Below are 57,671 nucleotides of genomic sequence, written 5' to 3'. Positions count from 1 at the left end.
AAGTTTTCTAAATTATTATCAAAAACTACCTGAACGTTTTTGAAGAAACTACCATCGTTTACTTCTATAAACCCAAATGCGTTAGATGCTCTTAAAGTTCTTATCCATCCAGATATAACAATATCCTTAGAGAAAAACTCTTCAGAATTTCTGTAAAGTGATTTAACTAAAACTTCGTTTTTCATAAAATTTTACCTCCTTGTAACATTATTAAATAAAATAAAAAACCTCTCGTTCCCATAAAATATGGGACGAAAGGATTACTTACGTGGTACCACCCAAATTGCCTAAAAAGGCCACTTAGTAAATTATTAACGGTATTTAGCCGTCTAAGCCTACACAAGCAATTGCTTTTTCGGTTAGAAACTCCGAGATGTTCTTCGCTTTTAACTTCGTATAAGGCTTACACCATCCCTTACTCGCTAAGACTACATTTAAAAGTTACTCTTCTCATCATAGTTAATATAATTATATGAATAAATCTTAATTAGTGTTAAGGTTATAAGTTAGATTTATTAAACTCTACCTTAATTTTAATAATTCGATTTTACAATACTTTACTAACATTTGCAACCTAAATTCATAATATATATTTATAGAGTATTCATTGGAGGTTGTAATGAATAAGAAGGATTTTTTACAAGAAAAATATGAAGAACTAAATAGACTAAAGATATCAATTCAAGACTATCCTAAAGAATCTATAGATAACATACTTAAATCTATTAGTAATATATGTGATGAGATAAACAAACATTTAGAAAATAAGAAACATAAAGAGGATAAGGATATTAAGAATACTAAAGAGAATAATGAAAATGATTATAATGATGAGTGTATTGATAATAATATCGAAGAGAAAGAAAATGATAGTAATGAAAATAGGAAAAGAAAGAAAAAGAGTAACGAGAAACATAATATTGAAAGAGAGGAGATTATACTTACAGAGCAAGAGCTTTCTGAGTTTAATGGGAAAGATGGAAAGCCGCCTTATATAGCTATAGATGGGATAATTTATGATGTAAGTAAAATAAATAAGTGGAAAAATGGACAACATCATGGAATGTTAGCAGGCCAAGTATTAACTGAAGAGTATTATAAGTGTCATAGTAAAAAGTTAAATTTAATAAAGAAAGCAAGAGTAGTTGGTAAGTTAAAAGAAGAAAATAGAGGAGATAGGGTTTTTACTAAGCAGGAATTAAGCAAGTATAATGGTAAAAATGGAATGCCAGTTTATGCAGCTGTAAATGGAGTCGTATATGACTTTACAAAAATTCTACAATGGCAAGGTGGAATGCATTATGGTTTAATGGCAGGACAGGATTTAACAGCATACTTTGAAGGGTGTCATTCAAATAATTTGGATATGTTAAAAAATGGAACTGTTGTAGGTACACTTAAAGAGTCATAGAATGAAAAATATAAATTTAATTAATAAAAAAGCCTTCGGCTAGAATATACACTAGCTGAAGGCTATATTTATCTCTTTGAATAAGCAAATTACTTCTAAACATCAAAGAAATATAATTATTTAACTAACGGTACTAAAAGTTATTCTTGGCCACTTTCATAAGAGTGAGTTATTGAATTAGGGAAGTTTAACATAGCACAATCCTTAACTATTCTTTTGAATTCATATTCAATTTCTCTAATAGAAACATTTACTTCACCGTCATCAGAAATATCTATAAGTGCATAAGTGCAGTTAGGGCGACCAATTTTAGGTTTTCCTACACTACCTACATTAATATAAAGTTTATTATCAAATTTTTTGCAAGAAGGTATGTGGGTATGTGCACAAACTAAAACATCACCTGTAAAGTTGTTCATTGCTTGAACGGTATTTTCTCCATTTTCAAATAAGTACTCATTTATTTTTTCAGGACTTCCGTGAGTAAATACTATATTAACTCCATTAATAGAATATTCTAATTTAAGAGGTAGAGAATCTAAATAGTATTTATTAGAAACTCTAACTTCATTAACAGCCCAAGGTAAAGAAAAAGAATTTATAGTTGTATTTCTAATATAAGTATAATCACCATCTACAACAGAAGCATCGTAATTACCCTTTATACATGGAATCTCTCTTCTTCTTATTAAAGCAACTACTTCATTAGGATGTGGTCCATATCCTACTAAATCACCAAGACAGATTATCTTATCAACTTTTTGTTCATCTATATCTTCAAGCACTTTCATAAGTGCATATAAGTTTCCGTGAATGTCTGAGATTGCAGCTATTTTCATAAATTTATTTCCTCCTATTTACTAATAATATAATTATAACATTCAAATTTATTAATAAAAGAATAAATTCAAAGTTATAGATATTATAAAAATTTTGAAGTATTATTTATTAAAGAAACTCATTTTTTTATAAATTAAAATGATTAAATAGGAATATGAATGGAAGGTATGAAAAATGAAAGATTCAAGAGTTAAAAATGTATTAGTTCAAATGGAAAAAAATAATTTATCTCAAATACTTGTTACATCGCCTGAATCTATTTTTTACTTAACAGGAAAAATGATTCATCCAGGTGAGAGATTTTTAGCATTATATTTAGATGCTAATGGAAATCATAAATTTATAGTAAATAAGCTTTTCCCTATACACGAAGACTTAGGTGTAGAAATTGTTTGGTACGATGATATTGAAAATCCAATAGATAGATTAGCTAAGATAGTTAAGGCTGGGGAAGTTTTAGGTGTAGATAAAGATCTTCGTGCAACTTTCTTAATTGACTTAATGGAGAGAAATGTAGTTAAAACATTTACAAATTCATCACCAATAATTGATATGTTAAGAGCTATTAAAGATGCAGAAGAGATTCAAATAATGAAAGAAGCTTCTAAAATTAATGATGCCGTTATGCTAAAGCTTTGGAAGAATTTAAAACCAGGAAATTCTGAAAAATATTATGCTAATCTTTTATCAGAGATATATGAAGAAGAAGGTGCATCAGGATTTTCATTCTCTCCAATAATAGCTACTAGTCCAAATGGAGCAGATCCTCATCATGGAACAGGTAAGGATAAGATTAAAGTTGGAGATAGTGTAGTTTTAGATATTGGTGGAAGATATAAAAACTACTGCTCTGATATGACTAGAACAGTCTTTATAGGGAAAGAACCAAGTAAAGAGCATGCTGAAATTTATAATATAGTTAAAAATGCTAATGAAAAGGCTATTTCTATAATAAAAGAAGGAGTTAAATTCTCAGATATAGATAAGGCTGCTAGAAACTTAATAACTGATGCTGGATATGGAGAATATTTTACTCACAGAACAGGGCATAGTATAGGAATTGAAGTTCATGATTTTGGTAATGTAAGTTCAGTAAATCATGATGAAGTAAAGGCTGGAATGATATTCTCTGTAGAACCTGGTATATACCTAAAAGATAATATAGGAGTAAGAATTGAAGATTTAGTTCTTGTAACAAAGGATGGATGTGAAGTTCTAAATTCAGTTACTAAAGAAATTACTGTAATTTAAATAGGCAATAGTTAATTAGGTAATATGTAAAAGATAGTTAATTATAATAAGAGTTAAGTTAAACTTAGCTCTTATTTTTTTATGATAAAATTTTTATATGGAAAGTGTAAGATTAATATAAATATTTCGTTATATAAAGTAGAGGCTCAGTAAGGGGAATGTTATGAGAATAAATGAAAAAAATTTTCTTTCAAAATTGAGAAAAAAAGATGAAAAAGCCGGCTTTATGCCGACTTTTTATTAGAAAGTTATATTTTTAAGTATTAAATTACTTCAATAACTCTATTCATTAATTTTATAAAGTCATTTTTAACTCTAGCAGAAGTTTCGATAACTTCTTCATGATTTAAAGGTTGATCTAAAATACCTGCAGCCATGTTAGTTAAGCATGAGATACCAACTGTTTTGATTCCACAGTGATTTGCAACTATAACTTCAGGAACAGTAGACATACCAACAGCATCTCCACCCATAATTCTAGCGAATTTTACTTCAGCTGGAGTTTCATAAGTTGGACCTGAGAACATTACATATACACCTTGTTTTAAATCTATTCCAAGTTCTTTACCTACATTTAATACCTTATTTCTTAATTCTAAGTTATATGCCTCAGACATATCTGGGAATCTTGGCCCAAACTCATCTAAATTATGTCCGAATAAAGGATTTGAACCAGAGAAGTTTATATGGTCAGTTATAACCATTAAATCTCCAGCGTTAAAATCTTTATTAACAGCACCACAAGCGTTAGTTACTATAAGCTTTGATACTCCTAATAATTTCATAACTCTTACTGGAAAAGTTATTTTTTCCATAGAATATCCTTCGTAATAGTGGAATCTACCTTGCATTGCAACAACTTGTTTTCCACCTAAAGTTCCTATAACTAATCTTCCAGCATGGCCTTCAACAGTTGAAGTAGGGAAATTAGGAATATCAGAGTAATTATAGAATTCTGGGTTTTCTATAGAATCAGCTAAAGATCCTAGTCCAGAACCAAGTATTAGTCCAATTTCAGGTTTGTAATTACTTTTGCTTAATATGAAATCAGCAGAAGCTTTAATTTGAGTTAATAAATCCATTAAAATCACCTCTTAATTTTTATCTATTTAGTAAAAGTTCTCCTACTTTAACAACATCTCCAGCTCCAACAGTAAGAATTAAATCGTCTTTTTCAACCTTTGAAGCAAGATAATCTGCAACATCTTTATGAGTATGAAGATTTATACAATTTAAACCAGTTGCTCTAATTGCATCTCCTAATTGATCAGATGAAATAAGACCAGTATCTTTTTCTCTTGCAGCATATATGTCCATTAAAATAAGTTCATCTGAATCTTTAAAGCAATTAGTAAACTCTTCAAAAAGAGTTTTAGTTCTTGTGTAAGTATGTGGTTGGAAAACACAATATATTTTTTTATGAGGAATAATCTTAGCTGTTGATAAAGTAGCAGCAATTTCTACAGGATGATGAGCGTAATCATCAATTATTGTAGCCCCATTAAATTCACCTTTATGCTCGAAACGTTTGTGAGCTCCCTTACAATCAAATAAACCTTCAACTATATATTCATGAGGTATATTTAATATAAGAGAAGTACAAATACTAGCTAATGCATTTAATATATTATGCGATCCTGTTGTATTTAATTCAATATCGAAAAGATAGGTATCATCTTTAAATACTCTAAAGCTTGCGCAACCTCTATTATTGAACTTTATATTACGTGCAGTTACATCACCCTTATTTATACCATAACTTATAGTATTACATTTTGCATAATTTAAAACTTCCATAACTCTAGCATCTTCTGCACAACCAACTAAATATCCATCTGATGGAATTAAGTCAGAGAATTTTTTAAATGTGTCTTCTATATGATTTATATCTTTATAATAATCTAAGTGATCTGCATCAATATTTAATATTATTCCTATGTAAGGAAAGAATTTTAGGAAAGATGCCTTATACTCACAAGCTTCAGTAATGAAATATTCACTTTCACCTATTTTAAAATTACCATGTATAGCGTCAACATCACCACCAACTAAAATAGTTGGGTCAAGGTTTGCATTTAAAGTTATATGCGAAAGCATAGAAGTAGTTGTAGTTTTACCGTGAGTACCAGCTACAGCTACATTATATTTATGACCTTTCATTATATATCCTAAGAACTCGGCTCTATCCATTAGTTCAATGTTTTTTTCTTTTGCTTCTATTATTTCTGGATTACTAGCAGGAATTGCAGCAGTATATACTATTAAATCCACATTTTTAATGTTGTTTTTATTGTGACCTATGTATATTTCAGCACCAGATTTTCTTAATTTATTTAACACTTCAGATTCTTTTGCATCAGAACCAGAAACTTTATATCCTTTAGTTAATAAAACAGCAGCAAGTCCACTCATACTTACTCCGCCTATACCGATGAAGTGAACTTTCTTGTTTTTATCAGTATTTAAATTAAAAGACAAAATATCAACTCCTTTTAAATAGAATAGTTTCATTTATAATTATATACAAATTTATGAAGTTGAACACAAATTTTCATAAATATATAAAAAAATTATGGATATAAATATAAAATTCAATTATAATTGTAAGAATTATTTAAAATTAAGTAGTTAAAACTATTGATAATAGAAGTAATATAGAATAGAATATGAATATTAGGGCGAATTGAGGTTGGAATAATTCGGATTTTGAATAAAAAGGAAGGAAAAGGGTTATGGAAAAATTAAGTAGAAACAATAGAGTTGTTGCCATTACGAAGATATTGACAGAGACTCCTAACAAAGTTGTTGGATTAAATAAATTTTCGGAACTTTTAAATGCTGCTAAATCTACAATAAGTGAAGATATAGTAATAGTAAGAGAATTATTAGAAAAATTAGAGATGGGTAAAATTGAAACTATTTCAGGAGCAGCAGGTGGAATAAAGTTTATACCAGATATGGGAAGTGCAAGTAAGTTAGAATTTTGCAATGAATTATGTGATTTACTAACAGAAGAAGGCAGAATAGTACCAGGAAATTTTGTTTACTTAACAGATATAATGTATAATCCTCAAATAATTAGTAAAGCAGGTGTAATTTTAGCTTCATATTTTAAAGATATGAATATTGATTATATAGTAACTGTAGAAACTAAAGGTATTCCATTAGCTTATGAAGTTGCTAAATGTTTAGGAATTGAGTTAGTTATAATAAGAAGAGATAACAAAATAACAGAAGGACCAACTGTTACTATAAATTATGTTTCAGGAACAAGCGGAAGAATTCAACAAATGTCCTTAGCTAAAAAGTCAATGAAACCATCAAGCAAATGTGTATTTATAGATGACTTTTTAAGAGGTGGTGGAACTGCTCAAGGAATAAAAGACCTTTTAAAAGAATTTGATTCTGAATTAGTAGGAACAGGTGTGTTAGTTGATAATATAGGTATAAAAAATAAGAGAGCTAGTGAGTACATAGCACTTATTGAATTAGAATTTGATGAGAATACAGAAGAACTACATGTAAAACCATCAGAGTTTATTAAATAATATAAAATCCACAGTTGCTTTTAGATAAATAAGAAATTTTAGTAAAAAAAAGGGTTTTAAAACTTTTTATAGAAATATATCTATTATAAAGCAACTGGAGGTGAAGTGAAGTGACAATCACAGACGTTAGAATCAGAAAAATAGCTACAGAAGGAAAAATGAAAGCTATAGTTTCTGTAACTTTTGATAATGAATTTGTTGTCCATGATATTAAAGTTATCGAAGGACAAAATGGTTTATTCATTGCAATGCCAAGTAGAAAGACACCTGATGGAGAGTTTAAGGATATCGCACATCCTATAAACACTGACACAAGAGAAAAAATGCAATCTTCTATATTAGCAGCTTATGAAGAAGCTATGCAAGAAGATGTCAATGTTGTAAACGAATAATTGCAAAAATAAAAGGAGATGAAACTCCTTTTATTTTTTTGGATAAATTAATGATATATATTCTTTTAGCAAAGGTTGAAATAATTATTCTTATGAAATATAATATATAAGAATACATACGAACGTTTTTGGATAAAATTAAAATTTTGTCCTTGATTTATATAAAAGAGGTGAATTTATGTATAAATGTGCTTTAATCTTAGCAGCTGGGCAAGGGACTAGAATAAAATCAGATTTACCTAAGGTTCTACATAAAGTTTGTGGAAAAGAAATGGTTAATCATGTTATTGATACTTTAAGAAAAGCTGACATTTCAGATATCAATGTAATAATAGGTAAAGGTTCAGAATTAGTTAAGGAAAAGACTTCATCAAGAGAAGTAAGCTACTCGCTTCAAGCAGAGCAACTTGGAACAGGACACGCAGTAAAGTGTGCTATAGATTTCTTAAAAGATAAGAAGGGAACAGTTGCTATATTCTGTGGAGATGCGCCATTAATTACAGAAGAAACAGTAGTTAGCTTATTTGAAGAACATAATTCAAATAATAATAAAGCAACTCTTTTAACTTCAATTTTAGATGATGCGACAGGTTATGGAAGAATAATCAGAGATGGAAATGAAGTATTAAAGATAGTTGAGCATAAAGATTGTAACGAAGAAGAATTAAAAGTTACAGAGATGAATGCGGGAGTATATTGCTTTGATATAGAAAAATTATTAGAAGCTTTAGATAAGTTATCTAACAATAACTCTCAAGGAGAGTATTACTTAACTGATGTTATAGGAATACTTAAATCTCAAGGAGAAAAAGTTGGAGCTGTAGTTATAGATTTTGAAGAAACTTTAGGTGTTAACTCAAGAGCTCAATTAGCTCAGGTTGAAGCTATACTAAGAAAAAGAATAAATGCAAAGCATATGGATAATGGGGTTACGTTAATAGATCCAAATAATACTTATATTGGTGCTGACGTTATTATAGGAAAAGATACAATAGTATATCCAGGTAACGTATTAGAAGGTAATACAGTTATAGGAGAAAGATGCACATTATATCCAAATTCAAGAATTAATAATAGTACTATAGAAAATGAAGTTGAAATTCAATCTTCAGTTATTTTAGATAGTAAGATAGGTGATAATACTACTGTTGGACCATTTGCATATATTCGTCCAGATTCAGTTATAGGTAGTCATGTAAGAATTGGAGATTTCGTTGAAATAAAGAAATCGATAATTGGTAACAATACTAAAGTATCTCACTTAACATATGTTGGAGATGCTGAAGTTGGAGAAAGCTGTAACTTCGGTTGTGGTACGGTTACTGTAAATTATGATGGTAAAAATAAAAATAAAACTATTATAGGAAATAATAGCTTTATTGGATGTAATACAAATTTAATTTCACCAGTTAAAGTTGAGGATAACACTTATATCGCAGCTGGATCAACTATAACAGATGATGTTAAGACTGGGGAGCTTGCAGTAGCAAGAGCAAAACAAAGAAATATTCCAGGATGGGTAGAAAAAAGAGGGTTATTAAAGAAATAATTTAAATTAATATATATTTAATTTGTTTACAAACAAACTATGTAAAGCAATTTTAAGGAGGTTCTCATACTTATGATAACGCATGGAAAGAGTATAAAGATATTTACAGGAAATTCTCACCCAGAATTAGCAAAAGAAATTGCTGATTTACTAGGTATTCCACTAGGGAAAGCTAAAGTTTCTACTTTTAGTGATGGAGAAATATCTGTAGATATAAGTGAAACAGTAAGAGGATGTGATGTATTTATAGTACAATCTACAAGCTCTCCTGTTAATAATAACTTAATGGAACTTTTAATAATGATAGATGCATTTAAGAGAGCATCTGCAGGAAGAATTACAGCAGTTATGCCTTATTATGGGTATGCAAGACAAGATAGAAAAGCAAAATCAAGAGATCCAATAACAGCAAAATTAGTTGCTGACATTTTAACTGCAGCTGGAGCAGATAGAGTATTAACTATGGACTTACATGCAGCTCAAATTCAAGGATATTTCAATATTCCAGTTGATCACATGTTAGGTTCACCAATATTAGCTAAGTACTTCGTTAACAAAGGATTTGAAGATCAAGATGACGTAGTTGTTGTATCTCCAGACTTAGGAAGTGTTACAAGAGCTAGAAAGTTTGCAGATAAATTACATGCTCCTATAGCTATAATTGATAAGAGAAGACCAAAGGCTAATGTTTCTGAAATAATGAACATAATCGGAGATGTTGAAGGAAAGAGATGTATCTTAATCGATGATATGATTGATACTGCTGGAACTATAGCAAATGCTGCAAATGCGTTAAAAGACCTAGGTGCAACTCATGTTTATGCTTGTTGTACTCATGGAGTATTATCAGGACCTGCCTTCGAAAGAATAAATGGTTCTGCTATAGAGGAATTAGTTATGTTAAATACTATTCCATTACCAGAAAGAGATGATTTAGAAAAGTTCCAATCAATATCTGTAGCTCCTTTATTTGCAGAAGCAATAAAGAGAATTTACGATGATGAACCAATAAGTAAATTATTCGAGAACTAATAACATAGAGATAAAAAAAGAGGAGTTATTCAAAAATAACTCCTTTTTTTATTAATATTGTGTAACAAATGTAAACTTTATGAGAAAACTATTATTGTTTAAATATTTATAGTATAAAATATTTATAAGGGAAGGTGGAATTGGAATGGATGATAAATTTGGAAAAGTTTTAATTGTAGATGATGATACGCATATAAACGAATTAATAGATATGTATTTAAAAAGTTCAGGATACGAAACAAGACAATGTTTTAATGGAATAGATGCATGTAATATTGTTAATGAACAAAATATTGGATTAGTAATATTAGATATTATGTTACCAGGAAAAGATGGAATGGAAGTTCTTAAATATATAAGAAAGACGTCTAACATACCTGTGATAATGCTTACAGCTAAAGGTGAAGTTTTTGATAAGGTATTAGCCTTAGAGCTTGGAGCAGATGATTATATAGTAAAGCCTTTTGATCCAAAAGAGCTTATGGCTAGAGTTAAGGCTGTTTCAAGAAGATATACTACACCAACAACAAATGATGATTTATTAAAATTTAATGGATTAACTATAGATATTGGTGCATATGAGGTAGTTTATAAAGGGAATAATGTAAAGTTAGCACCTAAGGAATTAGAATTACTTCACTTTATGGCTAGTAATCCTAATAAGGTATTTACAAGAGAACAACTAATGTATGAAGTATGGGGATATGATTATCCAGGAGATTCAAGAACTGTGGATGTTCACATAAAAAGATTAAGAGAAAAGATAAAAGGCGGAGAAGGTTGGGAAGTTCAAACTGTTTGGGGCGTTGGCTATAAATTTGAGGTGAAGTAAGCTTGAAAAAAAGAAGTATAGTAAGAAAGCTAATAATAACTTTTGCTTCAATAACAGGTGGAGTACTAACTTTAGTTGGACTTATATCAACTGTATGGATTAATGTTAGTTATACAGAACAAAGAATAGAGATTATTGATAAACAAATAGCTATAGTAGAGGAAACAGTAAGAGGGTATTTAAGACAAGAGAATGATTATAATGAAGTAGAGAAAATCTTGACTATGGCAAGTATGGCAAGTAATACTGATGGAATAGTAGTAGATAAATTAGGGTATATTTATATAGTTTCAAATTCTAAGTATGATGATATTAAGTATACAAAAGTTCAAATGCCAGAAAATATTAAATCTAAAATTGATGAAATGAAAAAGTATGGGAAAGCAGTTGTGCTATTAAAAAATGGACAGTTATTAAGTTATGTTAAGCCTATGTATTCTAATGGGGAAATAGAAGGATCTATAATCATGATTCCTAATAGTGCTTATGCAGGTAAAAATATAATGTGGATGATATGGATATCGATAGTAGTTGCAATGATAATTTCAGGTTTGATTATAAATTACTTCGCAAATAGATTAGTAGTTAAGCCTTTAGAAGAAATAAATAATGCAGCTAAAAGGTTAACTCAAGGAAACGTTAATGAAAGAGTTGATGTAAGATCAAATGATGAGATTGGTCAATTAGCGGAATCTTTTAATAGTATGGCTGAATCATTAGAAAAGGTTGATAATACTAGAAAAGAATTTATATCAAATGTGTCTCATGAGCTGAGGTCTCCGATAACTTCTATAAAGGGTTTCGTTGGAGGAATCTTAGATGGTGTTATACCAAAGGATAAGGAAACGTATTACTTTAAAATAGTATATGAAGAGATAAATAGACTTGCTAGATTAGTAAATGATTTATTAGATATATCTGCAATGGAAGCAGGTAAGTTTAATTTACAAAAGATTGATTTTGATATAAATGGAGTTATAAGTCTTTGTATATTAAATCTTGAAGGGAAAATTAAAAGTAAAGGATTAGATGTAAGAGCTGTTTTTGAAGAGAAGAGAAATTATGTAATAGCTGATAGAGATAGAATAATTCAAGTTCTAACAAATCTTCTTGAAAATGCTATAAAATATAGTAATGATAAAGGGCAAATAGAAGTAACTACTTATACAAAAGGAGAAAAAATATATATAAGTATATTTAACTCAGGTGAAAATATATCAAAAGAAGATTTAAATAATATTTGGGATAGATTTTATAAAAGTGATAAATCAAGAACCAATAAAGTAAGTACGGGATTAGGGCTACCTATAGTAAGATTGATTTTATCTCAACATAATGAAGATGTTTGGGTGGAAAATATAGACGGAAAAGGGGTAAAATTTACTTTTTCGTTAAAAAGAGCTGATTAACTAAGATGCATTTGGAGGGGATGCTATGGTCCGTAATAAGGTTCAAAGAGAAAAAATTAAAAATTATGAAGAGAAAGATTATAATATAAGTTTTAAAAAAAAGAGAACTAAATCAAGTATTAGATTTGGAGCTAAGCTTTTTATATATTTAATTATTGCAGCAGGATCAGGAGCAGTTTTTTCAGGAATAATGATGGATATTAAGTATGGAAATGCTATAAAAATTATTGAAGAATTTGCTAATGATGAAATGATTATAACGGATTATACAAAGATTATAAATACTATAAATCCTTCAATTGTTACTATTGAAAATTCATCAGAAGGATTTAATTTGAATAATGAAAATAATACTACTGGGATAATTTTAGATGAAAGTGGAAGTATACTTACAAATTATTCTTTGATAAAAGATTTTTCTAATATAGTTGTTAAGTTATCAGATAATAGCGTTGAACCTATAAATGCAAAATTAATGGTAAAAAATGAAGATATTGATTTAGCTATAATAAAAATAAAAACTGATGAAGAGTTAACGCCTGTGAAATTTGCTAAAAGCGATGAGTTGCTTATAGGACAGGGGGTTGCAGTATTAGGTAAAACTGTAGGTGATAATACTGTGGATACTGTCAGCCCAGGAATAATAACATCTATAGAAGAGAATACAAGATTAGAAGGAAAATCATATCAATTACTTCAAATAAGTGCACCTATAAATAAGAAAAATGCAGGTGGACCTATTTGTAATTCTAAAGGTGAAGTAATAGGTTTAGCAAGTTATAGTTTATCAGAGGCTAATAAAGATAGTGGGTTTTATTATGGAATTCAAATAAGAGATTTGCAGATTGTAATTAATTCTAGTAATGCATTTAAAAGTGTTCTGGGAATTAATGAAGGTGGTATAATAGCAGATAAAAACACTGAGTATAAAGGATTTTATGTTCAGGATTTAGATAAGAATGGAGATGCTTATAAAGCTGGAATTAAACCGACAGATATAATACTAGAAGTAGATAATACTCCAATAATAACTGTAGATGATGCCACTGCTGTACTTCAAAATAAAAAACCTGGAGATGTTCTAAAATGTACGGTTTTAAGAGAAGGAACTATAGAAGAGATAGAGGTAAATATAAATTAAAACTAAGATAATAGATATATGGTCATACATAATTAAAGGCAAATTATTTATAATTTGCCGTTTTTTTATTTGTCATTTAGGTTAAGATGTTTTGTACTTTTTTATATTGAAAATAAAATGTATAATAAAACGTAGCAATAAAATGGTATAATATACAATAGGTCTATATGCTTAGGAGGAAATTATAAGATGTTTTTAATAGTAGGATTAGGAAACCCAGGAAAAGAGTATGAAGGAACTAGACATAATATAGGTTTTGAAGCTGTAGATTATATAGCTGATAAGTATAATATAGAATTAAATAGGATAAAATTTAAAGGTATATTTGGGGAAGGTATGATAAATGGTAAAAAGGTTATCTTACTTAAACCAACAACATATATGAACTTAAGTGGAGAAAGTATAAGAGAAGTAGTTAATTTTTATAAAATATCTAATGAAGAAATAATTGTTATATACGATGACATAAGCTTAGAGGTAGGAAGATTAAGAATTAGAGAAAAAGGAAGTCATGGTGGACATAATGGGATAAAGAGCATAATAGCCAATTTATCAAGCGATGTATTTCCAAGAGTTAAGATAGGTGTAGGAGGTCCAAAGGGAGACCTAGTTTCTCATGTATTAGGAAAGTTTTCAAATAGTGAAATAGAAATCCTAAGAGAATCAATAATGGCAACATCAGAAGCAGTTACAACTATTTTATCAAAAGGTACAAAAGAAGCGATGAATAAATTTAACGGGTTTAAGGCAAGTGCCATAAGTGATTAAGGAAGGTGTATTTTGATGAGATTAGAGGGGATAATGAAGCCCTTAAGAGATAATGAAGAATTTAACCGTTTATTAGGATGTATGAATAAAGGTCAATATCCACTAAGTGCTTATGGATTATCAGAATCGGGAAAAAGCTATTTAATAAATGGTATTTTTGAAAATAGAGAAAATTCTATAGTTATAGTTACACATAGTGATATTGAAGCTAAGAATTTATATGAAGATTTAAGTCTTTATTCAACTGATGTTTACTATTTCCCAGTAAGAGAGGTAGTTTTTTATAACATAGATGCTATTTCGGGTGATTTGAGATGGGCTAGATTAAAAGTTATTAAGGAGATTTTACAAAATAAAGAGAAGAAGATAATTATAACTTCTATTGATGCTTTAACATCTTTATATACACCGAGAGAATATTACTATAATTATAGTATAAATATTGCACAAGGGTCTGAATTAGATTTAAAGGAATTATCTCAAAAGTTAATAGAATGTGGATATGAGAGAGTTGAAGCTGTTGAAGGAAAAGGTGAATTTTCTTATAGAGGAGGGATACTAGATGTATTTCCTCCTACGTCTGTTTATCCTTATAGAGTTGAACTTTTTGGAGATGAGGTAGACTCTATAAGAACGTTTAATACTGAATCTCAACGTAGTATAGAAAAGATAAAGAGTTTTGATATATTCCCTGCTAAAGAGATAATAATAAACTCTCAGGTTCAAGAAAAAGCAAGTGAAAAAATAAGAGAAGAATTAAATACTATATTAGATAACGCTAGTAAAAATGATAATGAGAGAATAGATAAGTTAACTAATATTGTTAGAAAGAACTTAGAATCATTAAAAGAAAGTTATACATTTGAGACTGTAGATAGTTATCTACCTTATTTTTATGATAAACCTGAAAGTTTATTTGATTATTTAGAAGGATATTTATTTATAATAGATGATATAAAGAGATGTAAAGGCAAAATCGACAGTATATATTATGAATTTAGTGAAAATTATACTGCATTTCTTCAAAGGGGAGATATTCTTCCATCTCAAAATAAGTTGTTATTAGATAAAGAAGAGCTTGCTATAAATATAAATAAAGAAGATGTTATTGCTGTAAACACATTTTTAGAAAATACTGATTTGATATCAACATATGAAGATATAGGGTTTAATCAAATGACATTAAGCCATTATCATGGTCAGCTAGATTTATTGATAGATGATATCAAAGATAAAAAAAGTAAGGGCTACAGAACCGTTATATTATCAGGTACAAGGGTAAGAGGTGAAAGGTTAGTTGAGACCTTAAGAGATAGAGAAGTTGAAAGTGTTTATAAAGATGTAATAGAAGATATTAAACCAGGTGAAGTTGTAATTACTTTTGGTAATTTACTTAAAGGGTTTGAATATCCAGATTTAAATTTATGCATAATATCAGATAAAGAAGTATTTGGAGAAGCTAAGAGAAAGCTTACTAAAAAAGTAGCACAAAGAAAAGGTGTTTCAAAAATACGAAGCTTTGCAGAGTTAAAGCCTGGGGATTATGTAGTACATGCTAATCATGGTATTGGTGTATTTAAAGGTATTAAACAAATTGAAGTCGCTGGAAGTACAAGGGATTATTTAGATATAGTTTATGATAAAGGTGATAAACTATATGTTCCAGTAGATCAATTAGATTTAGTTCAGAAATATATTGGAAGTGAAGGAAAAACTCCAAAGATAAATAAACTTGGAGGAGTTGAGTGGCAAAAGGCTAAAGCTAAAGTAAGAAAATCTATAAATGAAATTGCAGAAGATTTAGTGAAGTTATATGCAGCTAGGTCTACTTTGACTGGTTATAAATATTCTAAAGATACAGAGTGGCAAAGACAGTTTGAAGATGAGTTCCCATATGAAGAAACACCTGACCAATTGACATCATTAGAGGAAATAAAGCATGATATGGAATCAGATAAACCTATGGATAGATTGCTTTGTGGAGACGTTGGATATGGTAAAACAGAAGTAGCTATAAGAGCAGCATTCAAAGCTGTTATGGATGGAAAGCAAGTTGCATTCTTAGTACCTACAACTATCTTAGCTGAACAGCACTATAAAAACTTTATAAAGAGATTTTCAGACTTCCCTGTTAAGATTGATATGATAAGTAGATTTAGAACAGCAAAACAGCAAAAAGCTACTTTACAATCTTTAAAAGAAGGTAATGTTGATATTTTAATAGGAACCCACAGATTAGTATCAAAAGATATAATGTTTAAGGATTTAGGTTTATTAATTATAGATGAAGAGCAAAGATTTGGGGTCGCTCAAAAAGAAAAGATTAAAGGATTAAAGAAAAATGTTGATGTATTAACATTAAGTGCAACGCCAATTCCTAGAACATTGCATATGTCATTGACTGGGGTGAGAGATATTTCGGTTATTGAAACACCACCGGAGGAGAGATATCCTATCCAGACATATGTAGTAGAGCAAAAGGACCAATTGATAAGAGATGCTATATTAAGAGAAATAAGTAGAGATGGTCAGGTGTATTTTGTTTATAACAGAGTAGGCACTATTCAGGATATGGCTAATTATATTAAAGATCTAGTTCCAGAATGTAAAGTAGGAATAATTCATGGTCAAATGACTGAAAAGGAATTAGAAAAAGAAATGATTGCATTTATGAATAAGGAATATAATGTTCTTGTATGTACAACGATCATAGAAACTGGTATAGATATTCCAAATGTTAATACCATGATAGTTCATGACTCAGATAAGATGGGATTATCCCAACTTTACCAATTAAGAGGAAGAGTAGGTAGATCTAATAGAATTGCTTATGCATACTTTATCTATACTAAAGATAAGGTGCTAACTGAAGTTGCAGAGAAAAGATTGAAAGCCCTAAAAGATTTTACGGAACTTGGATCAGGATTTAAAATTGCAATGAGAGACTTAGAGATAAGAGGTGCTGGTAATATGATGGGATCAGCACAGCATGGACATATGGCTACTATAGGGTATGATTTATATTGTAGAATGCTAGAAGATACAGTAAAACTTATTAAAGGAGAGATTGATAAGGAACCTGTTGAAACAACAGTGGATATAAAGGTTGATGCTTATGTTCCTTCAAGATACATTGAAGATGAAATTCAAAAGATTGAAGTTTATAAAAAGATTGCTGCTATAAGTAATATTGAAGATTATCAATATATTAAAGAGGAACTAGAAGATAGATATTCTAGTATACCAGATGCTGTTTATAATCTTATGGATATAGCTTATATTAAGAGCTTAGCTAAGGAATTGTCTATAGAAGAAATAAAAGAAATGCCAAAAGAAATTAGATTTAAATTTGCATCAGATTTTAAAGGATACAACAATATATATAAGATTTTATTAAAACATTATAAAGAAAATGTAGTTATATATTTTGGAGAAAACCCTTCTTTTGCAGTTAAGCTAAACACAATAAAGAAGGAAGAAGCATTAAAATTCTATAGAGAAATGCTATTAAAGGTTATTGAAAATTCATAGAAAAATCAGATGGTAAAGTTTGAATAAAAGGAATATTATTGATATACTAGTATAGATAGCAACTATAATATGTAAAGTGAGGGAAATGATTTGAGAAGAATAAAAAGAATAGTACTTGCTGCAGTCGTTGCAACAATGGCTTTTTCAATGGCAGGATGTAATTTAATACAAAAGACTCCAGAAGCTATACAAAATACTGTTTTAGCTAAAGTTGGAAGCGAAAAAATAACTCTAGGTGATGTTGATACTGAGTTAAAGGCTGATATTGATTATCTAAAGGAACAATATGGTGAAGACTTTGAATCAAATATAGATGATGATCTTAAAGCTAGACTAAAAGAAGTAAGACAACAAGTTTTAGAAGCTTTAGTAGAAGAAAAAGTACTTTATTTAGAAGCTGAAAAGAGAGGTTTAGTACCTACTCAAGAAGAATTAGATAAAGAAGTAGCTGAAAGAACAGCTGAAATACAAGAAGCTTGGGGTGGAGAAGAAGCATTTGCACAAGCTAAAGAGTATTATGGATATACTGATGAAACTTTTAAAGAGTTTTTAGAAAATCAAGTAGTAATTCAAAAGGTTAAAGATGATATGTTTAAAGATATAAACATAACTGATGACCAAATAAATAAATATTATGAAGAACACAAAGATGAATATGTAAATTACGGGCAAGCTGACGCAAGACATTTATTATTCCAAACGGAAGAAGAAGCAAATGCTGCAAGTGAAAAAATAAAGAGTGGAGAAACTACTTTTGATGCTTTATTTACAGAATATGAAGGAAATAAAGCAAAAGCTACAGCTACAGATGCTACTGAAGAAGATCAAGCGTTACCTATAGCTGAAGATTTAGGTACAGTTTCTCATAATCAATCTAATTATGATCCTTTATTCTTAGAAGGATTAAAACCTCTTAAAGAAGGAGAAGTTTCAGAACCTATTAAAGGATATTATGGATATCATATAATAGAGGCTACAAATGTTACAGAAACAACTCCAAAAGAGTTTAATGATGAACTAAAAGAGGAAATAAAAGCTACTTTAGAAAATGAAGAGAAAAATAGTATATATGAAAATGAATTAGCTTCATTAAAGAAAGAATATAAAGTAAAACTTTACGAAAATAGACTTTAATTAAATAAAATATAATTAAAATTCAGAGAATGTTATTATTCTCTGAATTTTTTTATTATAAAAATATATTAAAATAAGCTAACATTAGATTTCTTGCCATAGAATTGAATTAATTCCTCTTTGATTAGATACGGATAAATATTGGGTATATGTGTATAAAATTTCTAATAACTCAAATAATAATATTGCAGTAAGATATTTATAATTATTTAAGGAGGTAACTCAAAGTAATGAAAGCAACAGGAATTGTTAGACGTATTGATGATTTGGGAAGAGTGGTTATACCAAAAGAAATAAGAAGAACTTTAAGAATAAGAGAAGGAGACCCATTGGAAATATTCACCGATAGAGAAGGTGGAGTAATTCTTAAAAAATATTCTCCAATAGGCGAGTTAACTGATTTTTCAAAGGAATATGCCGAAAGCTTACAAGGATCAATTGGACATATTGTGTTAATTGCGGACAAAGATACATTTATATCAGCGAGTGGAGCGCCTAAAAAAGATTACTTAGAAAGAAAAATAAGTTCTGAATTAGAAAACGTTATGAATGATAGAAAAGCTGTAATAATTACAGAGCAAAACAAGACAATCCCTCTACATAATGATGAGGATGAAAAGTTATATTCAAATCAAGTTGTAGCACCAATAATTGCTGAAGGAGATGCAATAGGAGCTGTATTAATAATTTCAAAAGAAGAGAATGAAAAATTCACTGATCTTGAATTAAAGCTTGCAGAAACTGCGGCTGCTTTTTTAGGAAAACAAATGGAACAATAAAGTTGATATTAAGCAATCGTAATTGTAAAAAATTAATGTTACAGAATAAATTAGTAATAATACCTCTAAACTTAAAATAATAATTATTATTAGTGATAAAAAACTTTATAAGTTTGGAGGTATTTTATGAAAAAGCAATCTTTGATTAAAGGAAGTATAATTCTAGGAGCTGCTGGAATAATAGCCAAGTTCTTAGGATTATTTTTTAGGTGGCCACTTATATTATTAATAGGTGATGAAGGAATAGGATATTATCAATTATCTTATCCATTATATATGTTTTTTGTAGCTATAGCGTCAGGTGTACCGGTAGCTATGTCTAAGATGATATCAGAAAGAAATGCAGTAGGAGATATAGAAGGTACATACGAAATAGTTAAAGAATCAACTTATTTAATGTTAGTTTTAGGAATAGGTACGTCCTGTGTATTATTTTTCTTTGCAAAACTTATTATTTCTTTTTTGAAATGGGACCCAAAATCTTATTACGCTTTAATAGGAATTTCATTTGCACCTATAGCAGTTTCTATTATGACTATTTTTAGAGGATTTTTTCAGGGATTACAGAACATGACTCCATCTGGAGTATCTCAAATATTAGAACAAGTGGGTAGAGTAATCGTAGGAGTTGGACTAGCCTTTGTGTTATTACCAAGAGGTATAGAGTTTTCTGCAGGAGGAGCAGCATTTGGAGCAGCTGCAGGGGGAACTATAGCATCTATATATCTATACATTAAGTACAGAAAAGTAAAAAAGAGTATGGGTATAAAGAAAATAAGGACAAACACTGATGTATTAAATAAAATACTAAAAATGGCTATTCCTATATCAATAGGAGCTACAGCAGGAACTATAATGAATTTGATAGATGCTGTATTAGTACCACAAAAGCTTATAGAGTCTGGAGTAGCTGATCCTACAGCCTTATATGGACAATTAACAGGAAAAGCAGCAGTTCTTGTTAATATCCCTTTGACACTATCTATGGCATTAGGCACATCTTTGATACCTATAATAGCAGAGAATTATGTGCTTAGAAAAAAGGTAGAATTAGAAAGTAAAACTAATTTAGCTATGAAGCTAGCAGTAGTAATAGCTTTTCCTTGCACAGTAGGATTATTTTGCTTAGCAGGGCCAGTTATGAAGTTGTTATTTTTTAAAGCTTATGATGGTTATGAAATTTTAAAATATCTTTCTTTATCAATACCGTTTATAATTATTACACAAACTACTACATCCATATTGCAAGGTACAAACCATTATATTAGGCCTGTTATAAATCTTTTTATAGGATGTATAGTAAAAGTAATATTAACTATGTTCTTAGTGCCAATTCCACAGATAAATATATTTGGAGCAGTAATAGCTAGTATAGCTTCGTATGTAACAGTTACAATCCTTAATATAGTTGCTTTAAAGACAAAGATAAAAACAAAGTTAGATGTATATGATTCAATTATAAAGCCATTAATGTCATCTTTAATAATGGGAATAATGGTAAGTATAACTTATATTTTTTCTATAGGAAGAACAAATAATAATAGTATTTCTTGCTTATTATCAATATTTGTGGGTATTATTATATATATAATAGCTATTTTAGTTTTTAGAGTTTTTAGTATAAGTGAAATTAAAAATAGGGTAGTTAGAAAATGATTTGTAAGGAGAGTACTATATGATAAAAATAGTAGGGTTAGGGCCTGGTGCACCAGAAGCATTAACTATTGGAGCAGTAAAAACTTTAGAAGAAAGCAATAATTTATATTTTAGAACAGAGAAACATCCTACAGTAGATTATTTAAGAGATAGACTAAATGGATTTAAAACTTGCGACAATTATTATGAAGAAGGTAATAGTTTTGATGAGGTTTATCAAAATATAGCTAATGATATCATAGAGGAATATAGAAAAACAAAAGAATTAGTTTATGCAGTTCCTGGACATCCGCTAGTAGCTGAGAGATCTGTATTAAACATAATAGATTTATGTGAAAAAAATAATATTGAGTATTCGATATTGCCAGCAGTTAGCTTTGTTGATGCCATGATGGATAGACTAAAAATAGATCCTATAGAAGGGTTAAAGATAATAGATGCTTTTGATATAAAAAATCAAATATTAGATAAAAGAATAGGAACAATAATAACTCAAGTATATAATGGATTAATAGCTTCTGAAGTTAAATTAGAATTATTAGAACATTATAATGATGATACTGAGATAATATATGTAAGAGCGGCAGGAATAGAAGGTCAAGAATCTATAAGAAAGATTCCACTTTACGAATTAGATATGCAGGAAGATATAGATTATTTAACATCAGTATATATTCCTAAAGATTTAAATAATAAGAAGGACTTTTATGACTTTTTAGAAATTATAGAAACTTTAAGAGGAGAAAATGGGTGTCCTTGGGATAGAGAGCAAACGCATGAAAGTATAAAAAATAATCTCTTAGAAGAATGTTATGAAGTTATAGAAGCTATTGATAAAGATGATATAGATTCGTTAATAGAGGAATTAGGAGATATACTTTTACATGTTGTATTCCATGCTACAATAGGAAAAGAGGATGGATATTTCAATATTAATGATATAATAGAAAGTGCTTCTAAGAAAATGATATATAGACATCCTCATGTTTTTAAAGATGAGAATCTAGAAACATCAGAAGAAGTGGTAGCAAACTGGGAAGAACTAAAGAAAAAAGAAAAAGAGTATAATACTATATCAGAAGAAATAGAAGGTATAGCTAAAACTTTACCAGCTTTAATTAAAGCTCATAAAGTTCAAAAGAAAGTGTCTAAAGTTGGATTTGATTTTGAAGACGTAAATGAGGCGGCAACAAAGGTAGAAGAAGAATTAAAAGAAGTTTTAAATGTATATAAATCCAATAATAGGGAAAAGATAATAAATGAGGTTGGAGATTTATTATTTGCCTGTGTTAATGTTTCTAGAATGTTAAGTGTAGATGAAGAGGAAGCACTAAATACTAGCATTAAGAAATTTTCAAAAAGATTTTCTTACATTGAAAAGAATATTTTAGATTCTGGTAAAAACATAGATGATGTATCACTTGATGATATGAATAAACTATGGGAAGAAGCTAAGAAATTTGATTAGCAAAAGATAAGGTATTTTTACAAATATTTAAGCTTTTCATAATAAATATTATAGAGGAATAAGTTGTGTGCTAGATTACATGAAAATGATGTAATAAATATATTTTTATAGTAAAAAAACCATATTTCTATAGACTAGCAAAGAAAGTGGAGATATAATAGGTAAATGTAGTATAGTACATAATATCGTAGTTTACTACTAAACTACAACTGTTTATTTAAGGAGGATGTAATCGTGAATAAAGCAGAATTAATTACTAAAATGGCAGAAAAAAGCCAATTAACTAAGAAAGATGCTGAAACAGCTTTAAAGGCTTTCGTTGAGTCAGTTCAAGAAGCTTTAGAAAATGGTGAAAAAGTTCAATTAGTTGGATTTGGTACTTTTGAAACTAGAGAAAGAGCAGCTAGAGAAGGAAGAAATCCAAGAACTAAAGAAGTTATAAGCATCCCTGCATCTGTAGTTCCAGTATTCAAAGCAGGAAAAGAATTTAAAGAAAAAGTTAACAAGTAGTAGTAGTAGAAACCCGAGATTACTCGGGTTTTTATAATATAAATATATATTTAAAAGGAGAGGTAAGTTATGAGGCTAGATAAATACTTAAAAGTATCTAGAATAATAAAGAGAAGAACGGTAGCTAAAGAAGCTTGTGAAGGTGGAAGAGTTTCTATAAATGGTAAGGTTGCAAAGCCATCTACAGTTGTAAAAGAAGGCGATATAATAGAAATAGCTTTTGCAACTAGAAGCCTTAAGGCAAAGATAGTAAATATTGCTGAACATGTGAGAAAAGAAAATGCTAAAGCAATGTATGAGATATTAGAAGGCGAAGAGGATAAAGAATAAAATAGGATACTTACTCATATATTTTAAACAAGAAGTATATGGGGGAGTAGTTATGGAAAAAAAAGATATAAGCAAAATAGAAGAAAATAAAGGAAATCTGATCTTAGAAAATAGGAAGAAGCTTACACTTTCAGGAGTAGTAGAAGTAATAAGCTTCGATGAAGAAAAGATATTACTAAATACAAAATTAGGGGCGCTAACTATAAAAGGAACTGAATTAAAGATGAATAAATTAGATGTTCAAAATGGAGATGTAACAATAGTTGGAGATGTATGGTCAATGGTGTATAGTGGCAAAGAAATGAAAAAAGAAAAAGAAAGTATAATTGGAAGGCTATTTAAGTAGAGTATTATGCCATTACCAACAAGTGCACAGTTTAATATAATTTTATACTCAATATTAGCTGGTATATTGACAGGAGCTATGTTTGATTTGTATAGAATTATAAGAGGCAGTAAAGTTCCTAAAATAATAATTGCAATTGAAGATATATTATTTTGGATTTTAGCTGCCTTAGTGGTATTTTGTTTCTTGCTTTACACCAATTATGCATTTTTAGGAGCATACGTATATTTATTTATGCTTGCAACATTGTTTATTTATTTAAAGTTAGTTAGCCCAATTTGTTTAAAATTTGAGATTAAGATGTTAAATTTTTTAGGAAAGATGTCAAGAATAGTAGTTAAGAATGTATTATATCCATTTAAAATTATATTTTATAATATTATGGGGAAAAATAATTAGAAGAGAAGCTATAAGTTGTATAAAAATGACTTGAATAAAATATGTAGAGTGTTTAAAATATAAATATAGATTATTAAAAAGAGGGTTCTATATTTATGAGGAAAAAGATAACCTTAAGAAGCATAGTAATTATTATTCTGTTTGTAGTATTTGGATTTAATGTTGTTAAACAAACTATGGCTATAAAAAGAATAAATAATGATATAGCTAAAAAAAGTGAACAACTCAATGAAAAAAAAGAAGAAAACAGAAAATTACAAGCTGAGTTAGAAAGGGTACAATCGAATTACGATTACCTAGAAAAGTTAGCAAGAGAAAGACTTGGACTTATTAAGGAAGGTGAACAAATAATACTTCCTTCAGAGCCTCAAGAGTAAGATGATTAACATATTACTAAAAGGGTTATTATTAATAATGACATATATTTATTAAAAATTTAAGGAGGATTCTTTGTAGCATGACATTAGCGGCAGGAAAAATATTAGAAGGTACAGTGGTTAATATCACAAATTTTGGAGCGTTTGTAGAGATAGAAGGAAAGACTGGATTAGTCCATATCTCAGAGGTTGCAGACTCTTTTGTTAAGGATATAAGAGAACATCTTAATGAACAAGATAAAGTAAAAGTAAAAGTTATTTCAATCGATGATAATGGAAAAATCAGCTTATCTATTAAACAAGCTAATGTTAAGAAGAAATCAGTAAAACCAGCAGAATTCGAATGGGGTACAGAAAAGAAAAAAACTAATACAGCTAATTTCGAAGATATAATGTCTAGATTCTTAAAAGATAGTGAAGAAAGACAACAAGATTATAAGAAAAATCAAGAATTTAAAGGTAGAAGCAAAAAAAGCTTTTAATTAGAGTTATATATAATATATATAGATAATAAAGATTGTGTAAAGGCAGTCTTTATTTTTTTATTTTTAGTTATTTTTTTAATAAATATAGAGTTTGGAGACATAATAAGCCTAATAAATTAACAAAAAAACTACTTTTTTAAATATTAAAAGAATGGCTATATTACTAGGTTTGAGGGTAAAGTTTGATGCTGATTACATCGTAAAATTGATAAAAATTAAAAAAAAATAAAAAATGTGTTGACAGTATAATAATCATAATATATAATTAATTTTGTCGTCAGGCGGCGACAACAAAATGTGCTGAAGTGGCGGAACAGGCAGACGCACAGGACTTAAAATCCTGCGGTAGCGATACCGTACCGGTTCGATTCCGGTCTTCAGCACCAAATAAACTAAATTCAACTTTAATAACGCGGGGTGGAGCAGTTGGCAGCTCGTCGGGCTCATAACCCGAAGGTCGTAGGTTCAAGTCCTACCCCCGCAACCAACATGGCGGAATAGCTCAGCTGGCTAGAGCACTCGGTTCATACCCGAGGTGTCGTAGGTTCAAGTCCTATTTCCGCTACCAAATACGCTGAAGTGGCGGAACAGGCAGACGCACAGGACTTAAAATCCTGCGGTAGCGATACCGTACCGGTTCGATTCCGGTCTTCAGCACCAAGTTGAATTTAGTTTAACAATAACGCGGGGTGGAGCAGTTGGCAGCTCGTCGGGCTCATAACCCGAAGGTCGTAGGTTCAAGTCCTGCCCCCGCAACCAAACATGGCGGAATAGCTCAGCTGGCTAGAGCACTCGGTTCATACCCGAGGTGTCGTAGGTTCAAGTCCTATTTCCGCTACCAGATACGCTGAAGTGGCGGAACAGGCAGACGCACAGGACTTAAAATCCTGCGGTAGCGATACCGTACCGGTTCGATTCCGGTCTTCAGCACCAAGACTTAAAACTAAGTTTTAAGTCTTTTTTTTATTTCTAAATAATGTTTAAATGATCTCACGAAATGTGAGATTTTTTTATTTAAAAAATATTCTATGAATTTATACAAGAAATTATTACTATAATTAATTTCGAAAAATTTATCTTAAATTAGGTTTTGCGACAAAAAATAGATTTTTAAATTAGGTAGTAAAAAGATTTTATGTAATCTTAACTATAAAACTATATATATAAATAGAAAAAAATATTATCTTGTCTTATGAAAAAAGCTATGTAGGTACATTAACTGACATAATAGTAGATTAATGAAATGTTATAATCAATATACAAATTATGGAAAAAGGGTGAGTGTTATGCAATACGAGGTTAAGGTACCTACATATAAAAGAGTAAATAAAAGAAAAATAAATTTGGAAAGCAACTTAGCTACGATGATAGTAGCCTTTGTTATAGGGATTACATTAGGAAGAGTAAACCTTAATTTTGTTGAAGGTTTAACTTTAGCACCTTTTGGAATAGCTTACTTAATATCTACAATAATTAAGAGACAAGAAAGAGAATATTTAACTGCTTTTGTTTCAGTTAGTTTAGGATATTTAAGTACCTATAAGGTTATTGATAATGCATTTATATATTTTATAATAGCTGTATCTATTGTTACATATGGATATGTAATGAATAAGTTAGATAAAAAAATAAGCAAGAAGATATTGTTTTTAATAACAACTACAATTTATGTGGCTTTAGGAACTGTTATTGGAAATCAAGGAATAGGTATAAATTTAGGATTTTCAATTATAGAGGCTATATCAATAATACCATTTTTCTATATTATTAATTATGGTGTAAGTTGTTTATCTGAAATAAAGACAAACTATATATTTTCTGTAGAAGAACTTATAAGTATTGCTATAATACTATGTTTAATAGTTGCAGGAATAGGTGGATTTGAACTTCTAGGTATAAAAATAAGAGATCTTTTAGGATTAATTGCAGTAATTACAATTGCGTATTCTGGTGGGATCTCAGCAGGAACTATACTTGGAGTAACTATGGGAATTATAATAGGAATAACAACAAAAAACTTATTTTTGCCAATAGGCCTCTATAGTATATGTGGATTGATTGTCGGGATATTTAAAGATACTGGTAAAATATTCTCTGCATTAGCATATATAATAGCTTATTCTTTAGTTGTTATGTACTCTGATAGTATAGGACTAGCTAATATCTTTCAAGTGAGTATATCTGCGATTTGGTTACTTTTAATTCCTAATAATTTTATTAAAGATATATTAGCAGAAATAAATAATGAAGAAAAAAGTAAAAATATAAATGAAATACAGATTCAAGGAATAAAGAATGAATTCATGGATAGATTAGATGGGTTCAAAAATATATTAAACACAATATCGGATTCTTTAAATAATTTATCTGAAAATAATAATTTACTTATTAAAAATAAGAGTGTAGCATTGATAGAAAATCTGGCTGATAGAGTGTGTTCTAATTGTGAATTGAATAATAAATGTTGGGGAAGAGAGCTTCATACTACTTTTTCATGTTTTGGTGAATTAATAGGTAGTTGTGAAAGTGGAAAAATTATAATTCCAAAAGATTTAGATAGAAAGTGTGTTAAGTTAAATACTTTATTAAAAGGAACCGAAAATTTACTTAATAATTATACTGTAAATGAAAATGTGAAAAATAGGCTAGTAGAAGGTAGAAAATTAATTGCTAATCAAATGAATAATATGTCTATAGCAATGAGTGATATTATAAGAGATTTTGAAAAAGATGTTACTAATTGTATGGAAGTAGACAAGCTGTTAAGAAAAACATTCGTGAAAAATAATATAAAATATAATGATTTATATAGTTATACTGATAGATGTGGCCATTTAAAAATAAAGGTTAAAAGAGATAATTGTGAAGGATGTAGTTATTGTATAAAGAATGTATTACCGGTAATAAGTGATTTAATAAAGATACCATTATCGTTAACTGATGATGGATGTAGAATTAATCCTAATAATAATGAGTGTACATTTGTAATAGAAGAAACACCAAAATATAATATATTATCTTATGCAGCATTTACACCTAAGGATGGAGAAAAATACTCTGGTGATACTTTTAGCTTTGGAAAAAATAAAAATGGACTATATGTAACTATTCTTAGTGATGGTATGGGATCAGGACCTGAAGCTGGGGCAGAAAGCAACATAACAGTAAATCTAATAGAAAAATTTATGGAACAAGGCTTTGATGAGTCTACATCTATAAATACGATAAATTCTATAATGGGAATGAAGTTTAATGAAGATGAAAAGTTTACAACATTAGATATGAATTCTATTGATTTATATACAGGTGATGTTTCTTTTATTAAGGTCGGAGGTGTAGTTAGCTTTATAAAGAGAGGTAAAGAGGTAGAGGTGATAGAAAGTTCTGAGTTACCTTTTGGAATTTTAGATAGTATTGAAATTAAGAAAATAAAGAGAAAGATAAAACATGGAGATATCATAGTTACAATAACTGATGGAATTTTAGATGTTGATAAAAATAATGCTGGAAATTATAAATGGGTTAAAGAGTATTTAGAAAAGAGTACTAATAATCCAGAATATTTATCAAGAGATATTTTGGAAAAAGCAAAGGAATTAAGTAACGGAAAGATATTTGATGATATGACTGTAGTTGTTTCAAAAGCATACTCAATTTATTAGTAAGAATTAATAATGAATAATTATGGATGGAACTGCTTTGGCAGTTCCTGAATAAAACTTATAAAGTCAGCATTGCTGACTTTATTCATTGATTATTATTTTTTTATCTTAATTATTAATTGATAGAAATATTTACATTAAAATATTGTAAAGTTATTATATATATATAACATAAAAAAATATAATTATAGGAGAAAACAAGTGTTAGATAAAGTAAGAAAGTATATTATAGAAAATAGACTTATAGAAAATGGTGATAAGATTCTTGTAGCTTTATCAGGTGGACCGGATTCGGTATGTTTATTACATATATTAGCTAGGTTAAGAAGTGAATTTAATTTGAAATTAGGAGCAATACATATAAATCATTTATTAAGAGGTGAAGAAGCTCTTGAAGATGAGAATTATACAAAAGATTTATGCAGGGCTTTAGAAGTAGAAAATTATATAGAAAGAATAGATATAGCAACTATAGCAGCAAAAGAAGGTCAATCTATAGAACTAGCAGGGCGTGAAGAAAGATATAAAGCTTTTAATAAAATAAAAGAAAAGTTTTCTTATGATAAGATTGCAGTAGCACATAATTCAAATGATCAAGCAGAAACTATTTTAATGAGGCTTATGAGAGGAAGTGGATTAGACGGATTAACAGGGATTAAGGCAAAAAGAGAAGATGGAATAATAAGACCTATTCTTTGTTTAAATAGAAATGAAATTGAAAAGTATTGTGAAGATTATAAATTAAATCCAAGAATAGATAAAAGCAATTATGAGAAGATATATAATAGAAATAAAGTTAGATTAGATATTCTTCCTTATATGAAGGAGAATTTTAATGATGATATTATTGATACTTTAAATAGAATGGCTTTTTTATTACAAAAGGATAATGAATATTTAGAAGAAGTTGCAGAAATGGCCTATAACAAATATTGTGAAGAAAAAAATGATGCAATTATTGTAAGTAAAAAGCTTTTTGAAGAAGAAAAGGAAGCTATAATAACTCGGGTATTAAAGAGAGGTTTTAAAAAGATTTCAAATTCTCATAAGAACTTTGAAATGAAGCATATAGTAGATATTATAGAGTTATCAAAATTGGGAACTAATAAAGAGATACATTTAACAAATGGGATAATAGTTCAAAATGTTTATGGGGATATAATATTTAGACAGAGAAAAAGCAAAAATGAAAAGATTAAAGATAAAGAAATTTATATTAAAAAAGAAGAGTTAATAAACCAATTTGAGTTTGATAACTATAAAATTGATATGCAAATTATCAACAAAAAAAATAACATAGAATTTTCCAATAATGACTTAATAAAGTTTTTTGATTATGATAAGATAGAAGAAGGAATTATTGTAAGATACCGTAAAGATGGAGATAAAATGGTGCCTATAGGAATGAAGGGTACTAAAAAGCTAAAAGATATCTTTATAAATTTAAAGATTCCAAAGGAAAGTAGAGACATAATTCCTATAGTTTGTTTTGATGAAAAAATAGCTTGGGTTGTAGATGTCAAAGTTTCTGAACAATTTAAAGTAACTAGTAATACAAAACAAATATTAAAAATAACATTTAAGGAAAGGGTTTAAAAAATGGTGAATGACGTTCAAGAAATACTATTAAGTGAGGAAAAAATAGCTTTAAAAATAAAGGAATTAGGAAAAGCTATAAGCGAGGAATACGCAGGGAAAGATTTATTAGTTATAGGGGTATTAAAAGGTTCAGTAATATTTGTTTCAGACCTAGTTAGAAATATTTCTATTCCATGTGAAATGGATTTTATGTCTGTATCAAGCTATGGAGAATCATCAGAAAGTTCTGGAGTAGTAAGAATTCTTAAGGATTTAGATAATAGTATAGAAGGTAAAGATGTAATAATAGCAGAGGATATAATAGATAGTGGAATTACTTTAGAATATTTAGTTGATTTCCTTAAAGGAAGAAATGCAAAATCTATAGAGATAGTTACATTATTAAGTAAACCAGCTAGAAGAAAGGTTGATATAGATGTAAAATATATTGGATTTGAGGTTCCAGATGAATTCTTAGTTGGATATGGATTAGACTATGCTAATAGATATAGAAATTTACCTTTTGTAGGAATTTTAAAAAGATCAGTTTACGAAAAATAATATTTAAGCAAATAGATTTTAAGTGAAGAAAGGGGGGCCTTGGATGAAGAAGTATTCAAGTGCAACTGTATGGATAATAGCCATATTTTTATTAATTCTATCAGCTACATTTTTACTAAATGGAGGCAATACAGCTGACAAAATAGTATTTAGTGATTTTCAACAAAAATGGATAAACAATGAGATTGAAAGTGTTACGATTCAAACAGATAAAATGACCATTACAGGAGAAACAAGGGATGGTAAGAATTTTACTGTTTATGCACCAGATACTATGATAGAGGCACTTAATGCTCAATATCCTAAAGATGACGTTAAGATGGAATACATACCACCATCAAATAATAGTTTTTGGGTAAGTATTATTCCGACAATTATGATTATGGTGTTATTTGGGATATTTATATTTATTTTCACCCAACAATCTCAAGGTGGTGGCGGCGGAAAAGGAGTTATGAATTTTGGAAAGAGTAGAGCTAAAATGATGACTCCTGATAGTAAGCGTGTAACATTTAATGATGTTGCAGGAGCTGACGAAGAAAAAGCCGAGTTAGAAGAAATAGTAGATTTCTTAAAACAACCATCAAGATACACAGAGATGGGAGCAAGAATACCGAAAGGAGTTCTTTTAGTAGGGCCACCTGGAACAGGTAAAACTTTATTAGCTAAGGCAATAGCTGGTGAAGCTGGAGTGCCATTCTTCAGTATATCTGGGTCAGATTTCGTTGAAATGTTTGTTGGGGTAGGTGCTTCAAGAGTTAGAGACCTATTTGAACAAGCAAAGAAAAGTGCACCATCATTAGTGTTTATCGATGAAATAGATGCTGTTGGTCGTCAAAGAGGAGCTGGATTAGGTGGAGGTCATGATGAAAGAGAACAAACACTTAATCAATTACTTGTTGAGATGGATGGATTTGGAGCTAATGAAGGAATAATCATGATAGCAGCTACAAATAGACCAGACATACTTGACCCGGCACTTTTAAGACCAGGTAGATTTGATAGACAAATAGTTGTTGGAAGACCTGATAGACAGGGTAGAGAAGCAGTTTTAAAGGTTCATACTCAAAAGAAACCTTTAGATGAAAATGTTAGTTTAGAAGTTTTAGCTAAGAGAACACCAGGATTTAGTGGTGCAGATTTAGAAAACTTAGCAAATGAAGCAGCACTTTTAGCTGTTAGAAAAGATAAGAAAAAAATTGGTATGGATGAGTTTGAAGAAGCTATAACAAGAGTTATAGCAGGTCCAGAAAAGAAGAGTAGAACTATAAGTGAGCATGATAGAAAGCTTACTGCTTATCATGAGGCAGGGCATGCTGTTGTAATGAAATTATTAAAACATTCAGATCCTGTACATGAGATAAGTATCATTCCAAGAGGTATGGCTGGTGGATACACTATGCACTTACCTACTGAGGATAGAGCTTATACATCAAAGGAAAAATTAAAAGATGAGATGGTAGGACTACTTGGAGGAAGAGTAGCAGAAAAATTAGTTCTTGGAGATATAAGTACAGGTGCTAAAAATGATATAGATAGAGCTTCATCTATTGCTAGATCTATGGTTATGGAATATGGAATGAGTGATGAAATAGGAACTATTTCATATGGAAGTGACAATAATGAAGTTTTCTTAGGAAGAGACTTAGGTAGAGGTAGAAACTTCAGTGAAGAAGTAGGTGCTAAGATAGATTTAGAGGTAAAGAAATTTATATCACAAGCATACGATACAGCTGAAACATTATTAAAGAATAATATTTCAAAGCTACATGCAGTTGCTGCTGAATTGTTAGATAAAGAAAAAATTGATGGCAAAGAATTTGAAGCAATATTTGATGCGAATTAATTGATATAGTTTTAGATATAATAATAAAGGATACTGTTATTTAATTAAACAGTATCCTTTTTGCTTATTAAATCTACTAGAAATAATAAGTAAATTATTTAAAGATTAAATTTATTATATATTAGTAAACTTAATAAAATAATAGGTAAGAATATAAATATTAAAAAAGTATTTAAGAGTTATTTTACAAAATAAATACTAAATTACCAAATGACTTTAATAAAAAGAGTGAAAAAAATAATAAAGTATGCTACAATACGAATGAAAAGTTTAATATATAAATATATATTCGTATGGAGGTATGAGATGAGAAATGTTTATGATACACCACTTAACACAAGATATGCATCAAAAGAAATGAGTTATATATTTTCAGATGATATGAAATTTTCTACATGGAGAAAGCTTTGGGTAGCCTTAGCAGAGGGAGAAAAGGAACTTGGGTTAGATATAACTGAAGAGCAGTTAGAAGAATTAAGAGCGAATATAAATAATATAAATTATGATGAGGCAATAAAGAAAGAGAAGGAAGTAAGACATGACGTAATGAGCCATGTTTACGCTTACGGTCTTCAATGTCCTAATGCTAAAGGAATAATACATTTAGGAGCTACAAGCTGTTATGTAGGAGACAATACAGATATTATTATTTTAAGAGATGCTTTAGAGTTAATTAAAAATAAAATAGTTACAGTTTTAGATAGATTAAGTAAATTTGCTATGGAATATAAAGGAATGCCGACATTAGGCTTTACTCATTTCCAACCAGCGCAATTAACTACAGTAGGGAAAAGAGCAACTCTTTGGATGCAAGACCTAGTTATGGATATAGAAAATATTGAATTCCTTTTAAGTACTTTAAAATTAAGAGGAGTTAAGGGGACTACAGGTACTCAAGCTAGCTTTATGACTCTTTTTAACGGGGATGAAGAAAAGGTTAAAGCATTAGATAAAATTGTTGCAAAAAAGATGGGATTTGAAAAAAGTTATGGAGTTACAGGTCAAACATATCCAAGAAAGCTTGATTCAATAGTATTAAATACATTATCAGAGGTAGCACAAAGTGCTTATAAATTTAGTAATGATTTAAGATTACTTCAAAGCATGAAGGAAATGGAAGAACCTTTTGAAAAGAATCAAATAGGGTCATCTGCTATGGCATATAAGAGAAATCCTATGAGAAGTGAAAGAATAGGGGCACTTGCTAGATATGTTATAGTAGATTCATTAAATCCAGCAATAACAGCTGCAACTCAATGGTTTGAAAGAACATTAGACGACTCTGCAAATAAGAGAATAGCAGTTGCAGAAGCATTTTTAGCTTTAGATGGTGTATTAAATCTTTACATAAATATTTCAGAAAATATGGTTGTATATGATAAAGTAATAAGAGCTCATGTTGATAATGAACTTCCATTTATGGCTACTGAAAACATAATGATGGAAGCTGTAAAAAGAGGTGGAGACAGACAAGAACTTCACGAAAGAATTAGAATTCATTCAATGGAAGCAGCTAAGAGAGTTAAAGGCGAAGGACTTGATAATGACTTAATTAAGAGAATAATTGCTGATGATTCGTTTAAATTAACTGAAGAAGAAATTCTAAATATAATAGATCCGAAATTATTCACAGGAAGAGCTGAAAGTCAAGTTGTTGAATTTATTGATGAGTATGTAAATCCTATAATAGATAGATATAAAAATGCAGTTGATATAAAGAGTGAAATAACAGTATAATAAATGCTCCCTTAGGGGAGCTTTAATATTGATAGTAATTATGCATATGTTTACGAATTATATAAAAATAAAGCCCAAAAATATTCGTAATAAATATTGAAACTTTTAAACTACTTTGATACTATGGTACAGGGACATAAAATGTCTCTAAATACTTTATATAGAAAATTATGTCTTAAAAGGAGGCAGTTGAAATGTCGACATTTATTGTTTTAGGAGCTCAATGGGGAGATGAAGGTAAAGGGAAGATGACAGATTACTTAGCTGAAGAAGCAGAAGTAGTTGTTAGATTCCAAGGAGGAAATAATGCAGGTCATACTGTAGAAGTTGGTGAAAAACAATATAAACTTCACTTAATACCTTCAGGAATATTACACGATGAAAAGTTAAATGTAATAGGAAATGGTGTAGTTGTAGACCCAATAGCTCTTTTTTCTGAAATAGATTATTTAGAAAGAGAAGGCGTTAAAGTAACTCCAGAAAAATTAATAGTAAGTGATAGAGCACATGTTATAATGCCATACCATAAGACTCTTGATAAATTAAAAGAAAAAGCAAGAGGTAAAAATGACATAGGAACTACAGGAAAAGGGATAGGACCATGTTATACAGATAAATTTGAGAGATGTGGAATAAGAATATGTGACCTTATAGATAAGGAAGTATTTAAAGAAAAATTAGAGAATAACATAAAGCTTAAAAATGATTATATAACTAACATACTTGGAGGAGAACCTCTAAACTTTGATGAAATATACAATGAATATGTAGAGTATGCTGAAAGATTAAAACCTTTCGTTCAAGATACTTCAGTGAGAATATATGATGATATAAAGAAAGATAAAACTGTTCTATTTGAAGGAGCGCAAGGTATGCTTCTTGATATAGATTATGGAACTTATCCATTTGTAACATCATCAAATACAACTGCTGGAGGAGTTGCAAGTGGTGTTGGTATAGGACCAAATATGATTACAAATGCTGTTGGTATAGCTAAAGCATATACTACTAGAGTTGGTAAGGGACCATTCCCAACAGAATTAGAAAATGAAACTGGAGAATGGATAAGAGAAAAAGGTCATGAATATGGAGTAACTACAGGTAGATCTAGAAGATGTGGATGGTTAGACATTGTTATCTTAAAAACATCTGTAAGAGTAAGTGGATTAACTTCATTAGCTGTTACAAAGATTGATACTTTAGCTGGATTAGATAAAGTTATGATGTGTGTAGGATATAAGTTTAATGATAAAGTAATAGATTATTTCCCTGCTAGCTTAGAAGACTTAGCTAAATGTGAACCTATATATGAAGAATTTGAAGGTTGGGATGAATCAGTAGCGGATGCAAGAAGCTATGAAGAGTTACATCCAAACGCAAGAAAGTATTTAGAGAGAATTGAAGAATTAACTGATACAAGAATATCAATAGTTTCTGTTGGTCCAAGAAGAGATCAAACTATGAGAGTAAAACCATTATAATTTATAAAAATAAAGCTGTTGCGAATTATGCACAGCTTTATTTTTTTTATTCTTTATAAATTATACTTCAATTTAATTATGAACATATTTACCGAAGGTTAAATAATGAAAGGGTAGTAGTTTAGCAGGAGAAATTTATTCAGCTTAAAAACTTCTATATAATGTTTAATTTAAATGATAATTGTAATAAACACGAATATTAAACGGAAAATAAAATTAATTATGTGGAATATAATACGAATATTAATGTTAAATTTATAAAAAATGTTGACTTATTTTTAAAATAGATGTTATTATTTAAATAACAAGGGGTAATATGGAATTGATAAAAATTTAAATAAAATTTTAATATTATTGGAGGATAATTTATGGCTTGCAATAGAATTATATTCGTTGAAAAAAAAGAAGGGTTTGATGTTGAAGGTAAATTGCTTTTAGAAGATTTTAGAGATAATCTTTCTATTAAAACTTTAGATAATGTTAGAGTTTTAAATAAGTACATAATTGGAGAACTTGAAGAACATTATTACAAGATAGCTTTGAAGACTATTTTTGGTGAATTACCAGTAGATAATATTTATGAAGGAAGCTTAGAAATAAAAGAAGGTGATATTGCTTTTGGAGTAGAGTATCTACCAGGTCAATATGATCAAAGAGCTGATTCAGCTTCAGAATGTTTAATGCTTTTAACAAAAGAAAAAAGAGTGGAAGTTAAGTGGAGCAAAATTATAATTCTACAAGGTAATTTATCTATTGAAGATGTAGAAAAAATAAAAGCATATTTTATAAATCCAGTTGATTCAAGAGAAGCAGATATAAATTCATCAGAGCTAACAAATGAATATAAAGAGCCAAAAAATGTAGAAATTCTAAATGGTTTTATTAATAAGAATATAGATGAACTAAAAGAATTTCATAAAGAGATGGGATTAGCCATGAGTATAGGAGATTTAGAAATGATAAGAAAATACTTCTTATCAGAAGGTAGAAATCCTAGTATCACTGAAATAAAAGTTATCGATACTTATTGGTCAGATCACTGTAGACATACTACCTTTTTAACTTCAATAAAAGAAATAGAAATAGAAGATGGAAAATACAATGTTCCAGTTAAAAAATCATATGAAGCATACATGAAATCAAGAGATTTTGTTTATGGAGAAAATACGGATAGAGATATAAACTTAATGGATTTAGCTGTCATATGCATGAAGGAATTAAGAAAAAGAGGACTTACAGAAGATTTAGATATATCAGATGAAATAAATGCATGCTCAATAAATATAAAGGTTGAAACTAATAATGGAGAAGAAGAATATCTTCTAATGTTTAAGAATGAAACACACAATCATCCAACAGAAATAGAACCTTTTGGAGGAGCAGCAACTTGTCTTGGAGGGGCTATTAGAGACCCACTTTCAGGAAGAACTTACGTATATGGAGCTATGAGGGTTACAGGAGCAGCTGATCCGACAGCTAGTATAGAGGAAACTATAAAAGGCAAATTACCTCAAAGAACTATTACCCTTGGAGCTGCAAGTGGGTATAGTTCATATGGTAATCAAATAGGACTTGCAACAGGACAAGTTGATGAAGTTTATCATCCTAATTATGCTGCTAAGAGAATGGAAGTTGGAGCAGTTATTGCAGCAGCACCAAAGGAAAATGTAAGACGTGAAGAGCCACAAAAAGGAGATGTTGTAGTTCTTTTAGGTGGAAAGACTGGTAGAGATGGTATTGGTGGAGCTACAGGATCTTCAAAGGAACATACTGAAGATTCACTAAATGAATGTGGAGCAGAAGTTCAAAAAGGAAATCCTCCAACGGAAAGAAAAATTCAAAGACTTTTCAGAAATAAAGAAGTTACAAGAATGATAAAAAGATGCAATGATTTTGGAGCAGGTGGAGTTTCAGTTGCTATTGGAGAGTTATGCAGAGGTCTTGATATAGATTTAGATAAGGTTCCTAAAAAGTATGAAGGATTAGATGGAACTGAAATAGCTATATCGGAATCTCAAGAAAGAATGGCAGTAGTAATAGAAAAAGAAAATTTAGAAAAGTTTATAAGATTATCTAATGAGGAAAATTTAGAAGCTGTAGTTGTTGCGGAAGTTACAGATACAGAAAGACTAAGAATGTTCTGGAGAGGCAATGCAATAGTAGATATTAAGAGAAGTTTCTTAGATACAAATGGGGAAACTCAAGAAACAAACGTGAAGGTAACTGCACCAACTGAATATCCATTTGCAGTAGGAGATGTAAATGTAAAAGATAAATGGATAGAAACTCTTAATAGTTTAAATGTATGTGATAAAAAGGGATTAATCGAAAGATTTGATTCGACTATTGGAAGTGGAACAGTTCTAATGCCGTTAGGAGGGAAATATTCAAGAACTCCAGCAGAAGGTATGGCATTTAAAATTCCTGTGCAAAATGGAGAAACTAATTCAGCTTCAATAATGACGTACGGATTTAATCCAGAGCTTGGAGTTTGGAGCCCATTTCATATGGCATACTATGCAGTTATAGAATCAATAACTAAGCTTTCTTGTATTGGCGGAGATTATAGAAAAGCAAGATTAACATTCCAAGAGTATTTTGAAAAGTTAGGAGATAAAAAGGAAAGATGGGGAAAACCATTTTCAGCATTATTAGGTGCATATAAAGCTCAAATGGATTTAGAGATACCTGCTATAGGAGGTAAGGATTCTATGTCTGGAAGCTTTGGAGAAATGGATGTACCACCAACGCTTGTATCTTTTGCTGTTGGAATGATAGATAGTTCAAAAGCTATATCACCAGAATTTAAAAAGGTTGGTTCAAAAGTAATATTAGTCAAATCGGAAAAAGATGAAGATGGAACGTTAAAAACTGAAATGTTTAAAAACAACTTAATTACTTTAAATAAGCTAATAGAAGAGAAGAAAATTCTAAGTGCATATTCACTTAAATTTGGTGGGGTATCAGAAGGTTTAAGTAAGATGGCTTTAGGAAATGGAATTGGGGTTAAGTTCAATTCATTAGATAATGAAGAGTTATTTGGATTTAATTATGGTAGCTTCATTTTAGAAATTGAAGAAAGCATAGATGAAAAAGAACTTTCGACTATGAATTACAAAGTAATAGGTAAAACAATTAATGAAAATTCAATTATTTCTGAAGATATAGATTTAGAAATATCTTTAGATGAAATAAGCAGAGAGTATGAAAGAAAATTAAAAAATGTATTTAAAGCAAAAACAAAAGCTTCAGAAGAAAAAATAGAAGAGGTTTTATATAAAGAAGAAAATAAAGTTTCACCTTTAATAAAGGTTGCAAAACCAAGAGTTGTTATTCCAGTATTCCCAGGAACAAACTGTGAATATGACTGTAGAAGAGCATTCGAAAGAGAAGGTGGGGATGTTAAAGAAGTAGTTTTAAGAAACTACAATAAGGAATCACTTTTAGAATCTTTAGACATATTGAAGCAAGAAATTGATAAATCTCAAATAATAATGCTACCAGGTGGTTTCTCAGCAGGAGATGAACCTGATGGATCAGCTAAATTTATAGTTAATATCTTTAGAAATGAAAAGATAAAAGAATCTGTTATGGAATTATTAAAGAATAGAGATGGATTAATGTTAGGAATTTGTAACGGCTTCCAAGCATTAATAAAGTTAGGGCTTTTACCATACGGTGAAATATGTGACATAGAGGAAGAGATGGCGACATTAACTTTTAATAATATAAATAGACATATGTCATCGATGGTTAGAACTAAAATAGTATCTAAAAAATCACCATGGTTCAATGAAGTTAATTTAGGAGATATTCATTCAGTACCAATATCTCATGGAGAAGGAAGATTTGTTGCTCCAAAGGAACTATTAGAAACACTTATGAAAAATGGACAAATAGCAACTCAATATGTTGATTATGAAGGAAATATTTCAATGGACATGCCTTATAATCCAAATGGGTCGATGCTAGGAATAGAAGGAATAACAAGCCCTGATGGAAGAATATTAGGAAAGATGGCTCACTCCGAAAGAACAGGAAGCAATCTTTATAAGAATATGGAAGGCAATTTTGAGCAAGGGTTATTTAAATCAGGAATCAATTATTTTAAATAATTGATTCTTAAAGTAAGGAGAGTGTATTTCATGAAAGTAGCAATATTTTTTGGAAGTAAATCAGATACTGAAGTAATGAGAGGTGCAGCAACTGCATTAAAGGAATTTGGAGTAGAGTATAAAGCATTTATTCTTTCAGCTCATAGAGTACCTGAGAAGTTAGAAGAAACTTTAAGAGAAATCGAAAAAGAAGGATATGAAGTTATTATTGCAGGAGCTGGACTAGCAGCACATCTTCCAGGTGTAATAGCATCTCAAACTGTATTACCTGTAATAGGAGTTCCTGTTAAAGCGGCGTTAGATGGTATGGATGCTCTTTTATCAATAGTTCAAATGCCAAAATCTATTCCGGTTGCAACTGTAGGAATTAATAATAGTTACAATGCTGGTATGTTAGCAGTTCAAATGCTGTCATTAAAGTATCCAGATATTAAAGAGAAATTAATTGAATTTAGAATAAATATGAAGAAAAAATTTATAGAAGAAAATGGACAAGGAGTGGAATTGTAATGGTTAATAAGTATGAAAAATTATATGAAGGAAAAGCAAAACAAATTTTTAGAACTGACAATGAAGAACATGTAATAGTTCATTATAAAGATGATGCTACAGCTTTTAATGGGGAAAAGAAAGCTCAAATACAAAATAAAGGTGTTCTTAACAATCAAATTACATCAATGATTTTTGAAATGTTAAATAAGAATGGAATCAAGACTCATTTTATAGAAAAGTTAAATGATAGAGATCAACTTTGTAAAAGAGTAGAAATAGTGCCACTTGAAGTTATAGTAAGAAATGTTGCTGCTGGAAGCATGGCAAAGAGATTGGGATTAGAAGAAGGGTTTAAATTGAAGACTACTGTTTTTGAATTATCATACAAAGATGATAGTCTAGGTGACCCGTTAATAAATGATTATCATGCAGTCGGTATTGGAGCAACTACTTTTGAGGAGTTAAATAACATTTACGAAATGACTGCTAAGATAAATGATTTATTAAAAGAATTCTTTAAAAAGCAAAATATAGATTTAATAGATTTTAAAATTGAGTTTGGTAGATTGCCAAATGGTGAAGTTGTTTTAGCTGATGAAATATCACCGGATACATGTAGATTCTGGGATTCAACAACTGGAGAAAAGTTAGATAAAGATAGATTTAGAAGAGATATGGGTAATGTTGAAGAAGCATACGTAGAAATTTTAAAGAGAATACAAGGGTAAAATAAAGAATTTAAGGGAGATTTAAAAATGATAAATTCATCAATTGATATTATGGATCCTGCAAATGGTAAATTTAAAGACGAATGTGGTGTTTTTGGGATATATGTAAATAAACCAGTTGATGTTGCATCAGTAACTTATTATGGTCTTTATGCACTTCAACATAGAGGACAAGAAAGTGCAGGAATAGCAGTTGCTAATGGAGAAGAAGTAAAAATTCATAAGGGACTTGGTTTGATTACAGAAGCTTTTAATAGTGATAATTTAGATTATCTTAAATCTTTAAATGGGAATATAAGCGTAGGTCATGTTAGATATTCTACAGCTGGAGCTAAAACAGTTGAAAATGCTCAACCGCTTTTAGCAAATACAAAGTTAGGGCCTATAGCTATGGCTCATAATGGAAATTTAGTAAATGCTGATGTTATACGTGAGTTATTAGAGGATGGTGGACATGTTTTTCATACATCAGTTGATTCAGAAGTTTTAGCATCACTTATAGCTAGAGGTTCTAAAAGAGGCATAGAAAGAGCTGTTGTTAATGCAATTTCTGCAGTAAGAGGTTCTTTTGCGATGGTTATTATGACAAAGGATAAACTAATAGGAATAAGAGATCCGCATGGAATAAGACCTCTATGTCTTGGAAAGATTGATGAAGGATATATTCTTTCTTCTGAAAGTTGTGCTTTAGATTCGGTAGGAGCAGAGTTGGTTCGTGATATAGAGCCGGGAGAAATAGTAGTAATCGATAGTGATGGAGTTAAATCTATTAAGTATTCAGAAGGAACTACATGTCAGACTTGTGCTTTTGAGTATATATACTTTGCAAGACCAGATTCAGTTATAGATGAATTAGATGTTTATAATACAAGAGTTAAACAAGGAGAAGTTCTTTATCAAGAACACAAAATAGATGCTGATTTAGTAGTGGCAGTGCCTGACTCAGGAATACCAGCAGCTGTTGGATATTCTAAGGCTTCAGGAATTCCTTATGAGATGGGATTTGTTAAAAATAGATATGTGGGGAGAACGTTTATATCACCATCTCAAGAACTAAGGGAAAGAGCAGTTGCGGTAAAGTTAAATCCTCTTAAAGTTAATGTAAAAGGAAAAAGAGTTATTCTTATAGATGATTCCATAGTAAGAGGTACTACATCAAAGCATTTAATAGATTCTTTAAGAAGGGCAGGAGCAACAGAGGTACATTTTCTTGTAGCTTCACCAATAGTTAAATTTCCTTGTTATTTTGGAATAGATACTCCTTATAGAAGTGAACTTATAGGAGCTAATAAATCAGTAGAAGAAATAAGAGAAACAATAGGTTGTGATTCTTTAGGATACTTAAGTTTAGAGGGAATGTATGAAGGGTTTTACGGAAGAAGAAACTTCTGTGTAGGATGTTTTAATGGAGTTTATCCAGTTTCAGCACCGATGGAAAAATTAAATGAGAATCTTGAGGAGGAAGAAGTGTTATGCTAACTTACAAGGAATCAGGGGTTAATATAGAAGAAGGATATAAGTCTGTAAAGCTTATTCAAAACTATGCAAAAGAAACTATGAGTAAGTATGTTTTAAATGGGTTAGGTTCTTTTGGAGGGATGATTGAAATACCAGAAGGGTACAGAAGACCAGTGTTAGTTTCAGGAACTGATGGAGTAGGAACTAAATTAGATATAGCTTGTAAAAAGAGAAAGTATGACACTGTAGGTATAGATTGTGTCGCTATGTGCGTGAACGATATTTTATGTCATGGAGCAAAACCTTTATATTTCTTAGATTATATAGCATGTGGAAAGCTTGAAGCAGAGGTAGCAGCAGATTTAGTAAAAGGTGTTTCAGAAGGGTGTCTTCAATCTGATTGTGCATTAATCGGTGGAGAAACTGCCGAAATGCCAGGTTTTTATAAAGAAGGGGATTATGATATTGCAGGCTTTGCAGTAGGTGTAGTTGAAAAAGAGCAAATAATAAGTGGGCAAGACATTAAAGAGGGGGACAAGCTTATAGGAATAGCCTCTTCTGGAATTCATTCAAATGGATATTCTCTTGTAAGAAAAGTGTTTACTGATTTAGATAGAGAATTTAATGGTAGACCAATATATGAAACACTTTTAGAACCAACTAAGATATATGTTAAACCGGTTTTAAGTATATTAGATAAATTTAAAGTAAAAGGAATGGCGCATATAACAGGTGGCGGATTTATTGAAAATGTTCCAAGAATGTTTAATGGAAGAGAAAATCTAACTGCGGTTATAGAAAAGGAAAGTTACAAACTTCCAGAGATATTCTTAGAGATGGAAAGATTAGGTGTTAATAGAGAGCATATGTATAACACTTTTAATATGGGAATAGGATTTATCTTATGTGTAGATGAAAAAGATGTTAACGAGATTTTAAGTGAGCTTAAGGAATGTGGAGAAGAGGCTTATGAAATTGGCTATATAACACCTGGAGGTGAGGGTATTTGTTTAAAATAGCAGTACTTGCTTCTGGTGGAGGTTCAAACCTTCAATCAATAATAGATAAAATTAATGATGGATACATAAATGCTTCAATAGATGTTGTTATTGGAAGTAAAGATGGAATATATGCTTTAGAGAGAGCAAAAAAGCATAATATAAAAACTTGTGTTATTAGTAAGAAAGAATTTGGGTGTGAAACATCTAATAGGATTTTAGAAGTAGTAAAAGATGTTGATTTAATAGTATTAGCTGGATATCTATCAATATTAGAAGGTGAAATATTAAAGGTATTTAAAAATAGAATAATCAATATTCATCCTTCTCTTATCCCAGCCTTTTGCGGAGATAAAATGTATGGCGAGTACGTACATAAAGCTGCTATTGAAAAAGGTGTTAAATATTCAGGATGTACAGTTCATTTTGTAAATGAAGAGGTTGATGGAGGTGCGATAATCTTACAGGATATAGTAAGTGTAACACCTGATGATACCTATGAAACTCTTCAAAAAAAGATTTTAGTAAAAGAGCATTTAAATCTTCCTAAAGCAATTAAGCTTATAAGTGAAGGGAAAATTGAGATAGTAAACAATAAGGTTATTATAAAAGAAGAGGTGTAGTATGAAAAAAAGAGCTTTAATAAGTGTTTTCAATAAAGATGGAGTTTTAGATCTAGCAAGATTTTTAGAAAGTATAGATGTAGAAATTATTTCTACAGGTGGAACATTTAAATACTTAAAAGATAATGGGATAAATGTTGTTGAGGTAAATGAAGTAACAAATTTTCCAGAGATGCTAGACGGAAGAGTTAAGACATTACACCCAATTATACATGCAGGTATATTAGCTATAAGAGATAAAGAAGAGCATATGAATACCTTAAAAGAAAGAGAAATAAACACAATTGATTATGTTGTAGTTAACTTATATCCTTTCTTTGAAAAAGTACGTGAAGATTTAAGCTTCGAGGAAAAGGTTGAATTTATAGATATTGGTGGCCCAACAATGCTTAGATCAGCAGCTAAGAATTTTAGAGATGTTGTTGTTTTAAGTGATAAAGAGGACTATGAGAGAGTTATAGATGAAATAAAGAAAAATGGAGAGGTTTCATTTAAATTAAGAAAGATTTTAGCAGGTAAGGTATTTAACTTAACTAATGCTTATGATGCAGCTATATCTAACTTCTTATTAGAAGGTGAAGAAGAATATCCTGAATATCTTTCTATTTCGTATAAAAAGAAACAAAGCTTAAGATATGGTGAAAATCCACATCAAAGTGCTGCTTATTATTCATCAAATGAGTTTGACGGAGCTATGAATAGCTTTGAAATATTAAATGGAAAAGAATTATCTTACAATAATATAAAAGACTTAGATATTGCGTGGAAGGTATGTAATGAATTTGAAGAAACAGCTTGTTGTGCACTAAAACATAATACACCTTGTGGAGTTGCAATAGGAGAATCTTCATTTGAAGTTTATAAGAAAGCTCATGATGCAGATCCAATATCTATATTTGGTGGAATTGTTGCAGTAAATAGAGAGATAGATGAAGAGACTGCTAGAGAGATGAGTAAAATATTCTTAGAAGTTGTTGCAGCCCCATCATTTACTGAAGGAGCTTTAGAAGTTTTAAAAGCTAAGAAGAATTTAAGAGTGATAAAATGCAATCAAAAGCCAAGTGCTAAAAAATTTATGGTAACTGTAGATGGTGGAATATTAGTTCAAGAAGAAGATTTAAAATTACAAAATGAATTAAAAGTTGTTACAGAAAAGAAGCCAACTGAAAATGAATTAAGAGATATGGAATTTGGAATGAAGGTTGTTAAATATGTAAAATCTAATGCTATTGTTGCTATTAAAGATGGAGTAGCAATAGGAATTGGTGGGGGACAAGTTAATAGAATTTGGGCAACTACTGAAGCGTTAGAAAGAGGAAAAGGAGCAACTGTATTAGCATCAGATGCATTCTTCCCGTTTAGAGATTGTGTAGATGAAGCTGTAAAATATGGTATAAAAGCAATTGTTCAACCAGGTGGCTCTATTAGAGATGAAGAATCGATAACTGCATGTAATGAACATGGAATATCAATGGTGTTTACAGGAATTAGACATTTTAAACACTAATTTTATAAAGCTATATGAAACTAATTTTTCATATAGCTTTAATTATAGGGGGATTTTTAAATGAAGATTTTATTAGTTGGTTCTGGTGGAAGAGAAAGTGCTATTGCTTTTAAGATAGCTCAAAATGAAAAGGTATCTAAGATATATGTAGCGCCAGGAAATGGTGGAACAGCTTTATATGAGAAATGTGAAAATTTAAATATAACTGATATAGATGAACTTTTATCTTTTGCAAAAGAGAATAATATAGATTTGACTATTGTTGGGCCTGAAGAACCTTTAACTAAAGGAATAGTAGATAAGTTTAGAAGCGAAGGCTTAAGAATATTTGGACCTGATAAAAAAGGTGCTGAACTTGAAGGAAGTAAAAGTTTTTCAAAAGACTTCATGAAAAAGTATGGAGTTAGTACAGCTGAGTATGAAGTGTTTTATGATGCTGAAGAAGCAAAAGCATACTTAGAAACTTGTAGCTACCCAATAGTTATAAAAGCTGATGGATTAGCTGCTGGAAAAGGTGTAGTTATTTGTGAAGAACTAAATACAGCTTTAGATACTATAGATTTATTTATGGTTCAAGATATGTTTAAAGGAGCAGGTAGGAGGGTAGTTATAGAAGAGTTTTTAGTAGGTATAGAAGCTTCTATATTATCAATAACAGATGGAAAAACGATAATACCATTTTTATCTGCAAAAGATCATAAACAAATATTTGATGGAAATAAGGGACCTAATACAGGTGGAATGGGAGTAGTTTGCCCAAATCCTTACGTAACAGATGGAGTATTAAAAGATTTCTACGAAAACATAATGGATAAAACCTTAATGGGTATTAGAGAAGAAGGAATGGATTTTAAAGGAATAATATTCTTTGGAATAATGATAACTGAAAAAGGCGTTAAACTTTTAGAATATAACGTTAGAATGGGAGACCCTGAAACTCAGTCAGTTCTTACTTTAATGAAGACAGACCTTTTAGATTTAATTGAAAAAGCGTTAGATGAAAAATTAGAAGATTCAGAAGTTGAGTGGGAAGAAGGATATTGTGTTAATGTAGTGCTTTCTTCAAAAGGTTATCCTGATAAAGCTTGCACAGGCTATGAAATAGAAATTGATAATACAGAGTTAAGTAATGTATTTGTAGCTGGAGCAAAATTAGAAGAAGGTAAGTTAATAACTAATGGTGGAAGAGTTTTATCTGTTGTTGGAAAGGGAAGAACTTTAGAAGAGGCAAGAGAGGCTGCTTATAAAATTAGAGAAAAAGTTAATTTTGAAGGAGCCTATTGTAGAAGTGATATTGGAATTGCAAAATAATTATATTTTAAATACTATGTTAAATTTGTATGTTTAGGTGATATAATGAAAAAAATAATAATAAATGCCTAGTTAGGGGGTAATAAAAATGAAAAGTGATATAGATATAGCACAAGAAGCTAAGATGGAGCCAATAATAAAGATTGCAGAATCTATAGGTTTAAATGAAGATGAGATAGATCTTTATGGCAAATATAAATGTAAATTATCTTTAGATATTTTAAACAAAGAAGGAAAAGACGGAAAGTTAGTTTTAGTAACAGCAATAAATCCAACTCCAGCAGGAGAAGGTAAATCAACAGTTACAGTTGGGCTAGGTCAGGCTTTATGTAAATTAGGTAAAAATTCTATAATTGCATTAAGAGAACCTTCTTTAGGACCTGTATTTGGAATAAAAGGTGGAGCAGCTGGAGGTGGATATTCTCAAGTAGTTCCAATGGAAGATATTAATTTACACTTTACAGGTGATATGCATGCTATTACAAGCGCAAACAATTTATTATGCGCAGCTATAGATAATCATATTCATCAAGGAAACTTATTAAGAATAGATACAAGAAAGATTCTATTCAAAAGAGTTATGGATATGAATGATAGAGCATTAAGAAATATAGTAGTTGGAATGGGTGGACCGATTAATGGTTTCTTGAGAGAAGATGGATTCATGATAACTGTTGCATCAGAAATTATGGCGATTCTTTGCTTAGCAACTGACCTAAAAGATTTAAAAGAAAGAATGGGAAATATATTAATTGCATATGATTTAGACAATAATCCTGTCTATGCAAAACAATTAGAAGTTCAAGGTGCTATGGCATTATTAATGAAAGATGCTATAAAGCCTAATTTAGTTCAAACTTTAGAAAATACTCCTGCAATAATACATGGAGGACCTTTTGCTAATATTGCCCATGGATGTAATTCTATAATTGCAACAAAGATGGCATTAAAGCTTTCTGATATAGTGGTAACAGAAGCAGGTTTTGGAGCAGATTTAGGTGCTGAGAAGTTCTTCGATATTAAGTGTAGATATGGTGAATTAGCACCAAGTTGTGTAGTTTTAGTGGCTACAATAAGAGCACTTAAGCATCATGGTGGATGTAAGAAAGATGAATTAAATATTCCAAATGTAGAAGTATTAAAAAATGGATTATCTAATTTACAAAAACAAATTGAAAATATTCAAAAATATAATGTTCCAGTAGTAGTAGCTATAAATAGATTCTTAACAGATAGCAAAGAAGAGGAAGAAGCTATAAAGGAATTCTGTGAAGGGCTAGGAGTTAAAGTTGCACTTTCAGAGGTCTGGGAAAAAGGTGGAGAAGGTGGAATAGAACTAGCTAATGCAGTTATTCAATCTTTAGATGAAAAATCAGAATTCTCTCCTATATATAATAAAGAAGAATCTATAGAATCAAAAATATTAACTATAGCTAAAGAAATTTATGGAGCAACTGGTGTTAACTATACTAATGCTGCTAAAAAGCAAATAGCTAATTTAGAAAGAATAGGTTTGGATAAACTACCAATATGTATGGCGAAAACTCAATATTCATTATCAGATGATCCAACGCTTCTAGGAAGACCAGAAAACTTTACTATAACTGTTAAGGAAATAAGAGTTTCAAATGGAGCTGGATTTATAGTTGCTTTAACTGGAGATATAATGACAATGCCAGGATTACCAAAGGTTCCAGCGGCTAATAAAATGGATATACAAGAAAATGGAAAAATTGTTGGATTGTTCTAAAGTGACAGCGTCTAAATACTTGACAAAAGTTATGTAATTGTTAAAATTAAAGTATTGATTAAATTATTAGGATATAAAGATTAAAGGCAGCTTAAAGGCTGCTTTTAATTATATTAAGGTGGTGCTTGTATGATATTGTTAGTAGATGTGGGAAATACGAACATAGTTATTGGAATATATAATGAAAACGAATATATAGCTAGTTGGAGAATTTCTACAGACACAAAAAAAACTTCTGATGAATATAGTATTCAACTTATGCAGTTATTTGTTCAAAATGATTTAGATCCTAAAAAAGTAAAAGGTATAATCATATCATCAGTTGTACCTAATATAATGCATTCTTTGGAGAATATGGTTAGAAAAAGTTTTGATATAGAACCTATAATTGTTGGACCGGGAATCAAAACTGGAATTAACATAAAGTATGATAATCCTAAGGAAGTAGGAGCAGATAGAATTGTAAATGCTGTAGCGGCAAATGAACTTTATAATAGAGATTCAATAATAATAGATTTTGGTACAGCGACAACTTATTGTGCCCTAACTAAGGAAGGTAATTACTTAGGTGGATGTATATCTCCAGGAATAAAGATAGCTTCAGATGCTTTGTTTGAAAGAGCAGCTAAATTACCAAGAATAGAGCTAGAGGTACCTAAAAATATTATATGTAAAAACACAATAACAAGTATGCAAGCTGGAATTCTTTATGGATATATAGGACAGGTTGAATATATTGTTAAAAATACTAAAGAAGAGATGAAAAGATTAGGGTTAGAAGAACCTTTTGTAATAGCTACTGGAGGTTTGGCAAATACAATTGCTAGACATACAGATGTTATAGATGAAGTTAAAGGTGATTTAACATTAGAGGGGTTAAGAATAATATACGAAAAGAATAAGGAGTAACAAAAGATGAAAATAGGAAACCTTACTTTTAATAATAATGTTTTCTTAGCACCAATGGCAGGAGTTACTGATATTTCCTTTAGAGGATTATGCAAAGAAATGGGATGTGGATTAGTTTATACTGAAATGGTTAGTGCAAAAGCATTATATTATGGAAGTGATAACACTAAAGCATTATTAAGAATAGCGGATGAAGAAAAACCAGTAGCAGCTCAGATTTTTGGAAATGATCCTAAAATAATGGCGGAAGTGGTTGAGAAATATTTTAATCCAAGAGAAGATATTTGTATCTTAGATATAAATATGGGATGTCCTGCGCCCAAAATAACAAAAAATGATGAAGGATCTGCTTTGATGAAAAATCCTAAATTAGCAGCAGAAATAGTAAGTAGTATAAAGAAGGTCTCGAACAAGCCTGTAACTGTAAAGTTTAGAAAAGGCTATGATGAAGAAAATATTAATGCTGTAGAATTTGGTAAGGCTTTAGAGGAAGCAGGTGCTGATGCAATAGCAATTCATGGAAGAACAAAAAAACAAATGTATGAAGGTAAAGCAGATTGGGATATAATAGCTAAGGTGAAGAATTCTGTTTCAATTCCTGTAATAGGAAATGGAGATGTATTTACACCTGAAGATGCATTGAATATGAAAAAAATTACCAATTGTGATGCTATTATGATTGCAAGAGGTAGTATGGGAAATCCATGGATATTTAAGCAGATAGAAGATGTTCTAAATGGTAAAGATGCTTCTATTGTAACTGATTTAGAAAGAATAAATATGTGTATAAGACATTATGAGTTAGCTTTAAAATATGATGGAGAACATAAAGCTGTAAGAGAAATGAGAAAACATGCATCGTGGTATCTTAAAGGATTACCAAATAGTAGTGAGTTAAGAAACACTATTAATTCAATGGATAAGAGTTCTAATGTTATAGAAATATTAAATGAGTATAAAAATGTTTTGAGATAATATAATACTATAGTGTAATTTATATGAAAATACAGAATATTATTAAAGAAAGTACTGCCTTTTATGGTTTGTAATTTTATTGACATATTAAAAGTGCTGCTTTATAATATTTAAAATGATTTCAAGATTATTAACCTATAAATAGGGATTTAATAAAGTAAGATTCGAAGGGGAGAAAGATATGAGTCAAACAAAAAAGTTTATAATGACTTATGAAGGAGTTAAAAAGCTAGAAGAAGAGTTAGAATATCTAAAAACAGTTAAAAGAAAAGAAATAACTGAAAAGATCAAGGTAGCTTTAGGGTATGGGGACTTAAGTGAAAACTCAGAATATGATGAAGCAAAGAACGACCAAGCATTTACAGAAGGAAGAATTCTTCAATTAGAAAATATGTTAAAAAATGCACAAGTTGTAGATGAAAGTGAAATCCCAAGCGATACAGTTTCAGTAGGATCAGTAGTTAAGCTTATGGATTATGACTTTGATGAGGAAGTTGAATACACAATAGTAGGATCAGCAGAAGCAGATCCAATGAACTTTAAAATCTCAAATGAATCACCAGTAGGAGAAGCATTACTAGGTAAAAAAGTTGGGGATGTTGTAGAAGTTACTGTTCCAGAAGGAGTAAGTAAGTTCGAAGTTCTAGGAATTAGAAGAGCTTAATTGGAGGTATAATTAATGTCAACTGAAGAAATGAATATACAAGAGCTAGAATCTCAGTTCAGTGAGCAAGAAGCTTTAAGAAGAGAAAAGTTAGCAAAGTTACAAGCTGAAGGAAAGGATCCTTTTGATGTATACAAAGTAAATAGAACTCACTCTTCAAAAGAAGTAAAAGATAACTTTGATACTTTAGAAGGTAAAGAAGTAACAGTAGCAGGAAGAATTATGTCAAAGAGAGGACAAGGAAAAGTTGTTTTCTCAGATATCCATGACAGAGACGGAAAAATTCAATTATTCATAAAGATTGATGAAGTTGGAGAAGAAGCTTTAAAGCAATATAAGACAAATGACATAGGTGACTGGGTTGCTTGTACTGGGGAAGTTTTTAAAACTAAAACAGGTGAAGTATCAGTTAAGGCTAAAGAAATAGAGTTAATTTGTAAATCTTTAAAACCACTTCCTGAAAAATGGCACGGTTTAAAAGATCCAGATTTAAGATATAGACAAAGAGAAGTAGATATAATAACTAATCCAGAAGTTAAAGAAACTATAATTAAGAGAACTCAAATTATTAAAGGGATAAGAGAATTCTTAGATAATAGAGGATTCTTAGAAGTTGAAACACCAATATTAGGTGCTATAGCTGGTGGAGCTGCTGCAAGACCATTTATAACTCATCATAATACATTAGATATAGATATGTATTTAAGAATAGCAACAGAATTATACTTAAAGAGATTAATTGTTGCTGGTCTTGAAAAAGTATATGATATGGGTAAAAACTTCAGAAATGAAGGTATGTCAGTAAGACATAACCCAGAATTCACTATGATAGAGCTATATGAAGCTTATGCTGATTATAACGATATGATGGAAATAACTGAAAATATGATTGAATATGTTTGTAAAAAGGTAAATGGAACAACTAAGGTTACTTACCAAGGTACTGAAATTGACTTTAAAGCACCATGGAGAAGAATAACTATGGTTGATGCTGTTAAGGAATATGCTGGAATAGACTTCAATGAAATTAAAACAAATGAAGAAGCTCAAGCTATTGCTAAAGAAAAGCATTTAGAATTCCCAAAACCATTAAATACTGTAACTAAAGGTGAAGTATTAAATATGTTATATGAAGAATTCTGTGAACAGCATATGATCCAACCAACATTCATTATAGATTATCCAGTAGAAATTTCACCTCTTACAAAGAAAAAGAGAGGAAATGAAATGTTCACTGAAAGATTTGAAGGATTCGTGTTTGGTAGAGAATTATGTAATGCATATTCTGAATTAAATGATCCTATAGTTCAAAGAGAAAGATTTGCTCAACAAGCTAAAGAAAGAGAACTTGGGGATGATGAAGCTTACATGATCGATGAAGAATTCATGAGCGCATTAGAAACAGGTATGCCACCAACAGGTGGTCTTGGAATAGGAATAGATAGATTAGTAATGTTCTTAACTGATTCAGCGTCAATAAGAGATGTTATACTATTCCCAACAATGAAACCATTAAACTAGTAAAAAACCGCCGAAAGGCGGTTTTGCTTTGTTAAGAATTAAAATTTAATAATTAATATTGAAATAATAGTAGAGTTTTAAGTGAGATAAATAGCTAAAAAATAAATAAAATAAAAATTTATAAAAAAATGAACAAAAGGGGTTGCATTTTATATAAAAGTTGATATAATAGATTATGCAATGACGTTCCGCGATAGCTCAATGGTGGAGCACTCGGCTGTTAACCGATAGGTTGGAGGTTCGAGCCCTCTTCGCGGAGCCATTTTAAAACTTCATTGCAAAAGTTTAAAGGAAACTCACTCAACAGAGTTGAGGAGTACAAGATTCTAACTAAATCGGAGATTTAGAGAATCATAGCATTCCGCGATAGCTCAATGGTGGAGCACTCGGCTGTTAACCGATAGGCTGGAGGTTCGAGTCCTCTTCGCGGAGCCATTTTAAACTTAATAAAAAGAAGGTAACTTACTCAACTAGCGTTGATAAGTACAAGGTTATTAATTAAATCGAAGATTTGGATAACCATAGCATTCCGCGATAGCTCAATGGTGGAGCACTCGGCTGTTAACCGATAGGCTGGAGGTTCGAGTCCTCTTCGCGGAGCCATTTTTATTTTAGAAGAGTTTTGTAAGAACAGATTAGTCTGATTTTACAAAACTCTTTTTCTTTATTCAAAATAATTTTTAAAACATAATAATTTATGTAATGACGTATAATGCTAATTTGCTTGACATATACATGTGTTTTGGTAAAATTAATATATAATTTAATAAACGCTGTGAAAAAGAGGAGTAGTTTTAATATTTCTTTAAGAGAGATGATGGTTGGTGTAAATCATTAGGAATGTAAAATGAATGGAGCTTTGGAGTGTATTATTTTAAAGATGGGCTTAAGCCAAGAAGGGTGGAACCGCGGAATAGTTATTTCGTCCCTTTGTGGTTTTAGGGCTTTTTTTATTATAAAAAATTATTTAATGATTAATAATGAATAATTAACTGGTCAAAAAATTAATCTTTACTATTCAATATTAATTATTAACTATCAATTAAATTTAGGAGGAATCATATATGGCAGTAGAAAAAACTATGGAAAAAATAGTTGCTTTATGTAAGAGTAGAGGATTTGTATTCCCTGGATCAGAAATATACGGTGGATTAGCGAATTCATGGGATTACGGCCCATTAGGAGTAGAATTTAAAAATAATGTTAAAAAAGCTTGGTGGAAGAAGTTCGTACAAGAAAGCCCATATAATGTTGGTGTTGATTGTGCAATATTAATGAATCCAGAAGTTTGGGTTGCATCAGGACACGTTGGCGGATTCTCAGATCCACTTATGGACTGTAAAGAATGTAAATCAAGATTTAGAGCTGATAAATTAGTTGAAGATCATATGACAGAAAGTGGAGTAGAAGTTGCTTCAGCTGATGGATGGACTAATGAAGAATTAATGGAATATATAACTAAGAACAACATAGTTTGTCCTAAGTGTGGAAAAATGAACTACACTGATATAAGAAAGTTCAACTTAATGTTCAAGACATTCCAAGGGATAACAGAAGATTCAGCTAGCACTGTATACTTAAGACCAGAAACTGCTCAAGGTATATTTGTTAACTTTAAATCAGTTCAAAGAACATCAAGAAAGAAAGTTCCATTTGGTATAGCTCAAATAGGTAAATCTTTCAGAAATGAAATAACTCCAGGTAACTTCACTTTCAGAACAAGAGAATTCGAACAAATGGAATTAGAATTCTTCTGCAAACCAGGAACAGATTTAGAATGGTTTGGATACTGGAAAGATTACTGCTGGAACTTCTTATTAAACTTAGGTGTAAAAGCTGAATGTTTAAGAATGAGAGATCATGGTGAAGAAGAATTATCATTCTACTCAAATGCAACATCTGATATAGAATATTTATTCCCATTTGGTTGGGGAGAACTTTGGGGAATAGCTGATAGAACAGACTATGACTTAAAGAAGCATGCTGAACATTCAGGAACAGATATGACTTATTTAGACCCAACAACTAATGAAAAATATGTTCCATACTGTATAGAACCATCATTAGGAGCAGATAGAGTTGCATTAGCATTCTTAGTAGATGCATATGATGAAGAAGAATTAGAAGGTGGAGATGTTAGAACTGTAATGCACTTACATCCTGCATTAGCTCCATATAAAGCTGCTGTACTTCCATTATCTAAGAAGTTATCAGAAAAAGCTGATGAAGTTTATGATATGCTTTCTAAAAACTTCAATATTGAATATGATGAAACTGGAAGTATAGGTAAGAGATATAGAAGACAAGATGAAATAGGTACTCCATTCTGTATAACAATTGACTTCGAAACAGAAAATGATGGATGTGTAACTATAAGACATAGAGATTCTATGACACAAGAAAGAGTTAAAATTGAAGAATTAAATGACTTTATAGCTAAGAGCTTAGAGTTTTAATGTAATTAGGGCTGTTTGATAAACAAACAGCCCTTTATTTATATATCTGTAGCGAAATTTAGGATTAATAGAATATAATAAGTTATGATGTTATAATAATTTTATGTATGGGATAAAATTCAAATATGTAGAGATTTGTATAGGATTATTTTTGCTCTGGAGGATATTATGAAAAGAGATTTTAAAGAATTTAAGGAATTTATTAAAAATAAAAAAGTTGCAGTAGTTGGAATAGGGGTTAGTAATATTCCTTTAATAAACTTTTTATTAAAACTAGGGTCTGAAGTTACAGCTTTTGATAAGAAAACTAAAGAAGATTTAGGTGGGGTTTATGATGACTTTATATCTAAAGGTGTAAAGATGGAGCTAGGAGAACATTATCTTGATAATCTTACTGGATTTGAAGTTGTTTTTAAGACTCCTTCTATGAGAATAGATTGTGATGCCTTAGTTAAAGTTAAAAATGAAGGCGCTTATGTAACGTCTGAGATGGAAGAGTTCGTTAGATACTGTAAAGGTAAAGTATATGCAATTACAGGTTCTGATGGGAAGACTACAACTACAAGTATAGTAGCGAAGCTCTTAGAAGCTGAAGGATATAAAACTTGGGTGGGTGGTAATATAGGTACACCTCTATTTGCTAATATTGAAGAAATTGAAGACGAGCATAGGGTTGTCTTAGAGTTATCTAGTTTCCAACTTATGACTATGAACTTACCAGTAGATGTTGCCATAGTAACAAATCTTACACCTAATCATTTAGACATGCATAAAGGAATGCAAGAATATATAGATTCTAAGAAGAATATTTTCTTATATCAAAATGAATCAGATATATTAGTAGTAAATAGAGAAGATGAGATAACTTATGAATTTGAGAAAGAAGCTAAAGGTCATATTAGAGAGTTCAGTTCTAAGAGAGTATTAGAGCATGGAGCTTATTATAAAGAAGGTGCTTTATATCTAGAAGATAAGAAGGTATGTGAAAAAGAAAATATTATTATTAAAGGTATGCATAATGTAGAAAATTATTTAGCTGCATTTGCTGCGACTAAAGATGATGTAAAAATTGAAACTATGAAAAATGTAGCTGAGACATTTGGTGGGGTTGAACATAGATGTGAATTTGTAAGAGAGATTGATGGTGTTAAGTATTATAATGATTCAATAGCATCAACCCCTACTAGAACTGTAGCTGGATTACGTGCTTTTGATAAAAAAGTGATTTTAATTGCTGGAGGGTATGATAAGCATATTCCTTTTGAACCATTAGCTGAAGATGGATATCCATATATTAAAGAAGTAGTAATTTTAGGAGCTACTAAATATAAAATAAAAGAAGCTTTTGAAAAACTTAAATTAGAAAAAGGTATAGATGTTCCAACTGTAATGGTTGAATCTTTAGAGGAAGCTGTAGAAGTTTCAAGAAAGATAGCTACTGAAGGGGATATAGTAACTTTATCTCCTGCATGTGCATCCTTTGATATGTTCCCTAATTTTGCAGTAAGAGGAAATAAGTTTAAGGAAATAGTCAACGCTACGAATTAATAGGAAAATGAGTTAAATTTGATAATAGAAAGTGAGCTAGAGTATTTTTATATAATCTAGCTCATTTTTATGAATGAAATCTAAGTAAATATATTAGTTAATATGAAAAATAAACTTCCACATATCCTGGTGTATCAATATATGAATAAATAAGAAAAAAAGAGAAAAAAAGAGTAATATAAAAATAATTAAAATAGATAAAATGCAAATATTGCAAGAAAATGAAGAAAGATGGTAACATAGTAAAAGTCGTCGGCAGTAATTATTAAATAACTGAAGATGATGAGTTGAAAACATTGATTAAAAGTTAAAAAAACTTTTTAAAAAATATGTTGACAACAAAAAAGATAAATGTTATCATAAAAAAGCAGTCGGGAATGATTGCTAAATGATCTTTGAAAATTGAACAGAATATAAATTAAGAACCAGCAATTCTTTTGAGAGTTTTTAAAATATTAAAGACTCAAAGTAATTTGAGCAACAGATTAAACTTTTTATTGAGAGTTTGATCCTGGCTCAGGACGAACGCTGGCGGCATGCCTAACACATGCAAGTCGAGCGAG

General features: G+C 30.0%; 46 protein-coding genes, 10 tRNA genes, 1 rRNA gene and 2 other annotated features (1 of these 59 running past the window's edge). Of the genes, 53 read left to right on the top strand and 4 right to left on the bottom strand.

Features of this window, described 5'->3' with window-relative positions:
• Positions 1-185 carry the 5' end (the start) of an asparagine--tRNA ligase gene (asnS, locus tag ARA56_RS06860; protein ID WP_055265083.1) on the bottom strand. Its footprint begins 1,210 nt before the window's first position, so the window shows 185 of its 1,395 coding nt (coding positions 1-185); the start codon lies at positions 183-185; its stop codon lies off the left edge, out of view.
• Between the two features lie 59 nt (positions 186-244).
• Positions 245-466, bottom strand: a binding site (T-box leader).
• A gap of 153 nt (positions 467-619) precedes the next feature.
• On the opposite strand from asnS, the gene ARA56_RS06855 reads away from it, so the two are divergent.
• Positions 620-1,411, top strand: a complete 792-nt coding sequence (locus ARA56_RS06855; RefSeq protein WP_055265081.1) for a cytochrome b5 domain-containing protein — start codon at positions 620-622, stop codon at positions 1,409-1,411.
• Positions 1,412-1,551: 140 nt separating this feature from the next.
• Here the strand turns inward: ARA56_RS06855 and ARA56_RS06850 are convergent, their stop codons facing one another.
• Positions 1,552-2,250 (bottom strand): metallophosphoesterase family protein, encoded by a 699-nt coding sequence (locus tag ARA56_RS06850; protein ID WP_055265079.1) that lies wholly within the window; start codon positions 2,248-2,250, stop codon positions 1,552-1,554.
• Between the two features lie 175 nt (positions 2,251-2,425).
• On the opposite strand from ARA56_RS06850, the gene ARA56_RS06845 reads away from it, so the two are divergent.
• On the top strand, positions 2,426-3,502 hold the full coding sequence (locus ARA56_RS06845; protein WP_055265077.1) for a M24 family metallopeptidase: 1,077 nt from the start codon (positions 2,426-2,428) through the stop codon (positions 3,500-3,502).
• Between the two features lie 263 nt (positions 3,503-3,765).
• Here ARA56_RS06845 and ARA56_RS06840 read toward each other — a convergent pair whose 3' ends face one another.
• The gene (locus tag ARA56_RS06840; RefSeq protein WP_055265075.1) at positions 3,766-4,584 is read right to left on the bottom strand and encodes a purine-nucleoside phosphorylase; all 819 of its coding nucleotides are present in this window, start codon (positions 4,582-4,584) and stop codon (positions 3,766-3,768) included.
• A 19-nt stretch (positions 4,585-4,603) separates the two neighbouring features.
• Positions 4,604-5,980: a UDP-N-acetylmuramate--L-alanine ligase gene (murC, locus tag ARA56_RS06835; protein WP_055265073.1), complete on the bottom strand. Its 1,377-nt coding sequence runs from the start codon at positions 5,978-5,980 to the stop codon at positions 4,604-4,606.
• A gap of 254 nt (positions 5,981-6,234) precedes the next feature.
• Between murC and purR the strand changes: the two genes are divergently transcribed.
• From purR to ARA56_RS06580, 51 genes are all read left to right on the top strand, one after another.
• The gene (gene purR, locus ARA56_RS06830) at positions 6,235-7,050 is read left to right on the top strand and encodes a pur operon repressor (protein WP_055265071.1); all 816 of its coding nucleotides are present in this window, start codon (positions 6,235-6,237) and stop codon (positions 7,048-7,050) included.
• A gap of 110 nt (positions 7,051-7,160) precedes the next feature.
• On the top strand, positions 7,161-7,442 hold the full coding sequence (gene spoVG, locus ARA56_RS06825; protein WP_055265069.1) for a septation regulator SpoVG: 282 nt from the start codon (positions 7,161-7,163) through the stop codon (positions 7,440-7,442).
• 178 nt (positions 7,443-7,620) lie between these two features.
• Positions 7,621-8,991 (top strand): bifunctional UDP-N-acetylglucosamine diphosphorylase/glucosamine-1-phosphate N-acetyltransferase GlmU, encoded by a 1,371-nt coding sequence (glmU, locus tag ARA56_RS06820; RefSeq protein ID WP_055265067.1) that lies wholly within the window; start codon positions 7,621-7,623, stop codon positions 8,989-8,991.
• Between the two features lie 72 nt (positions 8,992-9,063).
• Positions 9,064-10,023: a ribose-phosphate diphosphokinase gene (locus ARA56_RS06815; protein WP_055265065.1), complete on the top strand. Its 960-nt coding sequence runs from the start codon at positions 9,064-9,066 to the stop codon at positions 10,021-10,023.
• 145 nt (positions 10,024-10,168) lie between these two features.
• Positions 10,169-10,855 (top strand): response regulator transcription factor, encoded by a 687-nt coding sequence (locus tag ARA56_RS06810; RefSeq protein WP_055265063.1) that lies wholly within the window; start codon positions 10,169-10,171, stop codon positions 10,853-10,855.
• Positions 10,856-10,857: 2 nt separating this feature from the next.
• On the top strand, positions 10,858-12,264 hold the full coding sequence (locus ARA56_RS06805) for a HAMP domain-containing sensor histidine kinase (RefSeq protein WP_055265061.1): 1,407 nt from the start codon (positions 10,858-10,860) through the stop codon (positions 12,262-12,264).
• A gap of 25 nt (positions 12,265-12,289) precedes the next feature.
• Complete coding sequence (locus ARA56_RS06800; RefSeq protein ID WP_055265059.1) at positions 12,290-13,405, top strand: S1C family serine protease; 1,116 nt, start codon at positions 12,290-12,292, stop codon at positions 13,403-13,405.
• Positions 13,406-13,594: 189 nt separating this feature from the next.
• Complete coding sequence (gene pth, locus ARA56_RS06795) at positions 13,595-14,173, top strand: aminoacyl-tRNA hydrolase (RefSeq protein WP_055265057.1); 579 nt, start codon at positions 13,595-13,597, stop codon at positions 14,171-14,173.
• Between the two features lie 15 nt (positions 14,174-14,188).
• A complete protein-coding gene (gene mfd, locus ARA56_RS06790) occupies positions 14,189-17,704 on the top strand; it encodes a transcription-repair coupling factor (RefSeq protein WP_055265055.1) in 3,516 nt (1,171 codons plus the stop codon).
• Between the two features lie 90 nt (positions 17,705-17,794).
• The gene (locus ARA56_RS06785; protein ID WP_055265053.1) at positions 17,795-18,838 is read left to right on the top strand and encodes a peptidylprolyl isomerase; all 1,044 of its coding nucleotides are present in this window, start codon (positions 17,795-17,797) and stop codon (positions 18,836-18,838) included.
• 230 nt (positions 18,839-19,068) lie between these two features.
• A complete protein-coding gene (gene spoVT / locus ARA56_RS06780) occupies positions 19,069-19,617 on the top strand; it encodes a stage V sporulation protein T (protein WP_055265051.1) in 549 nt (182 codons plus the stop codon).
• Between the two features lie 126 nt (positions 19,618-19,743).
• Positions 19,744-21,273: a putative polysaccharide biosynthesis protein gene (locus tag ARA56_RS06775; protein WP_055265049.1), complete on the top strand. Its 1,530-nt coding sequence runs from the start codon at positions 19,744-19,746 to the stop codon at positions 21,271-21,273.
• 19 nt (positions 21,274-21,292) lie between these two features.
• Complete coding sequence (yabN, locus tag ARA56_RS06770; protein ID WP_055265047.1) at positions 21,293-22,741, top strand: bifunctional methyltransferase/pyrophosphohydrolase YabN; 1,449 nt, start codon at positions 21,293-21,295, stop codon at positions 22,739-22,741.
• 234 nt (positions 22,742-22,975) lie between these two features.
• Positions 22,976-23,251 (top strand): HU family DNA-binding protein, encoded by a 276-nt coding sequence (locus ARA56_RS06765; RefSeq protein WP_032116936.1) that lies wholly within the window; start codon positions 22,976-22,978, stop codon positions 23,249-23,251.
• A gap of 69 nt (positions 23,252-23,320) precedes the next feature.
• Positions 23,321-23,581 carry an RNA-binding S4 domain-containing protein gene (locus ARA56_RS06760; protein ID WP_055265045.1) on the top strand — a complete coding sequence of 87 codons (261 nt, stop codon included), beginning with the start codon at positions 23,321-23,323 and terminating at the stop codon, positions 23,579-23,581.
• A gap of 52 nt (positions 23,582-23,633) precedes the next feature.
• Positions 23,634-23,927 (top strand): sporulation protein YabP, encoded by a 294-nt coding sequence (gene yabP / locus ARA56_RS06755; RefSeq protein WP_055265043.1) that lies wholly within the window; start codon positions 23,634-23,636, stop codon positions 23,925-23,927.
• 6 nt (positions 23,928-23,933) lie between these two features.
• Positions 23,934-24,326, top strand: coding sequence for a spore cortex biosynthesis protein YabQ (gene yabQ / locus ARA56_RS06750; protein WP_055265041.1), 393 nt, complete (start codon positions 23,934-23,936; stop codon positions 24,324-24,326).
• Between the two features lie 95 nt (positions 24,327-24,421).
• Positions 24,422-24,703 carry an FtsB family cell division protein gene (locus ARA56_RS06745; RefSeq protein ID WP_055265039.1) on the top strand — a complete coding sequence of 94 codons (282 nt, stop codon included), beginning with the start codon at positions 24,422-24,424 and terminating at the stop codon, positions 24,701-24,703.
• 80 nt (positions 24,704-24,783) lie between these two features.
• Positions 24,784-25,185: a S1 domain-containing RNA-binding protein gene (locus tag ARA56_RS06740; protein ID WP_055265037.1), complete on the top strand. Its 402-nt coding sequence runs from the start codon at positions 24,784-24,786 to the stop codon at positions 25,183-25,185.
• Between the two features lie 302 nt (positions 25,186-25,487).
• Positions 25,488-25,574 (top strand) — tRNA-Leu (locus tag ARA56_RS06735).
• Positions 25,575-25,599: 25 nt separating this feature from the next.
• Positions 25,600-25,675 (top strand) — tRNA-Met (locus ARA56_RS06730).
• A 4-nt stretch (positions 25,676-25,679) separates the two neighbouring features.
• A tRNA-Met gene (locus ARA56_RS06725) sits at positions 25,680-25,756 on the top strand.
• A 5-nt stretch (positions 25,757-25,761) separates the two neighbouring features.
• Positions 25,762-25,848: transfer RNA gene (locus ARA56_RS06720), tRNA-Leu, on the top strand.
• Positions 25,849-25,871: 23 nt separating this feature from the next.
• Positions 25,872-25,947 (top strand) — tRNA-Met (locus tag ARA56_RS06715).
• A 5-nt stretch (positions 25,948-25,952) separates the two neighbouring features.
• Positions 25,953-26,029 (top strand) — tRNA-Met (locus tag ARA56_RS06710).
• A gap of 5 nt (positions 26,030-26,034) precedes the next feature.
• A tRNA-Leu gene (locus ARA56_RS06705) sits at positions 26,035-26,121 on the top strand.
• A gap of 353 nt (positions 26,122-26,474) precedes the next feature.
• Entirely contained in the window at positions 26,475-28,850 is a 2,376-nt protein-coding gene (spoIIE, locus tag ARA56_RS06700) for a stage II sporulation protein E (RefSeq protein ID WP_055265035.1), read from the top strand.
• A 201-nt stretch (positions 28,851-29,051) separates the two neighbouring features.
• Positions 29,052-30,446, top strand: a complete 1,395-nt coding sequence (gene tilS / locus ARA56_RS06695) for a tRNA lysidine(34) synthetase TilS (RefSeq protein WP_055265033.1) — start codon at positions 29,052-29,054, stop codon at positions 30,444-30,446.
• A gap of 3 nt (positions 30,447-30,449) precedes the next feature.
• Positions 30,450-30,989 (top strand): hypoxanthine phosphoribosyltransferase, encoded by a 540-nt coding sequence (gene hpt / locus ARA56_RS06690; RefSeq protein WP_055265031.1) that lies wholly within the window; start codon positions 30,450-30,452, stop codon positions 30,987-30,989.
• 43 nt (positions 30,990-31,032) lie between these two features.
• Positions 31,033-32,835, top strand: coding sequence for an ATP-dependent zinc metalloprotease FtsH (gene ftsH / locus ARA56_RS06685; protein ID WP_055265029.1), 1,803 nt, complete (start codon positions 31,033-31,035; stop codon positions 32,833-32,835).
• Between the two features lie 306 nt (positions 32,836-33,141).
• Positions 33,142-34,572 (top strand): adenylosuccinate lyase, encoded by a 1,431-nt coding sequence (gene purB / locus ARA56_RS06680; protein WP_055265027.1) that lies wholly within the window; start codon positions 33,142-33,144, stop codon positions 34,570-34,572.
• Between the two features lie 194 nt (positions 34,573-34,766).
• Positions 34,767-36,053: an adenylosuccinate synthase gene (locus tag ARA56_RS06675; RefSeq protein WP_055265025.1), complete on the top strand. Its 1,287-nt coding sequence runs from the start codon at positions 34,767-34,769 to the stop codon at positions 36,051-36,053.
• A gap of 368 nt (positions 36,054-36,421) precedes the next feature.
• Positions 36,422-40,168, top strand: coding sequence for a phosphoribosylformylglycinamidine synthase (locus tag ARA56_RS06670; RefSeq protein ID WP_055265023.1), 3,747 nt, complete (start codon positions 36,422-36,424; stop codon positions 40,166-40,168).
• Between the two features lie 30 nt (positions 40,169-40,198).
• Positions 40,199-40,678, top strand: coding sequence for a 5-(carboxyamino)imidazole ribonucleotide mutase (gene purE / locus ARA56_RS06665; RefSeq protein WP_055265021.1), 480 nt, complete (start codon positions 40,199-40,201; stop codon positions 40,676-40,678).
• Positions 40,678-41,388, top strand: coding sequence for a phosphoribosylaminoimidazolesuccinocarboxamide synthase (gene purC, locus ARA56_RS06660; RefSeq protein ID WP_055265019.1), 711 nt, complete (start codon positions 40,678-40,680; stop codon positions 41,386-41,388). The genes purE and purC overlap by 1 nt, the downstream gene beginning before the upstream one ends.
• A 27-nt stretch (positions 41,389-41,415) precedes the next feature.
• The gene (purF, locus tag ARA56_RS06655) at positions 41,416-42,867 is read left to right on the top strand and encodes an amidophosphoribosyltransferase (protein WP_055265017.1); all 1,452 of its coding nucleotides are present in this window, start codon (positions 41,416-41,418) and stop codon (positions 42,865-42,867) included.
• Positions 42,861-43,865, top strand: a complete 1,005-nt coding sequence (gene purM, locus ARA56_RS06650) for a phosphoribosylformylglycinamidine cyclo-ligase (RefSeq protein ID WP_055265015.1) — start codon at positions 42,861-42,863, stop codon at positions 43,863-43,865. The genes purF and purM overlap by 7 nt, the downstream gene beginning before the upstream one ends.
• A complete protein-coding gene (purN, locus tag ARA56_RS06645; protein ID WP_055265013.1) occupies positions 43,853-44,467 on the top strand; it encodes a phosphoribosylglycinamide formyltransferase in 615 nt (204 codons plus the stop codon). Before purM ends, purN begins: the two co-directional genes overlap by 13 nt.
• Position 44,468: 1 nt before the next feature.
• Positions 44,469-45,974, top strand: a complete 1,506-nt coding sequence (purH, locus tag ARA56_RS06640) for a bifunctional phosphoribosylaminoimidazolecarboxamide formyltransferase/IMP cyclohydrolase (protein WP_055265011.1) — start codon at positions 44,469-44,471, stop codon at positions 45,972-45,974.
• A gap of 60 nt (positions 45,975-46,034) precedes the next feature.
• Positions 46,035-47,285 carry a phosphoribosylamine--glycine ligase gene (gene purD, locus ARA56_RS06635; RefSeq protein ID WP_055265009.1) on the top strand — a complete coding sequence of 417 codons (1,251 nt, stop codon included), beginning with the start codon at positions 46,035-46,037 and terminating at the stop codon, positions 47,283-47,285.
• Positions 47,286-47,373: 88 nt separating this feature from the next.
• Entirely contained in the window at positions 47,374-49,035 is a 1,662-nt protein-coding gene (locus ARA56_RS06630) for a formate--tetrahydrofolate ligase (protein WP_055265007.1), read from the top strand.
• A gap of 129 nt (positions 49,036-49,164) precedes the next feature.
• A complete protein-coding gene (locus ARA56_RS06625; protein WP_055265005.1) occupies positions 49,165-49,944 on the top strand; it encodes a type III pantothenate kinase in 780 nt (259 codons plus the stop codon).
• A gap of 6 nt (positions 49,945-49,950) precedes the next feature.
• Positions 49,951-50,919, top strand: coding sequence for a tRNA dihydrouridine synthase DusB (gene dusB / locus ARA56_RS06620; protein WP_055265003.1), 969 nt, complete (start codon positions 49,951-49,953; stop codon positions 50,917-50,919).
• Positions 50,920-51,100: 181 nt separating this feature from the next.
• The gene (gene greA / locus ARA56_RS06615; RefSeq protein ID WP_055265001.1) at positions 51,101-51,583 is read left to right on the top strand and encodes a transcription elongation factor GreA; all 483 of its coding nucleotides are present in this window, start codon (positions 51,101-51,103) and stop codon (positions 51,581-51,583) included.
• A 15-nt stretch (positions 51,584-51,598) separates the two neighbouring features.
• The gene (lysS, locus tag ARA56_RS06610; RefSeq protein ID WP_055264999.1) at positions 51,599-53,104 is read left to right on the top strand and encodes a lysine--tRNA ligase; all 1,506 of its coding nucleotides are present in this window, start codon (positions 51,599-51,601) and stop codon (positions 53,102-53,104) included.
• A gap of 187 nt (positions 53,105-53,291) precedes the next feature.
• Positions 53,292-53,366 (top strand) — tRNA-Asn (locus ARA56_RS06605).
• Between the two features lie 98 nt (positions 53,367-53,464).
• Positions 53,465-53,539: transfer RNA gene (locus tag ARA56_RS06600), tRNA-Asn, on the top strand.
• A gap of 93 nt (positions 53,540-53,632) precedes the next feature.
• Positions 53,633-53,707, top strand: a tRNA-Asn gene (locus ARA56_RS06595).
• 163 nt (positions 53,708-53,870) lie between these two features.
• Positions 53,871-54,037, top strand: a binding site (T-box leader).
• 131 nt (positions 54,038-54,168) lie between these two features.
• A complete protein-coding gene (locus ARA56_RS06590) occupies positions 54,169-55,560 on the top strand; it encodes a glycine--tRNA ligase (protein WP_055264997.1) in 1,392 nt (463 codons plus the stop codon).
• A 168-nt stretch (positions 55,561-55,728) separates the two neighbouring features.
• Positions 55,729-57,108, top strand: coding sequence for a UDP-N-acetylmuramoyl-L-alanine--D-glutamate ligase (gene murD, locus ARA56_RS06585; RefSeq protein WP_055264995.1), 1,380 nt, complete (start codon positions 55,729-55,731; stop codon positions 57,106-57,108).
• A gap of 493 nt (positions 57,109-57,601) precedes the next feature.
• Positions 57,602-57,671 (top strand): 16S ribosomal RNA (locus ARA56_RS06580); the annotation flags it as partial.

Source organism: Clostridium disporicum (assembly GCF_001405015.1).
Lineage (GTDB): Bacteria > Bacillota > Clostridia > Clostridiales > Clostridiaceae > Clostridium > Clostridium disporicum_B.
This window is presented reverse-complemented; position numbering and strand designations above follow the sequence as displayed.

What these genes read in the sequence shown, in the direction of transcription:
- ARA56_RS06775 (WP_055265049.1), top strand. Translation starts at nt 19,744, where the DNA reads ATGAAAAAGCAATCTTTGATTAAAGGAAGTATAATTCTAGGAGCTGCT.
- ARA56_RS06675 (WP_055265025.1), top strand. Translation starts at nt 34,767, where the DNA reads ATGTCGACATTTATTGTTTTAGGAGCTCAATGGGGAGATGAAGGTAAA.
- purF (WP_055265017.1), top strand. Translation starts at nt 41,416, where the DNA reads ATGATAAATTCATCAATTGATATTATGGATCCTGCAAATGGTAAATTT.
- ARA56_RS06630 (WP_055265007.1), top strand. Translation starts at nt 47,374, where the DNA reads ATGAAAAGTGATATAGATATAGCACAAGAAGCTAAGATGGAGCCAATA.
- ARA56_RS06760 (WP_055265045.1), top strand. Translation starts at nt 23,321, where the DNA reads ATGAGGCTAGATAAATACTTAAAAGTATCTAGAATAATAAAGAGAAGA.
- hpt (WP_055265031.1), top strand. Translation starts at nt 30,450, where the DNA reads ATGGTGAATGACGTTCAAGAAATACTATTAAGTGAGGAAAAAATAGCT.
- ARA56_RS06840 (WP_055265075.1), bottom strand. Translation starts at nt 4,584, where the DNA reads ATGGATTTATTAACTCAAATTAAAGCTTCTGCTGATTTCATATTAAGC.
- ARA56_RS06625 (WP_055265005.1), top strand. Translation starts at nt 49,165, where the DNA reads ATGATATTGTTAGTAGATGTGGGAAATACGAACATAGTTATTGGAATA.
- ftsH (WP_055265029.1), top strand. Translation starts at nt 31,033, where the DNA reads ATGAAGAAGTATTCAAGTGCAACTGTATGGATAATAGCCATATTTTTA.
- ARA56_RS06740 (WP_055265037.1), top strand. Translation starts at nt 24,784, where the DNA reads ATGACATTAGCGGCAGGAAAAATATTAGAAGGTACAGTGGTTAATATC.
- ARA56_RS06845 (WP_055265077.1), top strand. Translation starts at nt 2,426, where the DNA reads ATGAAAGATTCAAGAGTTAAAAATGTATTAGTTCAAATGGAAAAAAAT.
- ARA56_RS06815 (WP_055265065.1), top strand. Translation starts at nt 9,064, where the DNA reads ATGATAACGCATGGAAAGAGTATAAAGATATTTACAGGAAATTCTCAC.
- greA (WP_055265001.1), top strand. Translation starts at nt 51,101, where the DNA reads ATGAGTCAAACAAAAAAGTTTATAATGACTTATGAAGGAGTTAAAAAG.
- lysS (WP_055264999.1), top strand. Translation starts at nt 51,599, where the DNA reads ATGTCAACTGAAGAAATGAATATACAAGAGCTAGAATCTCAGTTCAGT.
- purC (WP_055265019.1), top strand. Translation starts at nt 40,678, where the DNA reads ATGGTTAATAAGTATGAAAAATTATATGAAGGAAAAGCAAAACAAATT.
- spoVT (WP_055265051.1), top strand. Translation starts at nt 19,069, where the DNA reads ATGAAAGCAACAGGAATTGTTAGACGTATTGATGATTTGGGAAGAGTG.
- ARA56_RS06810 (WP_055265063.1), top strand. Translation starts at nt 10,169, where the DNA reads ATGGATGATAAATTTGGAAAAGTTTTAATTGTAGATGATGATACGCAT.
- ARA56_RS06855 (WP_055265081.1), top strand. Translation starts at nt 620, where the DNA reads ATGAATAAGAAGGATTTTTTACAAGAAAAATATGAAGAACTAAATAGA.
- ARA56_RS06670 (WP_055265023.1), top strand. Translation starts at nt 36,422, where the DNA reads ATGGCTTGCAATAGAATTATATTCGTTGAAAAAAAAGAAGGGTTTGAT.
- dusB (WP_055265003.1), top strand. Translation starts at nt 49,951, where the DNA reads ATGAAAATAGGAAACCTTACTTTTAATAATAATGTTTTCTTAGCACCA.
- yabN (WP_055265047.1), top strand. Translation starts at nt 21,293, where the DNA reads ATGATAAAAATAGTAGGGTTAGGGCCTGGTGCACCAGAAGCATTAACT.
- pth (WP_055265057.1), top strand. Translation starts at nt 13,595, where the DNA reads ATGTTTTTAATAGTAGGATTAGGAAACCCAGGAAAAGAGTATGAAGGA.
- purM (WP_055265015.1), top strand. Translation starts at nt 42,861, where the DNA reads ATGCTAACTTACAAGGAATCAGGGGTTAATATAGAAGAAGGATATAAG.
- ARA56_RS06850 (WP_055265079.1), bottom strand. Translation starts at nt 2,250, where the DNA reads ATGAAAATAGCTGCAATCTCAGACATTCACGGAAACTTATATGCACTT.
- ARA56_RS06745 (WP_055265039.1), top strand. Translation starts at nt 24,422, where the DNA reads ATGAGGAAAAAGATAACCTTAAGAAGCATAGTAATTATTATTCTGTTT.
- ARA56_RS06590 (WP_055264997.1), top strand. Translation starts at nt 54,169, where the DNA reads ATGGCAGTAGAAAAAACTATGGAAAAAATAGTTGCTTTATGTAAGAGT.
- purR (WP_055265071.1), top strand. Translation starts at nt 6,235, where the DNA reads ATGGAAAAATTAAGTAGAAACAATAGAGTTGTTGCCATTACGAAGATA.
- glmU (WP_055265067.1), top strand. Translation starts at nt 7,621, where the DNA reads ATGTATAAATGTGCTTTAATCTTAGCAGCTGGGCAAGGGACTAGAATA.
- purB (WP_055265027.1), top strand. Translation starts at nt 33,142, where the DNA reads ATGAGAAATGTTTATGATACACCACTTAACACAAGATATGCATCAAAA.
- purD (WP_055265009.1), top strand. Translation starts at nt 46,035, where the DNA reads ATGAAGATTTTATTAGTTGGTTCTGGTGGAAGAGAAAGTGCTATTGCT.
- yabP (WP_055265043.1), top strand. Translation starts at nt 23,634, where the DNA reads ATGGAAAAAAAAGATATAAGCAAAATAGAAGAAAATAAAGGAAATCTG.
- spoIIE (WP_055265035.1), top strand. Translation starts at nt 26,475, where the DNA reads ATGCAATACGAGGTTAAGGTACCTACATATAAAAGAGTAAATAAAAGA.
- mfd (WP_055265055.1), top strand. Translation starts at nt 14,189, where the DNA reads ATGAGATTAGAGGGGATAATGAAGCCCTTAAGAGATAATGAAGAATTT.
- yabQ (WP_055265041.1), top strand. Translation starts at nt 23,934, where the DNA reads ATGCCATTACCAACAAGTGCACAGTTTAATATAATTTTATACTCAATA.
- ARA56_RS06800 (WP_055265059.1), top strand. Translation starts at nt 12,290, where the DNA reads ATGGTCCGTAATAAGGTTCAAAGAGAAAAAATTAAAAATTATGAAGAG.
- purH (WP_055265011.1), top strand. Translation starts at nt 44,469, where the DNA reads ATGAAAAAAAGAGCTTTAATAAGTGTTTTCAATAAAGATGGAGTTTTA.
- murD (WP_055264995.1), top strand. Translation starts at nt 55,729, where the DNA reads ATGAAAAGAGATTTTAAAGAATTTAAGGAATTTATTAAAAATAAAAAA.
- purE (WP_055265021.1), top strand. Translation starts at nt 40,199, where the DNA reads ATGAAAGTAGCAATATTTTTTGGAAGTAAATCAGATACTGAAGTAATG.